Here is a 57671-nt window from a genome sequence, read left to right as displayed (position 1 = left end):
GCTTGCTCACTGGACGCCGCTGCTATTTCATCCACCAGTTGCCCAACCTTCGTCGATATATTCATGTTTTCTTTAAAAGCTTCCTGCGTCTGCTGAGTCAGATCCCGGCTGTTCTTCACCGTGACAATCGTATTTTCAATGAGACTGGATGTATTTTTGGCTGCGTCCGCCGCCCGCATCGCCAGATTCCTCACTTCATCCGCCACCACCGCAAAGCCTGCACCGGCCTCGCCCGCCCGGGCCGCTTCCACGGCGGCATTCAGCGCCAGCAGGTTGGTCTGGAAAGCGATCTCATCGATGGTTTTAATGATCTTACCGGTCTCTTCGCTGGACTTGGTCACATCCTGGATCGCAGCCACCATATTTTTCATCTGGCTATCGACTTTTTCCACAATCTGCCTGGCCTCGCCCATCAGCGCTTTGGCCTGAGCGGCGTTGTCCGCGTTTTGCTTCGTCATGGAGGACATCTCTTCCAGGGAAGAAGAGGTTTCTTCCAGCGCGGAGGCCTGCTCGGATGCGCCTTCGGCCAGACTCTGACTCGCCGCCGCCACCTGGGTCGATGCGGAAGCGACCTGATCCGAGGCGTCATCGAGATCATTGGAAATCCTATTGATCGGCGTGGTAATGGTGCGGGCAAAGTAAAATATTCCCAGAGCCGTAACAATCAGGAAAATGACACCGATCAGTAAAATAACAATCGTAATACTGCGCGCAGGCGCCATAAATTCGCTGTAATCCTGTGTGACGCAAACCCCCCAACCCGCCAGAGGCACCGGAGCAAATCCGGCCAGCTTCTTGACGCCTTTGAAAGTATAAGGTTCCGTCCCGGTCTCGCCCGCAATCATGCGGGCGGCAAATCCCTTCATCCCTTCCGTTTGAGCTGCATTGATTTTAAGGATAAATTCTTTTGTCGGATGAGCGATACACAAACCGGTTTTATCCAGAACGAACCCGTAGCCGGTCTTTCCCAGTTTGGTTTTGGATACTTTTTCGTCCAGAAAACTGATATTGACAACGGAAACAATGACACCGGATAATTGTTTTGACTCCGAATAGATCGGAGCGCTGAACGTCATGACGATGTTGCCGGTTCCTTTCGATTTTACAACAGATCCCACGGTGGTTTTGCCTTCTTTTGAAATTTTAAAGTACTCCCTTTCTGATAAGTTGATGCCTTTATGCTTTCCGCTTACACCGTCGGCAATTACCTTGCCGTCCGGATCGGCAATTGAAATCGTCTCATACATGCCTCCGCCGCTCTGAACGAATTTCGTCAATTCCGACGTTGCCCTGTCACTTGCGGCCTCGTCGCGCTTTTCAGCGGCTGAAACAACTACATCGCGAACAGCAAGTTGGTTAATCGTTTTTAATTCTTCCTGCAAGGCAAGATTGGCCATATGAGCCAGCCCTTTGGCCACTTCTACAGACTGGGACTGCGACAACTCTTCCAGCGCATCGCTTGACTTATAAATGGCAAAAATACCGATGACCAGAAGCGGCACCAGCATCGTAATAATGCCGCCCGCTATCATTTTAAAACTCAAAGACCGATTTTTCATACTACCTCCTTGCTTTTTTATCATAACGCCATATGCGAAAGGTCTTCTATCAGATCCTCATTAAATTATCGTTCTCACATTCTTCATCCTTATTTCAAGTATAACGGATCGGATTTCACTATTCGGGCGGATGACGCGGAAAATTATTTTCGACATGTCTTGTTTCATTGTGCGTTTGAACAGGGTGTAGTTTGTGTTTTGTTTGGTTGAGTCTCAGCTTCAGTTATTTTGAATCAAATCAACGGTTTCATTAAACAACAAAGACTTTGCATGTGTCAAGAAAAATTGAGAAATGTAAAGAATTTCGTATAAACACAGAAAGCAACGGCCAATGCCGCTGCTTTCTGTGTTTATATTCAGACGGCCGTATCCAACTGGCTGATTTCCTCGCTGCTCATGACCTTATCAATGTCCAGAAGGATCTTTACACCATGACCGGCTTTGGCCATGCCGCGGATATAGTCTGTATCCAGCTTTGTTCCAAAGCTTGGCGTATCCTCAATCTCTGCCGCCTTGATATTGAGCACTTCCGACACGGAATCCACCACGATCCCCATCGCAATCTTATTGCCAAGAGTGGCAATCTCCACTACGATAATACACGTCCGTTCGGTCGATTCTACACCCGGCATGCCGAACTTCAGGCGCAGATCCACAACCGGAATCACCTTGCCGCGTAGATTGATCACGCCCTTGATATGATCCGGCGTCTGCGGCACCGGCGTAATCGGCATGAGACCGATAATCTCTTTCACCTTGAGAATCCCGATACCGTATTCCTCTCCCGCTAGCGCGAAAGTCAGGTACTTTCCTTCCCGGCTGACCTGTTGATCAAAAAAACCATCTTCTATCTTTATTGCTGATGCTTGCATTGTATTCAACCTCCTATCATGCCCGTAAACCCTAGCCGGCCGAAGCGGGGCAACCATCAGCCCGCTTCGGCATCTTTCATTAAAAATCTTTGAAACCGCTTTTTGCCATAGCGATTGTAGGCTGCGGACGAATCGGTCTGTTTTGTTTCAAGAGATCTGATCCGGCATGCAGTATTTTTTTAATCATCGGCTTACCGGGTTTTTGCACAGCCGGCTTGTCATCATTGTGAACAGACTGCTGGACGGCGGTACCATCAACAATTGTCAGCAGATTTGTCACATAACCATTCATTTGTTCGGCTTGAGCGTTCATCTCCTCCGCAGCGGAGGCTGATTCTTCAGCATTGGCCGCTGTTTGCTGAACCACTTTGTCCATCTCCGCCACGGCCTTGCCGATCTGGCCGATGCCCACAGCCTGCTCGGAAGACGCTGCCGCAATCTCATCCACCAGTTGGCTGATCTTACCGGCAATTTCCATATTTTCCTTGAAGGCATCCTGTGTCTTCTGAGTCAGATCCCGGCTGTTCTTCACCGTCACGATGGTATTCTCAATCAGATTGGATGTATTTTTCGCCGCGTCCGCCGCCCGCAAGGCCAGATTCCGGACTTCATCCGCCACCACCGCAAAGCCTGCGCCGGCCTCGCCGGCACGTGCCGCTTCCACGGCGGCATTCAGCGCCAGCAGGTTGGTCTGGAAGGCAATCTCATCGATCGTCTTGATAATCTTCCCTGTTTCTTCGCTGGATCTGGTCACTTCCTGAATCGCCGTTACCATGTTTTTCATCTGTCCATCGACTCTTTCCACAATCTGCTTGGCTTCGCCCATCAACGCCCTCGCCTGAGCGGCGTTGTCCGCGTTTTGTTTGGTCATGGAGGACATCTCTTCCAGGGAAGAAGAGGTTTCTTCCAGCGCGGAGGCCTGCTCGGATGCTCCTTCTGCCAGACTCTGACTGGCGGCTGCCACCTGCGACGATGCCGCGGCTACCTGTTCGGAGGCGTCGCCCAGATCATTGGCAACATGCCCAATCGGCAACGCAATTCCCCGGGCAAAAAAAGAAACGCTCACCACAGCAATCACCAGGAAAATAATGCCGATAACCAGAATAACCCCCATGAGGTGATAAGCCGGCGCCATGAATTCATTATAATCCTGGGTGATGCAAATGCCCCAGCCGGCCAGGGGCACCGGAGCAAATCCGGCCATTTTTTTTACACCCTTGAACGTATAAGGCTCCGAACCGGTTTCTCCGGCAACCATTTTTTTACTAAATTCCTTCATCCCCTCCTGTTCCAGGGCATTGAGGGCGAGAATGAACTCTTTTTTCGGATGAGCAATGACCGAACCGGTTTTGTCAACAGCAAAGCCGTAGCCGGTTTTCCCCAGTTTGGTGCCGGCCACTTTATCTACCAGAAAATCAGCGTTGACGGCAGTTCCGACAACACCGATCAACTCCTTTGATTTCGAATAGACGGGCGCGCCGGACATCAGCACGGGTTTGCCGGTGAGTTTGGATAGCATAACCGCTCCGCTGTTTACTTTGCCGGATTTTGCCGTCTGGATGTAATTTCTATCGGAAACATCAATGCCTTTATATTTGCCTTCGACACCATCCGCAAAAATTTTCCCGTCCGTTCCGGCAATGTAAATTGTTTCATATTCATTACCGCTTTGCCGGATCAAAGCCGTCAGTTCCGCCGCGGCTTTCGCGGCTTCCGCACTGTCTTTTCTGCCCTGGTTATTAGCGACGGCGGCCTGGATCACCGAATCATTCACGGCGATTTGCGCAGCGATTTTCATTTCTTCCTGCACGACCAGATTCGCCATGTTGGCCAGACCTTTTGCCACTTCCATCGATTGCGACTGTGCTGACTCTTCCAGTGCGCTCATCGACTTGTAGGCGGAAAATCCTCCAACCACCAGCAAAGGCACAAACACAGCAATAATGCCGCCCGCCATCATTTTAAAACGTAAAGACTTTTTCATATCATCTACCTCCTTACCTATGAATTTATGTTTTCATGAAATACTTTTCTTGTTGGGTCCAATGCGTCTTGCCATACAGATCCGTCATCTTTTTTAGAACGCTGCCTAAATGTTTGAAATCGCTCTCCGTCGCCGCAATAAAACGCGGACACAAAATGTACGCTTTCTCAAGAAACTCCGGATCACTGTCCGGCAGGACCAGCACAACCTTAAGTTCGTCTAAATAATCTCCGAGGTAAATAATCTCCATCAACTCCGAGCGGTTTGCGACATAGAGAACCGCTACGCCGATATCCGGCATAGGTTGGTGTAACCTGTCAGACAGTTCATCAAGCGAAGAATATATTTCAATCTTCTGATCCGGAATTGCTTCGATGATAATTTGAAGCAACTGCTCTTCTGATCTTTCTTTTTGCGGTAAATATAAAATAACGGACATGATGATCATCTCGCATCTTGATATTGTTCACACGGAAAGATGTTAGAGCAGTATATGTGCCAAAAAGATAATTCATGCCTATCGATATGATTACGGATAGTTGGGTTAAACGAGGTGACTGGATGAAAAGAGAATCCGTCTGGAAAAAGCAGAGTTTGTCTGGTTTCTCCAGACAGCTTGATCATCAGACTAAGCTAGCGAAGACTGATTTTAATTTGATAATTTCAGATGATGCTTTGTTAGAATCTCATAAAGACGAGCGCGGCCAAGACCACTAATCCCGCAGGCTTCGGAAATATTGCCCTGGCTGGACTTTATCAATTGCTGCAGATATTTTTCTTCTGCTTTTGCATACATCTCTTCACGAAAAACCTTCAGCCGCGGCAGCGTAGCCGGCATAGCGGCATCAGGCTCATCTTCGCCACTCAACTCTCCAAACGCTTTGAGCTGCGCCAGTTTTACCCGAATGGCACTGGGCAGATGCTTGCTGAAAAGCGTCGGCGCGGACAGGGCGGCGGCAATTGCCCGCTCAACAGCATTGACCAGTTCCCGGACATTGCCCGGCCATGTATAGGAAAGCAGAGCTTCCGCAAAATCCGATGATAGTTTTTTAGGTTCCATGTGGCTGCGCTTACAGATTCTCGCCGTATGATAAGCGGCAATCTCGATCAGATCATCGCGATGTTCCCGCAATGGCGGGACCTCCAGCGTAATAGAACGAATGCGGAAAAAAAGATCTTCACGAAACAAACCTTCCTTGACCATTTGGTCAAGATTGCGGTTCGTGGCTGCGATCAAACGAAAATCACTTTCTATTTCTTTTCCGCCACCTAAGGAACGGAAACGGTGCTCCTGAAGGACCCGGAGAAAACTCTTTTGTATCGACAGAGGAAGTTCTCCGATTTCATCCAGAAACAAAGTTCCACCATTGGCCTGCTTGATGAGTCCGTCGCGGCTGTAATCGGCGCCCGTGTAGGCGCCTTTCTCATATCCGAAAAGCGTGCTTTCGGTAAGGCTCGGCGTCAGGGAGGCACAATCGACAATCACAAAGTTGCGGGAGGCGCGAGGACTGTTTTCATGAACGGCCTTCGCGAAAAGCTCCTTGCCGGTGCCTGTTTCGCCGGTGATTAAGACATTGGCGTCGCACGATGCCGCCTCCGACACCAGATCATGACAGGTTTTCATTCTGGAGCTGCCGCCGATAATGCCCTCCATCTTCAGGATGGCGGACGGTTTTTTCTTTAATTTTTCTTCACGGTATTGCAGCGCCCGAAGCAAAGGAAGCGTCATGGCGCTGATGGTTGACGGTTTCTGGATATAATCCCACGCGCCGCACTTAATGGCTAATTCCGCGGCGTTGGGCGTGCCGGCGCCGGTTAGAATAATCACTTCCGGCGTTGAGGCCGCGTCGCGAATCTCGGACAATTTATCCAGTCCATTGCCGTCCGGCAGCCGGACATCCAGAAAAACAATATCAAAAAAACGCCTGGAAGCAAGCAGCAGCCCCGACTTCAGACTATAGGCACAATCAACTTCATGCCCATCATCGGTGAAGGCACTGGATAATAGTTCACAAAACAATTCATCGTCGTCAATGATCAATATTTTCGCCATAATGATAAGCTTAACCTTTCAATACGCGCCGCACCAGCAATCCCAGATCATGCAGGGGGACCGGTTTCAAAACAAATTCCCGGATATTCAGTTTCCGAACCTGATCCATATTAATGGAATCGCTGTAACCCGTGCATAAAATAATCGGCAGGCCCGGATGGATTTTCAACAATGCCCTGGCGAGTTCCGCGCCAGTGATTTCCGGCATGGTCATGTCGGTAATCACCAGATCGAACTGGTCAGGTTTTTCCCGGAACAGACGAAGCGCTTCAGCGCTGCTGACGGTCGCCGTAATCGAATAGCCCAAAGATTCAAAAAAGGCCTCCGCCATGCTGACCAGCGCTTCTTCATCATCGACAAAAAGGATCCTCTCATTCCCCGGCAAATCAGCTTCCTCCCGGTCCGTTTCTTCGGTATGGTTTGCAGGATGGACACCCGGCAGATAAATTGTAAAGGTTGTGCCTTGCCCCACCGTGCTTTGAACATCGATTGCGCCGCCGCAACTCTTCACGATGCCGTAAACAACGGACAGCCCCAGACCGGTGCCCTCTTTGGTTTTCTTCGTGGTGAAGAACGGATCGAATATCTTGTCCTGAATGGCGGCGTCTATGCCGTGGCCGGTATCCCGGACGAACAACTGCACATAAGACCCGACCGGTAAATCGAGGTGCGAGAATTGCTCCGGATTAAGAATCTCGATATCGGACAGCTGAATATCCAGCAACCCGCCTTTTTCCCGCATCGCATGCGCGGCATTGGTGCACAGATTCATCATAATCTGATGAATCTGTGTGGGATCAGCCAGAACATAGGTCTCTTCACGGGTAATTTGCTGTTTGATCTCAATGGTAGCAGGCAGAGTGGCCCGCAATAAACTCAAGGCTTCCGTCAAAATCAGTTTGATGTCCAACGGTCTGCTTTCCTGCTCCCGCCTGCGGCTGAAAGCCAGAATCTGATTGACCAGGTTTTTCGCCCGGGCACATGCCTGTAACACCCGATCATGATATTTCCGGCGGACATCCTGGCGGGTTTCTTTTGCGGCCATTTCCGTAAAGCCCATCATGGACGCCAGAATATTATTGAAATCATGAGCGACGCCTCCGGCCAGTGTACCGATCGCCTCCATCTTTTGCGCCTGCCGGAGCTGCGATTCAAGACGCCTGCGATCCGTGATGTCCTGAATGGTCCCCTCGTAATACAGCAGATTTCCCGTGCCGTCACGGACGGCGCGCCCCGAGGCATAAACAAAAACGGGGCTCCCGTCTTTCTTCAAAAGCTGAACTTCCTGCCCCATAAATGTGTCATGTTCATTGATCAGCCGGATTAAATCAAGACGGTTTTGGGGATTTGCATAAACCTGCCGTTCCATATCGTTGATCATACTGACAACCTCCTCCGGAGATTCATAACCAAGAATGCGGGCAAACGAAGAATTGGCATCGATGATACGCCCCTCGGGAGTGGTCTGAAATATGCCCATGACGGCGTTCTCGAAGATGCCTCTGTATTTTTCCTCGGCTTTCCTGCGGTCGGTAATGTCGCGGATCGATTCAATGGCGCCGACAATATTCCCCTGCGAATCGCGCAGGGCGCTGGCTCTTCCGAAAAGATAAACCTCGCCTCCCCTGAGGGCGGGCATATAGGCCTCTCCATCCAGCGCCATATATCTTCTTTCCGTACTGACATACCTTGCTTCAAACTCTTCCTGGGATTTCAGAACAAGATCGATCAAAATGGGCCGCCGTTCGCCATAAAAAGGCAGGGCATACTCATAGTTGCCTTTGCCCAGCATATCCGTGGCCTGAATCTCCGTCATCTGTTCCATAGCCTTGTTCCAGGCGATGACCTTTCCTTCGGTATCAATGACCAACGTAGCATCCGGCAGATACTCAATAATCTCATCCAGACGCCTGTGCGCTTCCCGTAATTCTTCCTCGGCACGCCTGATACCGGTGACATCGCGAATCGATTCGATCGTTCCGACACGATTTCCCCGATTATCAAAAATCGGCGCCGCCGTTACAAAAATATAAGCCCCTTTACCCTGATACAAAGCCGGTGCAAACGCTTCTGCATAAAGCGTGTTTCCTTTTCTCTGCACATCGCGATACCGGGATTCGATATCCCGATCGTCTGCATCGATGAGATCCATCAGGTGCCGCCGTCTGTCACCATAGAAGGGAATCATATAGGCACGGTCCTGCCGGCCAAGCATGTCTTCTTTGCTTACCCCGGTCATTTTTTCAATAGCCAGGTTCCAGGCAATGACCTTGCCTTCCAGATCAATGACAAAAGTTGCATCCGGCAAAAACTCAATAATGCTGAAAAGCTGACTTTCCGATCGTTTCAATGCCTCTTCCATCTGCTTGCGGTCATTGATGTCCCGGGAAACACCAACAAAAGAAATAAAAGCACCATCCGGGCCAAAGACAGGGGTGCCGCTTGCTTCATGCCACCGCCAGGCGCCGTCGGCCCGCAAGACCCGGTAGGTCGGTCCCGGCATTTGTTTTCTGTGTTGTATTGTATGCAGAAGGGCTTTGGTGCAAAGATCAACATCATCGGGATGAACGAGCGGCTGGAACGACTTTCCAATCATGGAGGATGGCTCATACCCGAGGGTTCTTTTCCAGGAAGGAGAAACATAAGTGAACACGCCATCCGCATTTAAAGTCCAGATCAAATCATACGAGTTGTCCACGAGCAGCCGGTACTTTGCTTCGCTCTCTTCGAGCGCTGTTTCCATCTGTTTGCGCTCGGTGACATCCGTATACAGATTAAGGGTGGCAGGCCGCCCTTTCCATTGAATCCGCTTTGCTGAAACATACAGCCACCTCAGCGTTTTATTCTTGTCGACAGCCCTGAATTCATAGGAATCCGGAACATTTTCGCCTGCCAACCTCTTCTGGTGGCGACTGACCACAATGTCCCGATCTTCCGGATGAATGAAATCGCGGATAGGCTTTCCGATCAGTTCCCCGGCCGGCACGCCGAGAATATCTTCGGAAATTTTAGGGTTCACATAGGCAAAGCAGCCGTCCTGTAAAATGGCAATCCCCTCATTGGCCTTCTCGACCACCGTACGGTATTTTTCTTCACTTTCGCGCAGATTTTTTTCCATCCGTTTGCGATCGGTGATGTCTTCCAGAATCCAGATTGACCCCTCATTGGGGACGGATGGATTAAGGGCTTTCCCGATAATCCGTCCCTTAAAGGTGTTTCCATCGGGGCGATGCACGACAAGCTCGTTCTCGAACCATTCTCCTCTGCTTAAAGCCAGATAGATTTCATGCTCTCGATCGTCGTAATCTTTATCTGACGCATACATGAGTCGAACACTAAAGCCCTGGACCCGGTCCATAGGCAGGCCAAGCATATCGGACAGCCTTGAATTCACCCATTCAAAGATACGGTGACGCACAAAGGCGATTCCCATAATACTGTTATCCAATATCAAAGACTGAACATGGTTAAGACGTCGCAATTCCTCTTCCGTGCGTTTGAGTTCCGTAATATCCGTGGATATGCCGCACAGGCCGCAAATATTTCCCATTTTGTCTTTGAGAGGAAGTTTAACCGCCCAGTATGTACGAGGCAATTTATCCGATGAGGTAAGATCGGTCTCTTCACGCGTAACCGTTTCTCCATATTCAATGACACGATGATCGCTTTTCATGATTTCCAAAACGGAGGCAGCGTTGAAAAAGCTGGAATCATCTTTGCCGATAATTTCATCCTCTTTTACGCCGAACAAATGACACACTTTGCCGTTCACATACGTGTAACGATACTGCGTGTCTTTAAGATATATATAAGCGCCAACATTGTTCAAGATGGTATTCTGGAGCCTTTCATTCTCCCACAACGCATCTTCGGCCTGCTTGCGTTTGGTGATATCTCTGACGACACTAATGAATCCCCGCGGCTTACCCGTTGCCGTCCGCACTATTGATGAGTGCAACTCAGCAGTAATGGCCCTCCCTCCTCGCATCTTTAACTTGTATTCCCTTGGTTGCGCCGCGCCTTCAGCAAGCGTGTCGCGGAAGTTAGCCGCAGCGTAAACCTTGCCATCCTCAGTGAGAAAATCAAAGACCGTCCTTACCTCCTTCAATAACTCGGCAACGCTCGATACGCCATAGGTCATGGCCGCCTGTGTATTGGCGGCAAGCAATTCCCCTCTTAAATTGTACATAATGATTGGATCAGGGGATGTTTCGATCATGCTGCGGTATAGCTCTTCGTTTTCCCGCAGCGCATCCTCTCTGTGTATACAACTTGCTTCCGATTCTTCCAATTGACTGACGCGCCGGCGCATAGCGGCCAGTTCTTGGATAAGTTGTTGCTTTGTTTTGCTGTTATCATTCATTCTAATACCATGGCCAATAGTGATGGACAGCTGCAATATGCAATGTTTGCATAAATATTCATTCTTAAGACTTCGAAAGAAAACATCGACCCGTCATCGTTCAGGAGTTTCAGGCAGATCAATCCGCACACTAATCAATATCGAAAAAAAGAATGATTGATTCACCGGATTTCACTACCCGAACGAATGCCCCGTTTTACGGAAAAGAACAAAAGGAAAGTCAAAAGCGGCGAGGGGCGCTAAGAGGATCTTGCGGCGCAATTTTGAATTATTAAGAAAAGCAATAATCTTGGTCCTCCCTTTCAATCAAATCCATTATTTCTGTCAGGAAATCATTAACTGCAAACATCATATATCCAAATCACGGATTTCCTCGTCGCTCATGACCTTGTCAATATCCAGAAGGATTTTGACCGACTGGCCTATTTTAGCCATACCGAGAATGTAAGCCGTGTCCAGCGCCGATCCGAAATGCGGCGTATCTTCAATCTCCGCCATTTTGATATTCAGCACTTCCGATACGGAATCCACCACGAGCCCCATGAATATTTTATTGCCGCCGGCGGCGATTTCGGTCACGATAATGCAGGTGCGTTCCGTGGCTTCCGCGCGCTCCATGCCGAACTTCAGTCGCAGATCCACAACCGGAATCACCTTGCCGCGCAAATTGATCACGCCTTTGATGTGCTCCGGCGTCTGCGGCACCGGTGTAATCGGCATTAATCCGATAATCTCTTTGACCTTTAAAATCCCGATGCCGTATTCCTCGCCCGCCAGGGCAAAGGTCAGATACTTTCCTTCGCGACCGGCTTTTTTCTCGGAAACATCTGCTGCTATTTTAGCTGTAGTCTGCATTTGTCATAACCTCCTTTGCTGAAAGGCAGGGAGCGGCAAGGAGGGGAGCTCTCTGCCTTTCCCGACCGATGCCGTCAAAAACCTTTAAATCCGTCCTGCTCAACCGGAATGGTCATCATTACTCTGATAACCTCTTTCGCCCTGAGAATCCTGAAACCGTGCTTTTCACCCGCCAGCGCATAGATCAGGTACTTTCCTTCGCGGCTTGCCTGTTCATCGAAATCATCGAAATCATCGATATCCAATTTATCTAATCTGGCCTGCATTTTATTGTAACCTCCTCAATTAAACTATTGTAGGAGGCAGAGAGGGGGGGAGCTCTCTGCCTCCTCCGACGGATTAATCTCTAGAAATCCTTGAATCCGTCTTTTTCAAAAGGAATCACATCCTCCGGACGAACCGCCTTCCCTTTAGACACGTTACGGACCGCACTGATCAACTTCTTCCTGGTGGCCGGCTTGCCGGGCTTTGGTGCGGCAGGCGTCTCTTCACTGTCCGACGGTTTATGGGATACCGGGTTGATACCGGTGCTCCGGCTGCCATCGATAATCATCCCCAGCTTTTCCACATAACTGTTCATTTGCACGGCCTGGGCATTCATCTCCTCGGAAGCGCTAGCCGATTCCTCGGCGCTGGCCGCCGTACCCTGCACCACTTTGTCCATCTCCGCCACGGCCTTCCCGATCTGACCGATGCCCTGTGCCTGCTCGCTGGATGCCGCGGCAATCTCATCAATCAGCTGACCGATCTTGATGGAAATTTCCACATTTTCCTTGAAGCCTTCCTGAGTCTGCTCGGTCAAATCACGGCTGTTCTTCACCGTGACAATTGTTTTTTCGATAAGCGCGGATGTGCTTTTGGCCGCCTCGGCCGACCGCATGGCCAGATTACGGACTTCATCCGCCACGACCGCAAAACCGGCGCCTGCTTCGCCTGCCCGGGCTGCTTCCACGGCGGCATTCAGCGCCAGCAGATTGGTCTGAAAAGCGATTTCATCGATGGTTTTAATGATCTTACCCGTCTCTTCGCTTGACTTGGTTACTTCCTGAATCGCCGTCACCATGCGGTGCATCTGATCACCGACTTTATCCACAATATGTTTGGCCTCAATCGTCAGCGCCTTCGCCTGAGCGGCGTTATCCGCGTTTTGTTTGGTCATGGAGGACATCTCCTCCAGTGAAGAAGACGTCTCCTCCAGAGCGGAAGCCTGTTCGGATGCCCCTTCCGCCAGGCTCTGGCTGGCCGATGCGACCTGCGATGATGCCGCTGCAACCTGCCCGGAGGCATCGTTAAGATCGTTGGCGATCTGACCGATGGGCAGGGCAATCCCCCGGGCGAAGAAATACACACACACCAGGGCAAGGATCAGGAAAATGAAATCCAGAATAACGACAAATAATGTAATTCGGTGGACCGGCGCCAGAAACTCGTTATAGTCCTGTGTCACACAGACACTCCAGCCGGTCAGCGGGACAGGGGTAAAACCGGCCATTTTACTGGTTCCCTTAAATACATAATCCTGCGATCCTGTTTCTCCCTTGATCATGCGCTGATAAACGGCTTTCATGCCTTCCTCTTTGGAAATATCCACTTCCAGAATGAGCTCCTTTTTCGGATGAGCAATAAGGACGCCTTTGTTATTGATGATGTAACCGTAGCCTGTTTGCCCCAATTTGGTCGAAGCAACCTTATCCGCCAGAAAGCCGATGCTCATGGTGGAACCGACAACACCAATAACCTGATTGGATGCGGAATAAACCGGTGCGGCAAAAGTCAACACCACATTGCCTGTGGCTTTCGACCGAACAACGGGACCGATGTTGGCCTTGCCGGCAATGGCCTCCTTGATATAATCTCTATCGGAAAGGTCGAGTCCCTTATTGGCAAGACCCCGGCTTCCGGTAATGACTTTCCCGTCGGTGCCAGTAATGAAAACTATTTCATAATCATTGCCGCTTCTCTGTACGAAGGCCTTCAGCTCCTCGGAAACTTTGGCAACGAGGGCATCGTCTGTAGGCTGGGCGACCGCGTTAATCACGACATCCCGCTGCGCCGTCTGGGCAACGATTTTCAGTTCTTCCTGAACAGCCAGACTGGCCATGTGGGCCAGTCCTTTGGATATTTCCATCGATTGCAGCTTTGCCGCGTCTTCGAGCGCCCACCTTGCTTTTAGAACGGAAAAAGTTCCAACCACCATCAAAGGCAGAAGCGCAATCAGCGCACCCCCTACCATCATTTTAAATCGTAAAGATCGATGTTTCATATATCCTCCTTGCTTCTCAGCTGATTGTTAAAATTTTTCCCTTCTTTCTTTTTTCCGTGTTCAACATGTCTTGCCGTATAGTTCCATCATCCTTTTTAAAACGCTGCCCAGGTGCTTATAGTCATTCTCTGCCGAAGCAATAAATCGGGGGTGCAGAATGTGCGCTTTTTCAATAGCTTCGGGCTCGTTGTCCGGCAGGACCAGCACCACCCTGAGCTCACTTAAAATATTTCCCAGATAAATCATGTCCATCAATTCGGAATGAGTGGCAGCATGAAGAACGGCAACGCCGACATCCATCAGTGGCTGATGCAGCCGCTCGGTAAGCTCATCAATCGAAGAATATATCTCCAGCTTATGATTGGAAGCGACGCCCTTGATAATCTCCAGCAGCCGTTTTCCTGATCCCTCTGTTGCCTGCGAATATAAAATTAAGCCCATTTGTAAGATCTCCCATATGCCCGATCGAGTGACTGATTTTCAGGCTATTGTTTGTTAATCCAACAAATATGCCAAAAACCAAACAAATAGCATATCACTGTTATTACAATAAGATAGGTTAAAAAATGCATGTATCGGAAGGAAAAATATGTACGGAAGAAAGCTGATTAGTACGGGAAAACCGTTCACCGTACGGTTTTTCCGCAAAACTCAAACACTGAAAAAAATGATAAAATGCGGTTTAGCTTTTTATCGGAATATGATGTTTCCGTAAGATTTCATAGAGCCGTGTCCGACTCAGACCGGAAATCCGGCAGGCCTTTTCAATGTCGCCGCCGGTTGACGCCAGCAGGTCTTCCATGTACTTTTTTTCGACCCGGGCATAAGTGGATTCGCGCAAATCTTTAAGTGTGGGAAAAGGAGCCTGCGTGACAATCTCCGGCTTTTGATTATCCGGCAAATTGCCGCCCTGTGCCAGCTTTATGCGAATCGTGCTGGGCAGATGCTTTTGGAAAAGCGTCGGCGCGGACAAGGCTGCGGCGATGGCCCTTTCAATGGCATTGACCAGTTCCCGCACATTTCCCGGCCAGGTATAGGCAAGCAATGCTTCCTGAAAGTCCGGTGAAAGTTTCTTGGGCTCAATCCGGCTGCGCTGGCAAATCCTGGCCGTGTGGTAAATCGCGATTTCAAACAGATCATCGATATGCTCCCGAAGCGGCGGCGCTGTAAGCGTAACGGAGCGAAGACGAAAAAGAAGATCTTCCCGAAAAAGCCCTTTTTCCACCAATTGTTCCAGATTGCGGTTTGTGGCCGCAATCAAACGAAAATCGCTTTCTATTTCCTTGGAGCCGCCCAGCGGGCGGAAACGATGCTCCTGAAGGACCCTCAGGAAGCTTTTCTGGAGGGTCAGAGGAAGCTCGCCGATCTCATCCAAAAAAAGTGTTCCGCCATGGGCCTGCCTGATGAGGCCTTCGCGGCGCTGATCAGCCCCGGTGAAAGCGCCTTTTTCATAACCGAAAAGAGCGCTTTCCGTCAGGTTCTGCGTAAGGGCCGCGCAATCGACGATAACAAAGCTGCGACCGGCGCGGGCACTGTTTTCGTGAATCGCCTTCGCGAAGAGTTCCTTGCCCGTCCCTGTTTCACCGGTGATTAAAACATTGGCGTCACAGGACGCCGCCTCGGCAATCAGGCTGTAGCAGGCCTTCATCTGTGAACTTCTACCGACAAGACCGCCCAGCTTCAGATTGGCAACCGGCCGTTTTTTTAACTTTTCCTCCCGGTATTGCAGCGCCCTGATCAAGGGAAGCGTCATTGAACTGATCGAAGATGGCTTTTGAATATAATCCCAGGCGCCGCTGTGAATAGCCAGTTCCGCGCCATTCGCCGTTCCGGCGCCGGTCAGAATAATCACTTCCGGCTCGGATGGCGATTCACGAATCTCCGACAATTTGTCCAGTCCGTTGCCGTCCGGCAACCGGACATCAAGAAAAACAACATCGAATGAATCGTTAGCAACAAGTCTCAGGCCTTCCTCAAGGCAATACGCGCAGGAGATGGCATATCCGTCCGCCTTCAGGGCGCTGGACAATAACCGGCAGAACATTTCATCATCGTCGATAATTAAAACTTTCACCATGCACTTAAACCTCTCACTGATATTACCACTTGTAATGGGGCAATGATATGCGGCTGGTATCCATTAGTTGTCCAACAGCCGTCTAACCCGCAACCCTAAATCCTTCAAAAGAAGCGGTTTCATAACAAACTCCCGGATATTGAGTTTTTTCGCCTCCCCCGCAGATATGGAATCGCTGTAGCCTGTGCACAAAATAATCGGGAGCTCCGGACGAATCTTCAGAAGCGCCCGGCTCAAATCAGCGCCGGTCAACTGCGGCATCGTCATATCCGTAATGACCAGATCAAATTTTTCCTGATTTTCCTGAAACAGCCGCAGCGCTTCAGGGCTGCTGGTTGTCGCTGTAATCTGATATCCCAGGTCCTGAAAAAAATTTTTCGCCATCTTCACCAGCATGGCTTCATCATCGACAAAAAGAATTCTCTCATCTCCCCGCAGATTGATGTCTTCCTGATTTTCTCCGGCAGACTGCCGTTCCAAAAGAAGGCGCGGCAGATAGATCATAAAGGTTGTTCCCTGTCCCGCATTGCTTTGAATGCCAATCCCGCCGCCGCAGCTCTTTACAATGCCGTAAACAACAGACAAGCCGAGGCCGGTTCCCTCCCTGGCATTTTTTGTCGTGAAGAAAGGCTCAAATATCCTGTCGCGGATTGCCGGATCAATCCCGCAACCGGTATCCCGCACAAACAATTGAACATAAGGTCCGGGCTGTAAATCCGGATGCGGGGAAGGTCCGGCCGCATCGATGGATATATTGGATAAGCGAACCTCCAGCAAGCCGCTCTGTCCCGTCATGGCCTGCGCGGCGTTCGCGCACAGATTCATCACAATCTGGTGCATTTGCGTCGGATCAGCCTGCACGACAGCCTGCTCGCCGGTAATGTCCTGCTTCATATTGATCGTCGAGGGCAGTGTGGCGCGAAGCAACGTTAATGCTTCTTTGACGATGGGCCTGATATCCATCGGCTTGCTTTCCTGTTCACGCTGGCGGCTGAAGGCCAGAATCTGGTTGACCAGATGCTTTGCCCGTTCGGACGCCTGAAGAACCTCATCAAGATAAGTCTGCCGGACGGCTTTGCGGGTTTCTTTGGCGGCCATCTCCGTGAAACCCATCATGGATGCGAGGATATTGTTGAAATCATGGGCAATGCCGCCGGCCAGCGTGCCGATGGCTTCCATTTTCTGGGCTTGTCTTAAGTGATCTTCCAGACGCTTGTTTTCCTCCGCAACCTTTTTAAGTTCGGTAATGTCGGAAATGACCAGCACCACATGATGATGCCCCCGGTCAACATCGATATAACCGCCGCCTACGTACCCCCACCGCAAAACACCATCCCGGCAAATAAACCGGCGCTGAATATATAAACGATTGAAAGGCTCGACCTTCAGTCTTTTGATATTTTCTGCAACACTGTCCCTGTCTTCCTGCGCAACATAATCCTGATAGTCCGTGCCCGTCAGCTCTTCCACGCCGTATCCCAGCATGGCAGCCATGGCCCGGTTGGCAAACAGAATCCGCCCTTCAATGGTCATTACGATGATGCCGGCGCTGGATGTGTCGACAATACTGCGGAACCTCTCCTCGCTTTGACGAAGATCGTTCTCCATTTTTTTCCGTTCGGTATAATCTTCATAAAAACCGTCATAACAGATAACGCGCCCTTCTTCGTCCCGGGTAACTCTGGCACTGACGGCAATCAGAATTTCCTTCCCGTCTTTCCGGACGCAGGGGACTTCAAATTTGTGGACGGTTCCTTTGGCTTCTAATGCCCGGCGGAAAGACAGCCGGTCGGCCGGGTGGGCATACAGCTGAACGATGTTCGACACATTTTTCATGAAGTCGGCGGGCGTTTCATAGCCGAAGATTCCGGCCATGGCCGGGTTGACACTGAGAATTTTACCCTCCGGCGTGGTTTGAAATATTCCTTCGACGGCATTCTCAAACATGGCCCGGTATTTTTCCTCGCTCTGCCGCAGACTCTGTTCCAGCTGCGCCCGCATGACGGCTGCGCCAATCTGCACCGCAATGGATTCCAGAGCGTTACGGCTCCGGGCGGGAATATCGTGATAAATCCTTGATGCGACATTGAGACAACCGATGATCCGCCCCTTGTTGCCGAAGGGAATCGCGGCGACGGAAGATATCCGTTCATCGATTAATTCATCTGCCCGCATCTCCTCTATGGCTTTTTTATTGAAATAAATGGGATGACCGGTCAGCACCATCCTTGTTCTTTCAGAACCGGCCGTTGATTTTCCGACCCTGATCGTAAAATTTTCGGAAATGCCCACTGTGGAAATCAGATTCAAATCCCCGGTTGTTTGATCCAGCATATAAATGCCGCCTGCATCAAGGCCGGACACGTCCAGCGCCGCTTCAATGCACAATTGCAGCGACTCCTGCAGCGAAGACGCCCTGTCCAGAGCCATCCCCAGATCGCGCTGCATCTTGATCATCTGCTCCATATTTTCCCGTTCGGCAATACCCATTCTATTGCTTCCCGGGGTGCGGGCAGATGGTCCGGTTTCATGGATTTGTTCGGAGCTCATCATCGACCTGTTTTCAGGATTATAGCTCAAACGCGGGTTCTCCCGCCACCGACTGTAAAAGCGCCATCGCGCCGTTTTCCTGTGAAGCCTGACCGCTGATTGCCAGCCAGACGCTTCCTTCCGCGCCGGCTACGCCGCCTGCTGCGACCAGCTGCGCTTGCGCGCCTGTCAGCATGGCAATGGCATCAAGCTCGGTAAATACTTCACCGGGCACGGGCAGCAATCTTGGTCCGTGCGCCCCCGGCTCATTGAGTCCGGCCGCAAGCGCATCCAGATTGCCGGTAATGCGCTTCTCCAGCCCCACCGGAATGATTAATCTCACGCGTCTGCCGAAATAGGCGGGAAGCGATGCGCCGATGGTCCCCGCCTGCGGATGGCCGATCAAAATGGCCGCGCGTCTTGTCTCCAAGTCAACTGCATTGGCGCCTTTCATGATGACATCGCCTTCCTTTAATTCGGAGGCTACATCAAAAATGGTTTTACCTTTTTGCCAGATACCGTCTTGAATCACGACATCTCCCGGGAAAAGGCCTTCATCGGGAAGCCTCCCTGTTTCCGCGGTCGTATGCACGGGCGGCAGCACAATGCCGCGGAAAAACCGGTTGCGCCGGAAATCATTCGCCTGGCCAATCGTGGCAAGCAATTCCTCGGCTGCATAGCCGTTGGTCGTTCCGGCAATAATGACAACCGTTCCGCCTTTCAGCGCGGTGAGCACTTCCGGATGTTTGGCAATACCCTTGCCGATCAAACGTTTTCCCGCCGCCGGCGTCAATGAAAATTGTCTCATGGATGATGTCCTCCCTTATTTTTTATCCGGCAGATAATCTTCCCTTAATGGAGAAAACACTTCCACGGCCACCGAATCCTCGATGATTTCCGCGCTGTGTTCAACATTCATGGGAATGCACCAACTATCACCGGCTTTCGTTTCGTATCGATCGTTACCCACCATGAAAATCATGTGGCCGCTGATCAGATAACCCGTCTGTTCATTGGGATGGGAATGTTTGGGAAGAATGCTGCCCTTTGCCAGCCGAAACTCCGCCAGCAGCGTTCGGTCCCCGTAGATCAGCGTTTTCTGATCTATGCCTTTAATCCGGGAATGATAACCGTCATCGTTTTTCTTATAAAACATCCTTTGCGTCCTTTCCTGCGGACCCGATCGTCGATGGGTTAACAGCCTTTTTCGCAAAAGTACCTCATTTTCCTGAACTTATCAAGACGACATTGAGGGATTCATATAGGATAGTTTACATCGGACACAGACGATGGCAAAAAAAACCCTCAGCCGTCATGCATAGGACTGCTGAGGGTCTGTATGGTTTAATTCAGACTTGCTTTTTTCAAAATTAATTCGTCCATCAAAGCAAAAACCTTGTCAATCTCGGCTTTGTTGCACGGAAGGCTATTTGACCCATATCTGGGTGCGGCATAAAAAGGAAATGCAACCTTTGACCTGCAGTTTTTTTCCACCCTCAATGGCCTTCATCTTGCATTTGTATTCTTTGCCCTTGGCTGGGTCTAAAATCGTTCCACCGGTCCATTCATCTCCGTCATCCTTCATATTTTTTACAATAACCAGGCCTTCAGTCGGTTTATCCTTGTCAGCTCCTGTGCACTTGGTGCAGAGTTTGCCTTTATCTTCGGGACGCAGGAGCTGTGCAATCTTGCCGAAAACCATGCCGTTCTGAGCATAAATTTCTACGATGGATTTCGTCTGCTTTGTCTCATCATCGATGGTCTTCCATTTGCCTACGATCGGGTCGGCGGCCCAGAGACTACTGGTAGTAAAAATGGCAACAGCAATGATCCCTAATATAAATCCGAATTTCATCCTCATTTCCATAATCCTCCATTTCTTATTTTGGTATTGAAAACTACACAAATTAAGCCTCCGTGTCAAGTCTCGGAGGTCCAAAGATCTTCCGATGCAGAAAACATCAGGAGCGACTACTTCACACGCGTCCAGTAGTGGCTCTCGCTGATAAACAGCAGGCTGGCCGTCACCTGCAACTTATCCGGCGATATCAGCACCAGACTGCATTTATATTCTCTGCCTTCGTCAACATCATAAATCTTTCCGCCGGCATACCGGCCTGATTCTTTTTTAAGGTTCCGAAGCACCAGCATTCCCAGCAGAGGTTTGTCTTTTTTATCGTCCTTGCATTTCGTGCACACGGCATTCGCCGGGGCGTTCGAGAGTTTGACGATCTTGCCGTAATAAGTGCCGTCTTTTTCAAATATTTCAATATTTGACCTTTCCTTCCCCTTATCCTTCCCTTTCAGAATCGGCACAGACCATACGCCGGCAATCGACGGATCGGCCGCCTGCAGCAAACCGGAAAAGGCAAACAGTGTAAAAACCGTTATAATAGAAATAAATATTTTTTTCATCATGTCCTCCTGAATGTCAGATGATCCCGCAAAACGCCTGATTTTGTTCCGTCGAGTATATGAATAATACCTTCTTCAGCGCAAGAGGAAATGTGGCTGATCAATCATATTTTCTGAGCTCGAAAAGTTTTTTATTTTGCGTGGAAACGATATTGTAGAAACGGTCCTGGGGAATATAAATATAAGGAACATCCACGTCGCGCCGGTAAAGAAAATGCGACAGAATCAGACGGTTGACCGCCTGGTGGCCGACAATCATAATATTATCCGCCCGCCGGTTGAGGAAAAATGACTTTTTAATTCCCTCCTCAATTCTCGGTTTCATCATCGCATAGCTTTCCCCTTCGGGATACGCGTAAGCGTATTTATTGGCTTCCCTGTCCCGGAAAATCTGCGGCATCTTTTTTTCAATTTCAGCATAGGTCATTTCTTCACACACGCCGGCATTGATTTCATCAAACTCCTTTAGCGCGATAATCCGGCAGGCCTCCTGCATTCGCGCGATGGCTTCCGCCGTTCTTTTCGTTCTTAATTTGCTGCTGGTAAAAATATAGGAAATTCTTTTTTTGGCAAAGAAATGCCCCAGGGCCTCCGCCTGCTCTTTTCCCTTCCGGGTCAGACCGGGATCACCGCCGATCCGGTCCTCGATATTATATTCCGTTTGCGTATGCCGGATCAGAAAGAGATTTTTGACTTCGTCGGTGACCAGGTAATCACGCAGGCGTGCATAAAGGGAAATTGCATCCGTATGCTTCTCTTCGATAATCCTGTTTTGCAGGGAATCCAGGCGGACATAATTCCTTTCCGTCTTCAAAGGGGTATAGATCATCTTATAGTATTCAATTCGTTTCAGAAACTCCGCCTCAGCTTTTTGACATTCCAGATGATTGAATTCCGGCAGTTTCGTTTTTTCCAGAATGCTGAGATTCAGAATATCCTCATCCTCATTGACGCACTCAATAAAGAGAAGAGGATGATTGTTAAGATAGTTTTCAATCATCATCCGGCGGCTGCGGCCCGCGTTGGTCGCATCCAGGATGGCCACCTGCCCGGAATTGCGCAGATAGGCTTTTGCCCTTTCCATGTTCATGCGGGCGAATTTATTCCTGAGTTCCACGGCGGCCGGATTGTTCGGAGAATAAAATTCAGCGCATGACGTTTCGGCAAGCGGCCGGTAAATCCGGCGCAGATTGCCGTTGTTGAATATTCGGGTGTGAATATGATCTTTGTGGAAAGCCTCCCGCAGGCGGATACCCAGCGTGGATTTTCCGCGGGCGGGCAGTCCCATCAGGACAATGTATAATTTTTCATCGCTCATTGAATTCGTATCTCGTATCTCGTCGTTCGTGACTTGTGACTCGTAAGAAACGGTTGCGGCCGCACCGGCTGGTGGCAGGACCGTTCCCTGTATTTTTTCTAACAGATTCATAACCGAACTTCAAGGTGTTCAAATTTTTATTACACGGCCAATACAGGCTCTATCTGTGCTAAACTATTGTCGTTAAAGAGAAATGGGTTGACATCCCACAGGCTTTTGTTTAATCTTTTCCCATTAATTAATGAGGAGAGGAATATGGCCGTAAAAGTTGCAATTAACGGATTCGGAAGAATCGGCAGGCTCGTATTCCGGGCCGGTTATCAATCAAAAGATGTCGAGTTTGTCGCGATCAACGACCTAACGGACCCGAAAACGATGGCCCACCTGCTCAAATACGACTCCGTGCACGGCACCCTGAACGCCGGCGTCCAGTCGACGGCCAATTCCATCATTGTTGACGGCAGGGAAATAAAGGCCTTTGCCATTCGTGACCCGGAGACACTGCCCTGGAGAGATTTAGGCGTCGATGTCGTTCTGGAAAGCACGGGAAGATTCACCGACCGCGCCGACGCGGAAAAACACCTTAAAGCCGGAGCGAAAAAAGTCGTGATTTCCGCGCCCGCCAAAGGGCCGGACGTAACGTTTGTATTCGGCGTCAACTCCGAAGATTACGACAAAAGCAAACATCACATCATCTCCATGGGTTCCTGCACCACCAATTGCCTGGCGCCGATCGTGAAAATTCTGAACGAAGAATTCGGTCTGGAATATGGCTTGATGACAACAATTCATTCCTTTACCAACGATCAGGTGGTGCTCGACGAGGCGCATAAGGATTTGCGGCGGTCGCGCGCCGCCGCTCTTTCCATGATCCCGACCACAACAGGCGCGGCCCGGGCTATTGCGGAAGTCATTCCCGAAATGAAAGGCAGGCTCGACGGCCTGGCCATTCGCGTTCCTACGCCCAATGTATCACTCGTCGATTTTGTAGCGACTTTGTCGCGCGAAACCAGCAAGCAGGAAATCAACGAAAAGCTCAAAGAGTATTCACAGAAATCGATGAAGGGCATTCTGTCTTACTCGGAGGAAGAACTGGTATCCCGCGATTTTAACGGCAATCCGCATTCATCGATTGTGGATTTGCCCAATACGATCGTCATCGGAGGCAAAACGGTAAAAATACTTTCATGGTATGACAATGAGTGGGGCTTCTCCAATCGCATGCTGGAGCTTCTGTCGTTCATCATGAAGTAAGAAACCTGCACAACTCTGGATATAAATTTAAATAGTTTTTGTCATTCCGAATCCTGATTGACCGGGATGAGGAATCTTAAGGTCCCGCGCCATACCCGGGACTTGGATTTCTCCCCCCGGTCCTGCCACCGGCAATGAGGGTCGAAATGGCCATTCAAAATATTTTAGAGAGGTAATAGACATGAAGTACTTGGATCAGATTGATGTCAGCGGAAAGAAGGTATTGGTGCGGGTGGATTTCAACGTACCGATGGACAAAACAGGCAAAGTTACGGACGATACCCGCGTCCGGGCAAGTTTAGCCACAATCAACTATATCCGGGAAAAAGGCGCCAGAGTCATTGTCACCTCTCATCTCGGACGCCCCAAGGGCAAGCCGGTTCCCGAATTTTCGCTTTCGCCTGTCGCCCCGATTCTGGCCTCGCTTTTAAAAACAGATGTTCCCTTCATTGATGATTGCATCGGTGAAAAAGCCCGGCAGGCCGCGGCCGCGATGAAGGCAGGCGATGTCATCCTTCTCGAAAACCTGCGGTTTCACCCGGGTGAAGACAAAAACGACGATGCGTTTGCCGAGGAACTCGCCAAACTTTGCGATGTCTATATTAATGACGCGTTTGCCGTATCCCATCGCGCGGCTGCATCCAATACCGCCATCACCAAATTTGTGCCCGTGTGCGCCGCGGGCTTTCTCTTGAAAAATGAAATCGAATATTTCAATCAGGCCATGGGCAATCCCGCGCGGCCACTGGTCGCCATCATTGGCGGGGCCAAGGTATCCGATAAGATCAAGGTTCTGGAAAATGTCATTGATAAAGTGGACCGCCTCATCGTGGGCGGCGGCATGGCCTTTACCTTCCTGAAAGCTCAGGGCTTCAATGTCGGCAAGTCCCTGTGTGAAACAGAGATGCTGGACCTGGCCGTAAAGATCATGGACAAAGCCAAAGCTAAAAACGTGCAGTTTCTCCTGCCGGTAGATGCCGTCATCGCGCAGGCTCCGGCGGCGGACGCGCCAACAAAAGTGGTCGCCGTTGCCGATATCCCGGATGACTGGATGGGGCTGGATCTGGGCCCCGCCACAATCGCGGCTTTTTCGGATGCGGTCAAAACGGCCAAAACGATTGTCTGGAACGGCCCTCTGGGCATGTTTGAACTCGCCCCGTTTTCCGCGGGCACCTTTAAACTGGTCGATGCGGCGGTCGCATCCGGCGCGCTGACGATTGTCGGCGGCGGCGATACCGATACCGCCATTCACAAGACCGGAAAGAGCGATAAAATATCCTACATTTCCACCGGCGGCGGCGCGTTTCTGGAGCTTTTGGAAGGCAAAATTCTGCCGGCAGTGGCCGCGCTCGGATAACCACCTTGCAGCAAACTGCGGTGAATTGACGCTCGTCCCGCCGAAGCGGGATGAAATCGGAGGACACAAATGAGAAAGTGGATTGTTGCCGGCAACTGGAAAATGCACAACACAATCAGTGAATCCGTTGCCCTGGCACAGGCAATTAAAGAAGGCACAACCGGCTTAACGCGCGGCGAGGTCGTTTTGGCCCCGCCTTTTACCGCGCTTTCTGCCGTAAGCGAATCCATCAGGGGTTCCGCAGTAACACTGGCCGCGCAAAACATGTACTACGAGAGCAAGGGCGCATTCACCGGCGAAATTTCGCCTCTGATGCTGAAAGATGCCGGATGCACATACGTGATCATCGGCCACTCCGAGCGCCGTAAATACTTTAACGAAAGCGATGAGCAGGTTAATCTGAAAGTAAAAAAAGCGCTGTCCGTCGGATTAACGCCGATAGTTTGCGCAGGCGAAACGGATGGTGAAAGGAACAAAGGCATCACCGAGGCGGTTGTCAACCGCCAGGTCAGCAAAGCACTCGATGGCGTCGGTGTTGAAAAGATAAATCATCTGGTCATCGCCTATGAACCGGTCTGGGCAATCGGAACAGGCCGAGTGGCCACCCCGGAACAGGCCGAGGATGTTCACGATTTCATTCGCCGCCTTCTCGTTGAAATCTATGGCTGCATGGCGGCTGACACCCGTATTCTTTACGGCGGCAGCGTGACGCAGGACAGTATCGCCGAGTTGATCGCGATGGAAGACATCGACGGCGCGCTGGTTGGCGGCGCATCGTTGAACGCGGAAGGCTTTTTGGGCATTATCAATAAAATGCCTTAACCAATTTGCATCTGCTATTGAGGCATCGTCTTTTTTGCAGGGAACGGTCAGCCCGTCCGGCCATCGTTCCCTGCACGAGATACGCTTCACGAGCGGCGAGATACGTGTTTCATGACTAAAATATTAATCGTTTATCACTCCCAGACAGGCCACACCAGACAGATGGCCGATGCCGTAGCTGAAGGCGCGAAAGCCATTGACGGGGTCGAAGTGATTTTTAAAAAGGCCGCCGACGCCACGCTCGAAGACCTGCTTGCCTGTGACGGATTTGCTTGCGGCACACCGGAAAACTTCGGCTATATGTCCGGCATGATCAAGGATTTCTTTGACCGGACCTACACGGATGCCCAGGACAAGGTTTTCCGCAAGCCTTTTGTGATCTTCATCAGTGCGGGCAACGACGGATCGGGTGCGCAGAGAGCCATTGAACGCATCGCCCTGGGCTACAAGTTCAAACCCGTCTTTACACCCGTTATCGCCAAAGGAAAAATCACCGAAGAAATCCTGGAACAATGCCGTGAACTGGGCGGGACGCTCGCCGGCGGCTGCGCGATGGGAATCTACTGAAAATGTTCTGCTTCCAACAGCACTCATCTCAAGTCAAAGCAAAAGTTTTTATCACTTCGGCACCCGTATGATATAATTTCATTTAAGCATTTCTTTTTTCCTTGCAGATGTTGTACAATACCGCCTGAGAAACGGTATAAGGAAAGCAGCCATTATGAAAATAGTCAGTATTGCCATCGCGGCACTGTTTATCGCCACCTGTTTTTTCAATCACATGGCCATAGCGGAAAGTAAGGCTGCCGGAGAAAGGGAACTGACCGGCAAAGAAATCACAAAAGATAAAACCGGCAAAAGGGCTGAGGGGAAAAAGAAGAGAAGAGGGAAAAAGCAAAAGCCGGTCATCACGGATAGCATTGAAAAAAGGGAAGCCACTCTGAAGGCATCCTTTCTTCGGGCCGGAATCAGCCAGGCGGATATAGATGAAATTTTTTCCGACGAGCGGATCGAGCTATACCACAATATTTATCCGCCGCCGGTGGCCAATGGGGGCGGGACGAAAAAAAAGAAACTGAGTTACTTCGATGAGGAATTCGGCCTGCTCAAACCGGAGTCCATTGAATCCGGTAAAAAATTAATAGCGGCCAACAAAGAGCTCTTTGAGAAGATCGAAAGTCTCTACGGCGTTCCGGCCAGCTATATCGTGTCCATTATCAGAATAGAAACCGCTTTCAAAGAGCATCTCGGGAAGTACGGCGTTTTCAATTCCCTGTACACGATGTCCATGCTCAGCAAAAGAGCCAAACGCGTTCAAATGGCCAACAGAGAACTTGTCGTCTGGGTAAAGATGTGCAAGCGAAAGGGCATGGATCCCTTTGCCATGAAAGGTTCCTGGGCAGGCGCCTTCGGCATTCCCCAGTTCATGCCGTCCTCGTATATCATCTTTGCCGTGGATAATAATGGCGACGGAATAATCGATCTGCATGACTATCCCGATGCTTTTGCCAGCATCGCCAATTACCTGCATCGCGTGGGCTGGAAAACAGGCAATGAGAGGAAAATGCGGCGGGCGGTTTATAGTTACAACCATGAAAAAGCTTACGTCAACGCCGTCTTTGCTTACGCCGAGAGCATTTGAAAGATCAGCCGCTCACCACGCTCCGGCTGATTTTTTCATTGCGCCTTTCCAATCGTTATCCTTCCGTCCGACATCCGGCCGCTCCTGCAACTTTCCCCTTGTCTGATTTTAAGAATTTGATAAAATGGCCGTAAATAAATTAGCCGCTGCCGGAAAAGGAGGTGCCCTTACCCAAATTCTCAATTCCATAACTCAAAACTTCAGCCGAGGAGCGATCTCATGACGAACGGGAAAAAAGCTAAAGCACAGGCTATCGCGGAAGAAACGGTAAAAGCGTCGGGTAAAGTTCCGGAGAAATATTTTGTGGTGGATACCAGCGCTCTGGAATACGGCATGGATGTATTTGAAAAATTGCGTCAGGGAGGCCGCAACTGCGTGTTGTTTCCTTACGCGACATGGGAGGAACTGGACAGCCACAAAACCGGCAACGATTTCAAGGCAGACATCGCGCGCAACGTCATCCGGAACGTGCGCAATCTTTTTCGGGCAAAAGACCATTCCGTCCGCTTCTTTCATTACGATTTTAATCTGATCAAAGACGCCGATCTCCAGATCGACAACAACGATCACTGCATTATCGCCACCGCGCTCAACGCCAAAAAGAAATTACATAAATCAAAAGTCATTCTCGTCACTCAGGACGCGGCGCTCGAAACGCTGGCGCTGAATTTCGGCCTTGATGTCCAGTCCGTCAAAATGGATCAGACGGATGTCAAACAGCATCACACCGCCCGCACCACCATCAACCTTCAGCGCGAGTGGATTTCCGACAAAACGTTTCCGCTGAAACTTCCCGAAACCAAACTGGCCTTACAGCTGGACCAGGTCCGGTTAAACGAGGGAATCGTCTGCTACTGCGACATCGACGGCGTCTGGGGGCCCGCCTTTGCCGCCGTGCGGAAGGGCGATTATTTCCGCATCGTCGAAAGAGATATTCATCTGCTGGGCGTGAGGCCCAGATCCAACAACGGGGACATCAACTGGGGCCAGTTCATCGCGATGGATTTGCTGCGCGACGCGGCCGTCCCCCTGGTTGCGCTGACCGGCAAGGCCGGCACCGCCAAGACTTTTCTGGCGCTCCTGGCCGCTTTTGAACAGGCGTCGCACTATCGCCAGATCCTCGTCAGCCGTGCCACCATACAGCTGGGCAACAAAGACCGGCTGGGTTATTCTCCGGGCGATATTGACGCGAAGATGAAACCCTGGATGCACCCGATTGACGACAACATCAACGCCATTAAGGAACTGGTCGACGCAAAAATGAAGGACAAGATCAACGAATGGCTGACCAACGGGAAGATCGAAATCATGGATCTGGACAAAATCCGGGGCCGTTCCATTCAGAAATGTTTTGTGATTGTCGATGAGATTCAGAATCTTCCGCCGTCGCATGTTAAAGCCATCGCGACGCGCGGCGGCGAAGGCACCAAGATGGTCTTCACCGGAGATTTCTCCTATGACCAGATTGACGTGCCGTGGCTCGACGAGCGCTCCAACGGGCTTTCCGTACTCAATGCCAAAATGACCGGGAGCCGCCTGTTCGGAAGCGTACACCTGGACCAGGCGATCCGTTCGGAGCTCACCAAGGAAATTCTGGAGCGCTGGTAAACAGAAATCCGGATTCCGCCTCCCCGGCGGTGAAGCGGAAAAGGCCCGGGTTCAAATCAGCCGGATATTTTAAGAGTATTCATCCGCTGGACTTGTAACGGCGGCCAACTTTACCTTGACAGGCAAATGTCTATTCCTTTATATTTGCGGAAATGAGAACGACTTGCTTGTCAGGAAACTACTTTTTCTTTCGTTTAACCATCTGCCGAAGGTACCGATCATGAGAAAAACAGCCATCGTATCAGCCCTTATTTTTATCAGTTTATGCTTTGCCTGCGCCCCCATTAAGGGAATCCTGAACTTTTCCCCGTCCTCAGCGCAGCCCGAAAGATACAGACCGGCTGCCTACGATGTTGTCTATGCTCAAAATGTTGCCGTATATGAAAACCTGAATCGTCTGGTCAAACAAAAATTGCAGGAGCAGATTGACAAGCTTGCGGCAGCGAGTCCTGACCGGAAAAAAGTAAAGCTGTCCATTACAATTACCCAGGTTGAAACACCCTCGATTTATGACATTGCGCAAGCAAATATCCGGTCTCCATTCGTTTCCGCCAGTAAAATGTCGGGGGAAGTCATTGTTTATTACGAGGGGGCGCCGATAGACAAACATCAGGTATCCGCTACCTGCCCCAATCTTTGGCCGTATTTATCTTCTTCGGAAATGGAAGACGGGATAGCCGGAGAATTCGCGGATCAGGTCATGGATAAATTCAACCTGCCTTACAAAAACTAGTGCCTGCCTGCGAAAATTAGTTGTCATTTCGAAGAAACGAAGTGACTGAGAAATCTTATATATCTTTAAAAAGATTTCTCCCCAGGGTCGAAATAACAAAAACAGCGATAGGATAATCTATTTTTTTACGGCGGATGAATATGGCTGCACCACATCGCGTGCCGGGATAGCATCAGGCCACCAGGGGACACCGGACGGGTTCTCTCTGAGTAAAGTGCTCTTGTCCGTCCGGGATATTAGAATGCTTTTCCCCTGATAAATTGAACAGCGTTTTTAAAGATGGCCAAGCCCTGGCCTTCTTCCGGCAGATCTTCTCTTGTCCAGCGGGGATGGTTGGTGCGGTGCAGAAAAGCTTCGGGATGCGGCATCAAACCGAAAAGCCTGCCTGATTCATTGCAGACGGCGGCAATGGCCCGGACTGAGCCGTTGGGATTCGCCGGGTAATCCATCGTCATGGAACCCTTCGCGTCGCAATACTGAAACGCGACAAGATTTTTCTTTTCGATTGCTTCCAGAACGGCGTCGCTTTCCGGCACAAATTTTCCTTCGCCGTGCCGGACGGGATAATACACCTTGTCAATACTGCGTGTGAAGACGCAGGGGCTTTGCGCGTTGGCTTTCAGATATACCCAGCGGTCTTCAAATCGTCCCGAATCATTATGGGTAAGCGTTGTGCTTTGTTTTGTAAAGTTGCCGCCAAGCGCCGGCAGCAATCCCAGCTTTACCATCAGTTGGAAGCCATTGCAGACGCCCAGAATCAGGCCGCCCGCGTTGATGAATTTGAGCAGTTCTTCGATCAGCATTTCGTTTGCGCCGGCAATAGGCGCGTGCAGAAAGCGGTTGGCGCCGGCCTTGGCCGACCCCAGGTCGTCGCCGTCGAGGAATCCGCCCGGCAGGTTCAAAAAGTTGTAATCCGACAAACGCTTTTCGCCGAAGAGCAGTTCACTGATATGCACGATGTCGATTTTGTCGGCTCCCGCCAGTTTGCAGGCATGCGCCATTTCCATTTCACAGTTGGTGCCGTTGCCGGTAAGGACGATCGCTTTTACTTTGTTGGCCATTGTATAAATCCTGTCTAAAAATTAAGCGGCTTCTGCCACGCATCTTTGAGTTTGCTGATTTTTTCCCTGATGATCAGCTTGCCGTTAAGTCCCGTCACCTGAAAGAGTCCGTCGCCCGCGACAAAGCCGATTTCATTCAGTACGTTTCCGGCCATGATCTTTTCAAACCGGCTTTGATCTTGCGGATGAATGGTAACCACAAAGCGGCTGGCCGTCTCTGAAAATAAGATATAGTCGTTGCGCTTTTTCCCGTTGTAAGGGACATCCCGCAAATCGATATTCATCCCCAGACCGCCCGCAAACGCGGTTTCGATGAGCGCAATGCCCAGGCCCCCGTCGGAGCAATCATGACAGGAGGCAACAAGCCCCGCCCCGATCGCTTTGTGCAGGGCGCGGTATTTTTTAATGGCCTTCTTGACATCCACCTGCGGCACTTTGTTGCCGACGGCGCCATTTTGCGCAAACCATTCGGAGCCGCCCAGTTCATCTTGCGTTTCACCGATCACGTAAACCAGATCCTGAGGGCGCTTGGCGTCCATCGTCACGGCTTTGCGGACATCCTTGATTTTGCCGATGACGGAATAAAGCAGCGTCGGCGGAACGGAAATTTTCGTTTTGCCGATAGAGTAGTCGTTTTTCATGCTGTCTTTGCCGGAAATACAGGGCACGCCATAGGCGGTGGTGTAATCATAAATCGCCATATTGGCGCGCACCAGCTGGGCGAGCTTGTATTCGCCGTCAGGCGTCTTGGCCGATTGCACGGGATCGCACCAGCAGAAGTTATCCAGCCCCGCCAGATGATCCAGATCAGCGCCGACCGCCACGGCATTGCGGATGGCTTCATCAATCGCACAGGCCGTCATGTGATAGGCGTCGATATCGCTGTAACGCGGGCAGATGCCGTGCGCCACAACCACGCCTTCCATCGAATCCAGGAGCGGCCGCACAATGCCCGCGTCCGACGGGCCGTCGTTTTGCGCGCCCACCATGGGTTTCACCACGGAACCGCCCTGAACCTCATGATCATACTGACGGACAACGGATTCTTTGGAACAGATATTCAGACGCGTCAGCATCTGCATCAGCGCTTTGTTCATGTTGGCCGGTTCGGCAAATTTCGGTTCGGCATTTTTCGGCGCAATCCATTTGGCCTGCAGCTTCAGCTGCGGAACGCCGTCATGCATAAATTCCATATCCAGATACGCTACGGTCTTTGCACCATAGCGGCAATGAAATTTCCCGGATTTGGTAAACTTACCCATGGCCGTGGCTTCCACGCCCATCTTGCGGGCCAGTTCCATGAACTTGTCGACTTTTTTGGGATCGACAGCCAGGGACATGCGCTCCTGCGCCTCCGATACCAGAATTTCCCAGGGCTGAAGGCCCGCGTATTTCAGGGGAGCCAGCGACAAATCAATTTCGCAGCCGCCAGAATAAGTGGCCATCTCCCCGATTGACGAAGAAAGACCGCCCGCGCCGTTATCAGTCAGCGCACGATACAGGCCGCGGTTGCGGGCGACGAGCAGAAAGTCCGTCATTTTCTTTTGGGTGATCGGATCGCCGATCTGCACGGCTGTGACGGGTGATCCTTCGTGGAGTTCCTCGGAGGAAAACGTCGCGCCGTGAATGCCGTCTTTGCCGATTCTGCCGCCGGTCATGATGATGACATCGCCGGGTTTGATTTCCTTGCCGTGCGTCGGTTTGCCGTTCAGCTTCGCGGGCATGATGCCGGCGGTGCCGCAATACACCAGGGGTTTGCCTAAATACCGTTCATCAAAAACCAGGCTGCCGTTGACTGTGGGGATGCCGCTCTTGTTGCCGCCGTGCTCCACGCCTTCGCGGACGCCTTCGTAAATGCGGCGGGGATGCAGAATGCGGGGCGGCAGCTTCTTCTTGTGAAAGGGCGAGGCAAAGCAAAACACATCCGTGTTGAAAATCAACTTTGCGCCCAGGCCCGTCCCGAACGGGTCGCGGTTGACGCCGACAATGCCGGTCAGCGCGCCGCCGTATGGATCAAGCGCGGAAGGCGAATTGTGCGTCTCCACTTTAAAAACCAGATTATGATCGTCGTTGAATTTAATGATGCCCGCATTATCCACAAACACGGAAAGGCAGAAATCCTTCTTGCCCTTGGCCTTGCGGATTTTAGCGGTCGAACCTTTAATATATTTTTTGAAAAGCGAATCAATCTTCAATTGATTGCGGCCGTCGGTATAATCGATCCGGCTGTTAAATATTTTATGTTTGCAGTGTTCCGACCAGGTTTGCGCCAGGCATTCCAGTTCCACATCGGTGGTGTTTTCATCCAGTCCGAATTTTTTGCGGGCTTTGATTACGGCGGGATTCTGATAATAAGCCTGAATCTTCTGCATCTCTTCCAGATTCAGGGCCAGCAGTTTTTCCTGGCTGATTTTCAAAAGGCCCTGCGCGTCGACTGCCGCCAGATTGATTTCAGCCACCTGCGGTTCGTCTTTGCCCATCACCTGCGGAACGAAGGCCGGGAGGCCTGCTTTAAAATCGAAGTCGCTTGCGGAAATCACCTGATGGCGCTCGATGAGGTCATTAGCCAATAAACCGGAGCCGATTTTTTCCGCATCCGCCTGAGAAATTTTTCCGCTGATCAAATACTGGCGGGAAGTATAAACACTGACCTTCCGCTCGCCAAGATTGTCGCCAAGCAATAGCGTGACGGCTTCGCGCGCGGTTTTGCCGACGTTGTCGGTCACGCCGGGGCGAAAGCCGACTTCGATGAGCCAGTCGAAATTTTTCGCCAGCGGCCGGTTAATGGAAAACTCCTGAATGACCGGATCGGAAAGAGGCCCTTTGGCCGCTTCCTGCAACTCGGCGGCGCTGAGCTCTCCGGCGATGGTATAAACTTCAATCGTAGCCACACGGGCCACGGCCAGCGCCAGATTATCGATGATACGCTTTTTGGTCTTTTCGCCCAGAGCGTCGCGAATGCCGACTTTAAAACCCACTTCAATTCTATCTGCCATGATTTACCTTGTTTTATCGAATACTTTGATCTGTCTGTTTTTTACTAGACGGTGTTTGTATACTCAAAAGATGTAAATTATGCAACTTACAAATATGTGCGCAAAAACAATGCAGAATTGTTGCTATTTCGACTTTAAATGGCAAACCGGCTATTTGCTGTCGGAAAGCGCCGCACGCAAAACATCGGAGACCGCGTCCTTGTGCTCCACCAGAATGACTTTAATGGCGGCGCTTCTGCCGGTGATTAATTGTCCCAGTTTCTTGCTGTCGATGTCCAGCTGGCAGCCCAGGATCCGGAGATGGTGCTCGGTGAGGGTCTGCTCGATATGGCGGTAAAGGCGCTCCACGCCGTCATTGGAAAACAACAGCAGGCGGGAGATGCGATCCTGCTGCGGCGATTTTGTTTTTTGCAGCATCTCATCGATGCCTTTTTTTTCTGAGGCGAGCTTGTCGAAAATATCATCAAACCCGAAGCGGACGCGTCTTTGCATCCTGGCCCTCTTAATCGCCTCGACAAGCGCTTTGCTGGCATTCAGCACCGGCACTTCCATTTTGCCTTCCGCCCCAAGCCTGGTTTGCCGCGCACCAAGCGCCTCGCGGATTTTTTCCGCGCTGCCTTCGGCCTCCAATTGACGGGGGAAGTTCATATTTTTTAGATTCATATTGATTTTATCCGGTTGGTGCGTATTTTTCTCATACACCTACTATCAAACAACTTTTAAAAGTCCTGACGGTGTGAGTTACAATTTAAAAGATGCAAGGGAAAGCTGAGCCGAAGCGTCTTGTTAGCATTAAAATGCCTCATCGCTTTCAATGTCCCTTACTCCAGATTCTTTAGAACATACAAAATACTTAGCTTTGCCAAAACTCAATCTTGAACACTCGATCATAACAATTATTTCGTTCTGTTTTTTTCCTTTTTTTGTGTGTACTTCGATTTCGCAATTGACCTTGTCTCGTACAATTTCATAATATTGAACATCGTCGAGGATAGCTTCAATTTCCTCATAGGATTTTGCTCTCCATATCGCCTCTTCGCTGATAAGTAGAGCGTCAATTGGCCTCGTATTAAAATCCAGTTTATTACAAATTATTTCTTCTTTATCTTTCTTTTTCATTAGATGCATTTGATCATGCGCATATTGCCAGAATTTTGGTGACAAGATATTGAATATTTCATAAATAGCTGAGGCCCTAATTGATTCGTTTTCTATAATGTTTGAATTTATTATTTGAAGAAATTTAAGGATCAGCATTAAAGGCGCAAAAAAAACAATAAGGATTAATTGAAATGCGGTGAGAAATAACCAGCTAATAACCTTCAGTAATTTATGAACAGTCAAGTCTATTTTACTTTGATAGAGGCGCTCAAATGATTTAAGAAAAAGAGGAAGTAATAAATTGGAGAGTATCCATATTGCCCCTATCCAAATCAAAGTATTTTTCGTCATAATTGTTTAAAGCCAAGAACTAATATAATTGATTTAGTTGTTTTGATTTTCAGTTCAAATCTACTCTAATTAAGGTAGATTTGAAAGATAAAATTTTAAATAAGATCAATGATTATCACTTGAAATATAATACGTCTGTGAAGAATTTACATGCTCAACTACAGGAAGTCCGCATCAACCGAATGAACCGCATTTTATACTTTCTAAGTGGAAAACTTTGCTGCCATTTCTTCCAACTCATCCCAGCGGGCGTATGCCTTTTCCAGATTTGCCTCCAGCGCGGCAAGCTGATTGTTGACATCCAGCACGCGGGAGGGATTGTTGGTTTTATATAAATCAGCGGAATTCAGTAATTCCACAAGCTGCTCTTTTTCTTTTTCCATCTTTTCGATTTTTTGCGGCAGTTCTTCCAGTTCTTTTGTTTCCTTGAAAGACAGCTTTGATTTTTCTTTCGGCTGTTTTTCTTTTTTAGCCTTCGTTTCTTTTGCCGCCGGTTTCGACTGTGTGTTCACGCAGGCGCGCTGTCTGAGCCAGTCGTCATAGCCGCCGACATATTCCTGCAGGCGCCCTTCGCCCTCCAGAACGATTGTGGAGGTGACGACATTGTTGAGAAACGTTCGGTCATGGCTGACCAGTAATATGGTGCCTGTGTATTCCAGCAGGCGATCCTCCAGAAGCTCCAGTGTTTCCGCATCGAGATCATTGGTGGGTTCATCCAGCACCAGCACATTGGATGGCGTGGCAAAAAGCCGGGCCAGAAGCAGCCGGTTGCGCTCGCCGCCGGAAAGAGAGGCCACCGGCGACTTAATCTGCTCGGGCGGAAAAAGAAAATCCTGCAGATAGCCGACAATATGGCGGGGCATACCGTTGATGAAGACGGTGTCGTTGCCGCCGGCAATATTATCCCGCAGGGATTTACTATCGTCAAACTGCGCGCGCAGTTGATCAAAGTAGGCAATCGCAATCCCCGTGCCCAGTCTGATTTTCCCGCCTGATACGGGAAGTTCACCGAGCAGTACTTTGAGCAGCGTGGTCTTTCCGGAGCCGTTGGGCCCGATGATGCCGATTTTATCGCCGCGAATAATCGTGGTGGAAAAAGAATCGATGATTTTTCTATTGTCATAGGCAAAGCTGATTTTGTCGGCTTCCACAACCAGCTTGCCGCTGCGCTCGGCTTCCTGAATGGCCAGTTTCACGCTGCCTTCGCGCTCGCGCCTGCGGGCACGCTCCTCGCGCAGCACCATAAGCGCCCTCACCCGGCCTTCATTGCGCGTGCGCCGTGCTTTAATGCCCTGACGCACCCAGACTTCTTCTTTGGCCAGTTTTTTATCGAATGTCTGCCACTGGCTTTCCTCCGCCTCCTGCATAGCCTGACGCCGTTCCAGGTAAGTCGAATAATTGCAGGCAAAGGAAAACAGCTTGCCGCGGTCTATTTCCACAATGCGCGTGGCGATTTTCTGCAGAAATGTCCGGTCGTGCGTGACAAACAAAATGGTCTTGTCGTAATTTTGCAGAAACTCTTCCAGCCAGAGAATGGAATGGATATCCAGATGGTTGGTGGGTTCATCCAAAAGCAGAATATCCGGCTCACTCACCAGCGCGCGGGCCAGCAGCACCCGCCGCTTCATGCCTGCCGAAAGCAGACGAAATTCGGCATCTGCGTCAAGCGATGTGCGGGAAATCACGGCCTCGACTTTCTGGGAATACTGCCAGGCGCCTGCCGCTTCCAGTTGGTGGTGAACCCGTTCCATTTTTTTCAGAAGATTCTGATCATTGCTCCGGGTTAACTGCACGGAGAGATCGTGATATTCATGCAGCAAATCCAGGTGCTGCTGATCGCCCGCGGCAACCACATCATAGACCGTGCCCGGCAGATCCTCAATGTCCTGGGGCATGAGCGCCACGCGCACATCGCCGCTGCCGCTGATTTCCCCCGCATCGGGAACCAGATCCCTGTTCAGCAGTTTCATCAGCGTGGACTTGCCCGAGCCGTTTCGTCCCAGAAGCCCGATGCGTTCGCCCGCTTCGATCTGGAGCGATGCCCTGTCAATAAGCTGCGGCCCGCCAAAGCTGATGGAAATGTTATTGATCCAAAGTAAAGCCATAGAAACGGACCATGTCATAGTCGATTGGAGCGGGCAAGCGGATTTTTTACGGGGGGGGGATCGATGAAATTCAGGTGCCGCGCTTGATTTTTTCTGAGGCGGACATATGTTAGTGATGAGAGATGAAAGGGAACAGGTCATGATTGAAATCAAGATAACGGAAACAGCGAAAATTGAACTTTTCAAAGTGCTTGAACGTTTTAATGCCCGATCCGTCCGGTTGGTTCAACAGGGCTTTGGCTGAATCGGACCCAGGCTGGCAATGGTTCTGGATGAACCAAAAGATGAAGATGAAATTGTGCACCTGGAAGGCATCAAGTTTGCTTATGACAAAGAGGAAAAAGATTTGTTTCATCAGACTTTGATCGACTATAAAGACTCCTGGTACGGTGAGGGATTTACGGTCTGCTCCCCGTTGTCCGAACCATGCTGAAATAAATTTCCCCGGCTCAGCCTTTCATCAAGACGCAAACCCGACTCAATTCCCGCCGGGAGTTTGATCCTTGCTTTCCCCGATTTTTCTGAAAAACGGCCGGATCAGGACAGGAATCAGAAAAGCACAGACGGCAACGGCAATGCCGATCACTAGCCCCCGGACATTCCCCCTGAGGATCAACTCTCCCAGAGAGCTGCCGAACGCCACAAAAGCGATGCAGGCCGGAAGCATGAAAACGAAAGTGCTCCACAGGTAATGACGAAAAGGAATGGGCGTCAGACCGAAAAGATAATTCAAGAGGTTGAAGGGAAAGACGGGAATCAGACGGGTAAAGGCAACGGCCTTCCAGCCGTGCTCGGTCACTTTATCCTGAAGCCAGTTCCATCGTTCTTCCGCAACCCGGGATTTAACGGTGTCCTGGAGCAAATAGCGGGACAGGAAAAAAGGCAGACAGGAACCGATCGTCGCCCCGGAAATGGCGAATATCACGCCCCAGACCGGCCCCCAGAAGAACCCTGCCGCCAGAGTGAGGGGGATAGCGGGCAGAAACAACGAAGGCGCAACGGCATAGATGCATAAAAAAATAAGGGGAGCCGCCACCGGATAACGCCCGAGGAGAGCCGTCAAAGCTGCCGCTGAAAAGACATTCTGCTGCGTCAGATACACGCCGCCTGAAATCAGCAGAACCATCAGGATAGCCATTAAGAATTTTAACGTTTTAAGTCTGGCCGTCATCGACAGCAGAAAACGATTGGCCCATTGGACCGGGCTGGAAAGAACCTTTCCGCGCGGGACCTTTCGGCTCAGGCCCTCCAGAAGGTGGACCGCTTTTGCCCCCCGCGTAAGAAAGCGGTTCCGGCAACCGGCGCAATAGGTAACCAGCGTCGCACCTTTTGCCTCCCTGACGATCTGATCCAGAAAGCAGTCGGCAAGTATAGGCCATGTGGCGCTAAGCCCGCCGCCTGCGCCGCAGCACCGGGCTTCGGACGGCCCGGAAGAAGCGGATTTTTTATCTTCCGGCGGCGGCTGCAGATGACTGAATATCTCTTGCGCATTAATCCTGATGTCTTCCCGGCGCGCGGACGCACAGGGATGATGAAGATAAGCCGCTCCTGCCCATTTTTTTTCAAAAAGCTCCGTCGGCAGCAGCTCCATAATAAAAATAACCTCGATGTCCTTCAAATGGCGCGTCAGGAGCTTGTGGCAATTCAGACAACCGGTGATCACCTGCCTGACGCCGTGATCGTGAAGACGCTGGTTGATGTTCTGCAAAGCGGCATAGGCTGTTTGCAGATCGCCCAGTCCGTAAACCGGATCGTAACAGCAATCCAGCGCCAGACCGACCTTCCGGTGCAACCGGCCGCCGAGGATTGCGCAAAGCTCCCGGACCAGTCCCGGTTCGCTTCCGGCCAGCGTGCAACCCGGCCAGAAAACCGTCTCCGCGCTTCCATAAAAAGAAAAGGGAAACCCATGGCCGGCTTTCGCAAACGCCCTGGCGCCTTCCAACGCCGTCCCGACCGGCAGCGGCATCTGCCGCTCACGAACAAGCCTTTCTTTTGCCGCAAAAAAAGCATCAGACGGCGACAGGTGCAGGGGGCATACCGTCTCACACCGCCCGCAGGAGGTGCAGTAAAAAGACACCTCCGGACATCCGGCCAGAATTTCTTCCGGTGTTCCGAATTCCGACAGGAACGGGCATACTTTCCTGCAGATGCCGCAAGCCGCGCATTTTTCTTTAAAATCATTCACCGGTTGATGATTCCCTTTGCTTCTAAAAATTTCATGACCTTTGATGCTCCTGCCGCGTCGCTGTTTCTTGCATAAAATTGCCGCAGATCATCGGGCTCATCGATATCCCACCACTCTTCAACTTGCGCCGTTACAAGTCCGGCTTCGGCAATACGCCGGAGCGTTTCCGATAAGACACCGGACGTACTCCAGGGAATGCCGGAAAACATCGGGCGGCACAGGCTGGCCCGGTTGCAGCCAACCAGATAATAGCCGCCGTCCCGGCTTGGCCCGAGCACAACGTCAACCACCTCAAGTTTATTAAGGGCATCATTCACCAGCCGGGCAGGCAGATCGGGGATGTCACTTCCCACCAGCACGCATCTTTCAAAGCCCAGCGCAAAGACATCCTCCAGAGCAAAATACATTCGACAACCGATGCCACTCCCCCGCTGCTGCATCAAACGCACTCCCGGAAAGTCAGGAAACATAATGCCTGCGGGTCCCGCATACACAATAATCGTTTCGGCGTTCACCTGATGAGTCATGGCCGCGATATCCGAAAGAAAGCACGCATAGAGTTCGTACGCCACATCATCGCCAAGCGTTCGGGCCAGACGCGTTTTTACCGCGCCCCGTTCGGGATATTTCAGAAACAGGATAAAAGCGTTTCCGTTCATTGAGGCGACACCTCGATATAATCCACATATCCGGTTGCCTTCTCTCCGGTGTTATCCGCATCGCTCATAATCGCGATAGTTGCCTCCCGGGGAGGATCGGCTCCGAAGGCCTTGCGGTAATCTTCCAGAGCGTTCACCTGTTCATCGACCCATTGTCCTGCGCGATCCGGGCCTTTCTGCAGGAGAATCATCTGCGCCTTGGCCGTATAAGGGTTCGGTAAAATGCGGTCGGGATATTTCTTATTGGCCCAGATGTAGTTGAGGCTGCTGTGCGGCGGATAGTCGCCGTAAAAAAGCTTCAGGGTTTTATACTGCGCCTTTTCCCACGCACCTGCCTTTTCCGGATCATATTTAAACACCACGTAGATGCGCAAGGGGTAGTCGTCGCCGGACTTCTTCTTTTCATCGCCTGCCTGGTAGACATTGGAAATCTTCCATCTCCATTGGATGATCGGCGTTTTATAAATATTAAAACTCCCGGCATGGATGATGCCCGACGCGGAGCGGTCCGCCACCGCGACAAGAAAACTTTTCGAGTCGTCCTTCTGAATACGATAGGTGCTGTGGCGTGGTATTTTAGGAAAGGTCAGCGGCTTCCAGTTAGTAAGCGAATTGAACTCCTCGCGAAACCCCTGCTCCATCATCTGCGCTGAAAGAGGTGCGGCACTTAACATCGAAACCGCCGCCAGAATAATCAGAAATTTGTTCATCTTAATTCCCGTTGCTCTTGGTAATAATATTTCACCAGCCGCTCTGCCGGTACGCCCAGAAGATAGAGTGTCTGAATCACCCAGTTCCTGGCAATGGTATAGGCCACGCCGTCTTTTTCCCATTTTCGCGAAGAGGTCATCACGGTCTGAGGCAGGATGATGATGCGCCCTCCCCGCCGTTTCACGCGCTTCATCAGTTCCACGTCTTCCATTAAAGGAATCTCCGGATAGCCGCCCATCTCCTCAAAATAATTCCGCAGCATGAAAATCGCCTGGTCGCCGTAGGGCACACGCGTCAGACGGTGCTTCCAGGAAGCGCAGCGGCCGATGATCTGAAATATCCGGCGGCCGTTCCGGATGCCCAGATCAAAAGCGCCGCCGATAAAACGTCCATCGGAAAGCGCCGCCATGATTTTAAAAAATACATTTTGCGGCAGGTGCGTATCGGCATGCAGAAAAAGAAGAATATCTCCGGCTGCCCGGGCGGCGCCCGCATTCATCTGTTTTGCCCGGCCTGCGGGTGCGATCAGAGTGATAACGCGGGAATCCGCAATCTGCCTGATGGTGCCGCCCGATGGGTCGCCGTCTGCGACAATCACTTCGTATGGAATCCCGGCGGCAGCGACTTTCAGTGAATTCAGCGCTTCATTGATTTGTGCGCCTTCATGGAGAGCCGGAATGATGATCGATATTTTCATGCGGCTATATCCCTGTCGTCGTCCCCTGGCAGGATGATCCACTGCCCGCGACACATCCATAACAATGATTATTGATGACGATCTCGCGGTTTTTGAGCTTTTCAAGATCAAAAGTCATGATATTTTTCGGCGCACCGTGATTGACGGTAAGCCCCAGCATCTGGTTGAAGTCGCAGTCATAGAGCGATCCGTCCCATCCCACGGAAAGGGTGGTCCGGCACATCACGTTATCAACCGCAGCCGGGTTGAATGAGCGGCACAGTGTGGAGAGATAATCGTCAAGATTGTCGGATTCAATCAGGTAATCCAGATAGCGCCCGACCGGAAGATTCGTGAGGCAGAAAAGCCGGTTAAAATGGACGCCATGCTCAGCCAGAAGCCGCGCATGATATTCGCGCTCGAGAGCCGCCTGTGATCCCGGAAGATAGGCGCCCACCGGGTTGTGGACGATGTCGATAAACATGCCGCTTCCCGCCACGCCGTAGCCCCGCAAATTAAGTTCATGAAGCGATTCAATAACCCTGCTGAAAACACCGGCGCCGCGCTGGCGGTCGGATTTGACCTCCATATAATCCGGAAGCGATGTCACAATCTCGACTTTGTTTTGCGTAAAAACATCCATGAAATGGCGATACGGCGCATCCAGAAGCAGGGTCAGGTTGGAGCGGACAATCAAACGCCGGTTCAGCCCTGCCGCCTCATGAATAAACCATTCGAGATGCGGGTTCATTTCGGGCGAGCCGCCGGTTATGTCAATCGTTGCGATCGGCAATGAGGAGAGAACCTCCAGGCATTTTGCAAGAATTGGCCGGGACATGATCTCGGAACGCGCAGGCCCCGCATTAACGTGACAGTGCCGGCAGGAGAGATTGCAAATACTGCCCAGGTTGATCTGCAAAATATCAATGCCCTTGGCCGTAAGCGGGAATTTGTTGATGGCGCGGATCCTGCGGGCAAACGAAGGACTGTCGCCAATCCGGCCAAGCATATGAAGCTGTTCGCAAGCGTCCACTACATTTCCTTCTTTTTGATGATTTTTCGCATCTGCGTGGTATGCGCCAGTGTGACGCCCGCCATCATGGCCGCACCCACATGCGCGGCTTCCATCATCTCCTCGCTGGAAATGCCCAGCGACATGCACTTCGTGGTAAAGGCATCGATGCAATACGGACAGTTCTGCGTCATCGCCACGGTCAGTGCAATGAGTGATTTCTCCCGCTCCGTGAGCAGGCCCGCCCCGGTGGCCGCGCCGTAATATTCAAAAAATTTATTTCCCTGGTCAGCCGCCCATTCGGTAATATCCGGAAAGTCGGCCAGATCTTTCGGCTCATAGTAATTCATACCCGCCTCCTCAAAAGATTATTGATCCCTGAACACATAACATACAAATATTATGATCGTCATATAACATCAGACAGATAAAATGGGCACCCTGCTTTTTCCGGATTCAGTCCTGATCATCGTTGCGGGTAATATCATGATATGCCTCCCCCGAAGAAAGAAAAAGCGGTAATTATTTGTTGGTTTATCAATAATTCTCATGTTTTCCCGAGCTTGCGCCTTCAACCTCCCTGCTCATCGTCATGCGGGAGTATGCACTCTATTAGGGAAGGCACATCTCTGCAAATGAATAATAGTTATAAACCGCCAATATTTATAACTATTATCTATTGGATATAGGCTGCGGAATAATATATCCCTAGTCCCGGCAAATAAAGCAATACGAGAAGGAGTAATCATTAATGAAAGCAGGCGTTGAACCATTAGTAAATGACGGCTTTGCCGGTGAAGCTACAAAACGGACATTGGCCTATCTGCAAAAACAGCGGGAACAGGGAAAGAACATTGTCGGCACCTACTGCAGTTATGCTCCCCTGGAACTCATTCGGGCCGCAGGCGCCGCGCCGGCGATGTTGTGCGCCTTTGCCAATAAAACCATCGAAGCGGCGGAAACGGTTCTTCCGGCCAATCTCTGTCCGCTCATTAAATCCAGTTACGGCTTCATCAAAACAGATACCTGTCCTTTCTTTGCCATCTCGGAAGCGGTCATTGCCGAGACCACCTGCGACGGCAAGAAAAAAATGTTTGAGTTAATCTCGCAGATTAAACCGATGCATGTCATGGATCTGCCGCAGCTTCCCGACCAGGAGGAAGCCCTGAACAGCTGGACGGCCATGGTCAAAAAACTCAAAGGCTTTCTGGAGACAACCTTTGACCGTAAAATTGACGACAAAGACGTGGAGAAAGAAATTCAGGCAACCAATGAAAAAAATCGCCTGATGAATAAAATATTTGATTTTGCCGCACTCACCCCGACGCCGGTCAGCTGGCTGGAGTTTTATGATCTGACTTACCTGGGACAGGCCTCAAACACGCAGGACATGCTGCCACTGCTCAAGGATTGCGTCGCCAGACTCGAAAAGCGCGTAGCCGATGGTATTTATCACGGGGAAAAGAATTCTCCCCGCGTTCTGGTCACCGGCTGCCCGGTAGGCGGCGACGCCACGAAAGTTTTTAAGATCATCGAAGACGCCGGAGGCGTGATTGTGGTTCTGGATTCCTGCACCGGCATGAAGCCTTATGCCAGTCTGATTGCTGAAAACACGCCGGACCCATACGCGGCGCTGGCGCGCCGGTATCTGGACCTCCCCTGCTCCTGTATGACGCCCAACACCCGCCGTCTGACGGAGCTGGATAGAATGATCGAGCGCTTCAGGCCGGATGTGGTCGTCGATGTGGTGCTTCATGCCTGCCATTCCTACAATATTGAATCACACAAGATTAAAGAACATGTTACGGGAAAGTATAAAATGCCGTTTTTGAAAATCGAAACGGATTACTCGCAAAGCGATGCAGGGCAGATTCGCACCCGCGTGGAAGCCCTGCTGGAAATGGTGCATAAATCGTAAACGACGGACGTCGGCTATCGGGCACGGAAACCCTGAGATGCACCGCACGAGATACGAGCAACGAGATACGAGGGATACTAAAATGAGTGATATTAAAATCGTCAACGCCACAGGGCTTGCCTGCCCGCAGCCGGTGGTTCTGGCCAAACAGGCAATTGAAACAAACGACAAGGTTAAAGTGATTGTCGATAACGACACGGCGCTGGAAAATGTCCAGCGTCTGGGAACAAAGCTGGGCTGCGACGTGAAAGTTGAAAAGAATAGTGACGGCAATTACGAAATCGATCTGGCGCGCAAAGCAGGCGCGCCTTTACCGGCCCAGGATGTTTCCGTATCGTGCAACGCTTCCGCCGACGCTTCCGGACCTTTCGTCATCGTCTGCGCCGAGGACAAAATGGGACGGGGCAACGATGAGCTCGGCGCCGTTTTGATCAGGGCTTTCCTGCACACAATCTGCCTGCAGAAGGATAAACCTGATGTCATGATCTTCTACAACACCGGCGTAAAACTTACCATCCAGGAATCAGAAGTTCTGGATGATTTGAAAGAACTGGCGGCAGCCGGCGTGGAAATGCTGGTTTGCGGTACATGCCTGAACTATTTTGAACTTAAAGACAAAATGGGCGTTGGCGTGGTCTCCAATATGTATGACATTGCCGGAACCATGAGCAAGGCCTCGCGATTACTGACGCCATGAATACGCATACATCATATCATGTAATGCTCTTCAAGTCGGTGAGCTACGCCTTAAAGGCGGAAAAGATTCTCAAGGCTGAAAAGATCCCGCACAAGCTGATTCCCGTCCCCAAGCAGATCAGTTCGGACTGCGGGATCTGTCTGCGCTTCGAACCGGCTTTTCAGGACAAAATCAAAGCCGCTCTGACCGACAAAGTGGAAATGGTAGAGATCAGAGCGCTGGAAAAGTAGCCAAATCATGAACCGAAATGCCTGTCAGTTATTTCACACCTGAAGACGATGGTCATATCGGTTTAAAATTGTCAAATCAACTGTTAGAAGGAGGAATAAAAAATGAAAAAGTGTTTTACAGTCGTCGCGTTGCTGTCTGTTTTTGCTCTGGCGGCCTGCGCAGGGCACGGCACTTCGGTTAAAGGTAATGAAATCCCCATTGAAAATGCAGCTGTTAAACTTGTATCGGATGTGAAGGCTGGTGGTTACAAGCTGGTAACGACTTCTGAATTGAAAAAAAGTCTCGACGCCGGTAAAAAAGTTACCATTATCAGCACACTTCCCGCTGAAGAAGATAAAGCTTTTGGCATAATTCCCGGCGCACTAAGTGCCCCCCTGCCCAAGACGGAAAAGGAACTTACCCCGGCTGACAAGATCAACCTGCTGAAAGTTGCCGGCTCCGACAAGGAGAAAGAAATTGTGGTTTACTGCGGTTTTGTCGCCTGCAGAAGAAGCAGTATCGGGGCAAAAATTCTTGTTGATGAAGGTTACAAAAACGTTTCCAAATACCCCGGTGGAATCACGGCTTGGATTGAAGCAGGCTATCCAATTGTAAAGTAAATTATTTTATTAAATATGATAGGGGGTCTTAAACGGCCCCTATCGTATTTTTCGCCGGCAAAAGGACGAGGCGGCAGAGAGAAAAAGTCTTCAACGGAAGCTTGGTTAATGTTTTGAGGTAAACTTATGTGGATAATGCACAGATTACACATTTTTTTTGTGATCACTTTTTGTGTCGCGGCCTTGTGTTTAACCGGCTGTGTAATGAAAAAGCCGGGAAGCGAAGACGTCAACAGACAGATCAGAGTATTTAATATTGCCCTCTTTGCGCCAGCCGACCAAAGCGCGATTAACGGCGTTTCGCCCCGCAGAGAACCATGCATCAGCGGATATGAATTCTACTATGACGATCTTGACGTTGTGGTCAGCTTTCGCCATAACAACCGGGTTTTCCGCATCACCACCCGCAATAAAAAAACCAGCATGTTCGGCATTGCCCCTGGGGATTCCTTTCTTCAGGCGAAGGAGAAAATCACGCAGCTGGGATTTACGCAGTCCTATACGCCGCATAAATTTGTCAGAGACTGGTGCTTATTTACATTGCTGGTCGATGAAAAAAATAATGTATTCGGCATGACGGTCGAAATATTGGACTAATGGATTCCTTCCGGTCAGCCGGCCATCGCCGGCTTTCGGACTTTATAAGTCAAATTGAAAATAAAAATTTTCTGTTATGTCTGTTGATAAGCCATTGTGTCCGGCCCATTGAATGTCCTGCAACACTTTTGTAAAGAGTGCGTCAGACACACCTCATTAACTGTCCTTACAAATTTATCTGCAAACGATCTCCGATATTTATTCCCGATATTTCCGGCAAACGTGTCGCCGGATGAAATGTTTTTCCCCAAGGTGAAACCGGTCGGATTGTCATGCAGCACAGACAATAGATACAGGGAATAATGCATCGGACTATATTCCCTTTAGTAATTTGACATATTATTTATAGTCATATATAGGCACCGCAGCAGGAGGTTGATTATCCAATGGAAGGAAACTATATGACTGAAAATACAGCAAACAAAGAATGGGAACCGAAGATCGCCGCGATCGTCTGCAACTGGTGCACATACGCGGGAGCGGATCTGGCCGGCATCAGCAGGATTCAGTATCCGCCGAATGTCCGGATCATTCGCGTTCCCTGCACGGGAAGAATCAATCCTTTTTATATCGTCAAGGCTCTTCAGGAAGGGGCTGACGGCGTTCTGGTTTCCGGTTGTCATCCGGGTGAATGCCACTATCTATCCGGAAATTTAGTGGCACGCCGCAAGTTTGCCGCGTTAAAGAGTTTCCTGACATACATCGGTGTGGAAGGCAACCGGACCATCTTCACCTGGGTTTCCGCCTCTGAAGGCGACCGTTTTGCCCAGGTTATCAGGGGCGTCACGGCAAAAGTCAAGGCGCTGGGACCTGCAAGCAAACTGGTCAAAAAAGTTCAGGAACAACGCGGATAGCATCCGCAAACCCCAAGGGCTTCTACACAAGCTCTTTTTGGCGCACCCGGGCAGATCAGCCCGGATTGCGGCATCGGCCTGCGCTTTGAGCCATCATGGCAAACCGTAATTCAAACGGCGCCGGCGGACAAAGGCAAATTCGAAGAAGTCCGTCCGCTAACGCATTAATATCCAACCTCTCTGGTGACCGGGTTAGTCGGCTGGAGCCGGCCTTTGGACTTCAAATCCAATGGGTGAACGATAAAGAAGTTCACTGTTCAGTTCGATTCTGAACCCGGCCTGTCATCAATATTACGCCACACCTTCTATGTTTTGTTTGACATACGCAAACAATTCTCTTATGATCCCCGTCGTGAAAAATATATCGATTGATCGCCCCCCTCGCAGCAAGCCGTCGAGGCATGAAATGAACGCTTTTATATCGCAGTAAGCCGGGGCGAATGAACGCTCGTCCCGCTTGAGCGGTTTTAAAGGAAGGACACCCGGACCGTGAAAAAAACCGTCAGAGAAATCTTTTATATTCTGGCCATACTGGGATTGTTCACCGCTTCAGCCCACGCTGCCGACATCAGTCTATCCATTGCGGCAAGCCTTCGGGAGGCTGTCACGGAACTTTCGGCGAGCTTTTCAAAGAATAATCCCGACATAAAGTTTATTTATAATTTTGCCGGATCAGGAGCGCTTGCCAAGCAGATCGCAAACGGCGCTCCGGCGGATCTTTTTTTCTCCGCCAATTCGGAATGGATGGATTTTCTGAAAACAAAAAAGCTGCTGGATGAAAATCACACGGATATTCTCGCGTTCAACTCTCTTGTTTTTGTCGGAAGGCCTGATTGGAAAGTAAAGACCATCCGGGATCTGCCCGCACTGGAAAAAATCGCCATCGGAAGCCCGAAGAGTGTTCCGGCGGGACAGTACGCCATGGAGGCGCTCACCAGGGCCGGTGTTGACAAAAAGCTCGAAAACAAACTGGTCATGGCCAGAGACGTCCGGGAATGTTTGATGTATGCTGAAAGAGGCGAGGTTTCCGGCGCGTTTGTCTATAAAACGGATGCCCTGCAAATGGCCAGGAAAGTAAAAATTCTTTTTGATGTTCCGCAGGAGCTTTATTCGCGGGTGACCTATCCCGTCTCGCTCACGGTGTCCGGAAGCAAAAAGAAAGCAGCGGCGGCATTTTACAACTATCTCCAGACTACTGAAGCGAAAGGAATCCTCACAAAATACGGATTTGTGACAAAGTAATTTCATATGCCTGCTTTCAGTCATTCGGATTATCTCGCCATCCTGCTGTCCCTGAAGGTTGCCACGGTGGCAACCTTCCTGTCCCTGCCGTTCGGCTTTATCGTGGCCTATCTCATGACCTACAAAAAATTCCGGGGACGGGTTGCCCTGGATGTACTTGTCAATCTGCCGCTGACGCTGCCACCGGTCGTCATCGGCTATTTACTGCTGCTGCTTCTGGGGAAAAACGGGTGGATCGGCCTGTGGGTCTTGCAGCCGCTGGGAATTAATATCATTTTCACATGGAAGGCGGCGGTCATCGCCACGGCGGTGGTCGGCTTCCCGCTGATGGTCCGATCGATCCGGACGGGCATGGAAACCATTGACGGACGGCTCATCGAGGCGTCCCGCACCCTGGGCGCGGCACCGCTGGACACCATTATCACGGTGATTCTGCCGCTTTCCTATCGCGGGCTGATCGCTGGATCTCTGCTCATGTTTGCGCGGGGACTGGGTGAATTCGGCGCCACAATCATCGTGGCCGGCAACATCCCCGGCGTGACACAAACCATTCCGCTCGCCATTTATGAATATGTCAGTTCTCCCCGCGGGGATGCGATAGCTATAGCCCTGTGCATCGTTTCGGTCACCATTTCGGTCGCTGTGCTTGTTTTCCACGAGTGGCTGGGCAGACGCATGGTTAAGGTGGACTGACATGGAATTGCGCATCAATGCCCAAAAAAAACTGAATCCGTTTTTTCTGGATGTGGATTTTACCATTGAAGGCGACCGGATCGGGATTTTCGGCCCCTCAGGATGCGGCAAGTCCACCCTGGTGAGCCTTATTGCCGGGTTGACCGATCCGGACCGGGGGCGCATTCTCATCAATGGACAGCCCGTTTTTGATCGTGAATCAAAAGTGAATATTCATGCCCAGCACCGGCGGATCGGCATGGTCTTTCAACGACCTCATCTCTTCCCGCACCTGAGCGTCAGGGCCAACCTCCTTTACGGCTACAAGCGTTGTGCGGAGGATCAGCGCAAAATCACCCTGGAGCATCTGGTCGATGTTCTGCAGATCGGCGATCTTCTTCACCGGGGAGTCAACAACCTGTCCGGCGGCGAGCAGCAGCGGGTGGCGATCGGCCGGGCCGTGCTTTCCAATCCGCGCATGCTGATCATGGACGAGCCTCTTTCCGCTCTGGATGACAGCCTCAAGTTCCAGATCATTCCTTTTCTCAAGAAATCCTGCGAAGCATTTGCCATCCCTTATCTGTTCATTTCCCACTCCCTGACGGAAATGAGGATCATGACCGAGCGGGTACTGAGCATGACCGACGGGTGCGTTACCGGACAAATGACGGCGGGGGAACTGGCCCGAAGCGCAATGGGAAAAAGTCCGTTTCCCTATACAAATCTTCTGCAGCTCAAGGGGCCGCGCCGTATTGACGGAATGGTTGCCTACCGTTTCGGAGACGGCGAACTGTTTATTTCCGGCGGCGGCCGGGATGAAGCCCTCTATGAGCTTTCCTCCACGGACATTATCCTTTTCAAGCGCCACCCCGCAGCGATCAGCGCCCGCAACCTTTTGAAATGCCGCGTCGGCGAAATATTCGAAGCAGGCGGAAGAATGGGCATCGGGCTTTTGTGCGGCAATGAAAAGCTTGTCGCGGTGGTTGTGAAGGAGTCTGTTGACGATCTGGAAATCCGGGAAGGCGTGGAAGTCTACGCCGCCGTCAAAGCAACGGCTTTCAGGGAACTGGGCTGAGCCATCATCATTACGTATCCGACGATAAAATAAACACGTCAGAGCATATCCGGCACAATACTATTGGCATCATGTCAACGTGCAAACATCTCCGGTCATTACTCATGGGTATAGTCCGGATAAAAAGGTATAGGACAAATAATATTAAGCTATTGCCGGTAAGGTGAGGCTTTGAGACTTTTGATCATATGGTTGTCGTTTCACCCCGGGCTGCGGCATCGATCTCGGTCTTTGTTATCATAAATCCGCTCGAAGTCGTTTGACATCAAGAACCCGCTTTGTTATACGTAAGAAAGTAATGGTCTGTTGTGATGCCGAATTCATTCGGATACAGATGATCAGTAAAAGGTAAGTTTTCCCAGAACCCGTAATTTAAAACAGGCATCTTGCCAAGGAGATCAAAATTATGAATAAAAATGAATACAAGAAGATCATTTCCCTTGCCATAGAGCGGGAAGTGGAAGCTTACACGTTTTACCATGCAGTGGCAGACAAGGCTCAGGATAAAGCTATTAAATCTATCTTCAACTCTCTTGCTGAAGAAGAGCAGATGCATAAAATTACGTTAAAAGAATTTTTAAATGAAGCTCCGGATACCATGCATTTTTCAGAATCAGCCGATTACAAAATCGTGGATGCGCTTCCCACGCCACCGCTCACGGCCGATCTTAAACCTGTCGAAGGCCTTGTTATTGCGATTAAAAACGAGCTGGAAGCGATGCAGATGTATACGCAACTGGCCAATGCCAGCACCGACCAGGCGCAGAAAAATACTTTTCTGGAACTTGCCTCCATGGAACGCGGACACAAGAACAAGCTTGAGGATATCTATACCAACATGGCTTTCCCCGAGGTCTGGTAGGAAACAACGGGGTGCATCGGGGAAGGGCCGGCCATTTGAAGACGTCGAGCGCCTTTGCGGTCCGGGTAACCGGGTTTTCATGAAATTTTATACAGAGTGCTGCGCCAAACGTTAACAGCCCGGGCAACTGTTTCTATTGCGGGTGAATGATTCGCGCTGAAAAGCAATGAACCGCTGTGACAAATCGGCATGATGCAGCCGCTGCCGGTACGCTATTTTAAAAAATTGATTTCGATAAAATCCGCAACCGCTTTGGGATTATTGAGATCAAGACAGGGAACATCCACGTCCAGCTTTACATCCGAGGCCACAGCCATCAGATTATCTTCTTTGGCGCTGATCAGTTCGCGCTTGAGTTCGGAACGGAAAACTTCGATCTTCGGATAGTCATTCACCTTGAACCCTTCGGTGAGAATGATATCCGCATCGTGAATAAATGTGTCCCGGATTTCCTCAAAGGTATGATCATGATCCACGTCCGAAACAAGCGCCAGTTGATGCGGCGATGAAACGACAGTCAGATGCGCTCCGGCCTTTTTATGCCGGTAACTGTCCTTGCCTTCATGATCAATATTAAAACCATGCTTGTTGTGCTTGATCGTGGCCACGCGATAGCCCCGGCCGACCAGATCGGAAATTATTTTTTCCAGCAGAGTCGTCTTTCCGGAATTGGACTTACCGACAATGGATACGATAGGTATAGTCATTTTTCCCTTAAATTCCTTTATTTGGCAGTTACATACCATATTATAGTGACCGTGCCAATTTTTTAACTGATCATCCGTTAAGATTGCTTGACATCACTGAAAACTGTATGATATAGAACGAGCGTTCTATTCGTAAAACGACTCATTTTGTCCGGGATGGCGTACGTTAAGTTGAAATAATTTGACACGCCATAAAAAAGAAGTTAGGTTTCAAAAACCTAACTCATTGATAATAAATGACATTATAAAAGGATCAGCGTGGCGGTCGCAAGAAAAGATCAAATTATTAAAATACTGGCAACGGGCTTCGGTTCGGGCTTGTCACCTGTCGCGCCGGGAACGGCAGGCACGCTGATCGGCATTTTGATTTGTCTTTGCTCTTACCCTCTGTCCGACCCTTTTCGCTTGCTCTTTGTCGTGGCCATATCGGCTGCCTCTATTTATGTAGCCGGGCAGGCGGAAACTCTTTTCGGAAAAAAAGACGATCAGCGGATCGTGATTGATGAAATCGCCGGCTTGCAGGTCACCATGCTGCCCGTGGCCATTACCGGATTGCATCTTTGTGCGGCGTTTGTGCTTTTCCGGATTTTTGATATCTGGAAGCCTTTTCCGGTAAATCGCCTTCATAAGTTACCCGGTGGCTGGGGCGTGGTGGCCGATGATCTCGGCGCGGGTGTTTGCGGCGGAGCAATATTGTTATTGTTAACCTATTTATTTAAATTTTAATATCAATGGAGCAGCTTTGTAAAATGAGCCGCGGCAAGGCGCAAAAACCATGAGGAGTGAAGCGCACTTTCTCAAGGGTAACCTCGAGCGCCCTTCAGGGTATCAGGTTATACGCCGCAACAACGAGGGGAGCAGCCTAACGCTGCATATGGACACGCATGCCCTTTAGGGTTTTTGCAGAGTGAAGGGGTATTATGAAAATCGGGATTCTAACCATCGGCAACGAATTAATGAACGGGCGCACCGCCGACACAAACTCGTCCTTCATCGCGCGGGAAATCAGCCTGCAGGGCTGGCAGGTGGAAACGATGATGTCGGTCGGCGACGATTTTGAAATTATCAAAACCCGCTTGCATTATCTTTTAACTTTTACGGACGCGGTGATCTGCACCGGAGGCCTGGGGCCGACAGCCGATGATATCACGACGGCCGCGGTCGCCAAAGCGTTTGGCCTCCCGCTGCACACGGATGAAAAAGTTCTGGCCAGGCTGAAAGAAATATTTGTTCAGTATAACCTGTGCTGGACGGAAAACAACGCCAAACAGGCCCTGTTTCCCGCGGGCGCGGAAGTCATTCCCAATCCCGTCGGCACCGCCGCGGGATTCGCGCTCCCGGTGAAGGACAAACTGGTTTTTGTCATTCCCGGCGTTCCGTCTGAAACGCACCGGATGCTGCCCGAAGGCGTTATTCCCTTATTGCGGAGGCATTTCCCGCAGCCGGTCGGGCACATCGTCAAGCAGACCATTAAAACATTCGGCCTTTCCGAGGCGGCGGTGGATGAAAAACTGGCCGATTTTAATTTTGAAGCTCTCGGCATCAGCGTCGGTTTCTATCCCGTCTTCCCTGAAAATCATCTGGTGCTGATTGCGCGTGCCGACTCCGAAGAACAAGCAAACAAAAATTTGCAGGAGGCCATTAATGGCGTAACGACGCGCCTCTCCGATTGTATTTTTTCTTACAGCGAACAGACACTCGAAGAAATTATCGCCGCGGCACTCACCCGGAAGAAGCTGACCATTGCCGTGGCCGAATCCTGCACGGGAGGAATCATCGCCAATCGCCTCACCGATGTTTCCGGAAGTTCCGTTTACTTTGACCGTGGCCTCATCACTTACAGCAATGAAGCCAAAATCAGCCTGCTTGGTGTTCCCGCCTACATCATTGAAAAGCATGGCGCCGTGAGCGAAGAAACGGCGCGCCTGATGGCCGAAGGCGTCCGCAAGCTTGCGGGAACCGATCTGGGCCTGGCCGCAACCGGCATTGCGGGACCCACCGGCGGAAGCAAGGAAAAGCCGGTCGGCACGGTTTATCTGGCGCTGGCTGACGCAAACGATACCGTTTGCCGTCATTACCGGTTCCGCTGGGACCGCAAAAGAAACAAACTGGTTTCTTCCGAGACGGCCCTCATGATGCTGAAAAACTATTTACAGGAGAAAAAATAGTTGATGCCCGCTGAAAAAAACATTCGAGCTTTTCTGGCCATTGAACCACCGGAAGATATTTTGCAGGCGATGGTTCGGCTGCAGGAAAAATTAAAGCGGGAGATCAGCGGCAAGCTGAGCTGGACAAGGCCGCAGGGACAGCATCTCACGTTAAAGTTTTTCGGCGATATTTCAACGGAAGATGTAAAAAATATCTCTGCCGCCGTGCAAAACAGGGTGGCGCCAAAATTGTCCTTGCATCTGAAAATTGAAAAGCCGGGCGTATTCCCGGATGCCCGAAAGCCCAGGGTTCTCTGGTGCGGCGCGTCGGGCGATGTGGAAAAGCTCTCCGCCCTCCGGAAGCAACTGGATGGTGATTTTGCGGCTATCGGGTTTCCCGAGGAAGACCGGCCTTTCCGGGCGCATCTGACGCTGGCCCGCATTAAAGATCCACACGGGCTGACGGGGCTAGGCGAGGCTTTAACCAAACACAGCGCTTTTGCCGCCGGAGAATTTACCTGCAATGAATTGATTCTGTTTCAAAGCAAACTGACTCCGCAGGGAGCAATTTATACCAGGCTGGCAGCATTTCCGCCAGCCGGATAATACAGGTAGGGAACAGTCGCGACTGTTCCCTACCACTAATAAAATTACAAGGTGAAGGAGGTCATCTTATTATGTGTGCAGATATGGACAGATCAAAAGCAGTGGATTTGGCGATCACGCAGATTGAAAGACAGTTCGGCAAGGGTTCGATTATGAAGCTGGGCAGCTCGGAGCGGGTGGCCGATGTTCCGGCCATATCCACCGGGTCGCTGAGCCTTGATATAGCACTGGGAACGTTCGGCGTTCCGCGCGGCCGCGTCATCGAAATTTACGGACCGGAATCCGGCGGTAAAACCACGCTGGCATTGCACGTTGTTGCGGAAGCCCAGAAAAAGGGTGGTATTGCCGCTTATATCGACGCGGAACATGCGCTGGATGTCACTTATGCCAAAAATATCGGTGTGAATACCGACGAACTCCTGATTTCGCAGCCGGACACAGGTGAACAGGCCCTGGAAATCGCCGAGACACTGGTGAGGAGCGGCGCCCTTGATGTTCTGGTGGTTGACTCCGTGGCAGCGCTGGTTCCCAAGGCCGAGCTGGAAGGCGAAATGGGCGACGCCCAGATGGGACTTCAGGCCAGGTTGATGTCGCAGGCCCTGCGCAAGCTTACCGGCAGCATCAGCAAATCCAAGACAACCGTCATTTTCATCAATCAGCTGCGCATGAAAATCGGCGTTTTCTTCGGTAATCCCGAAACCACCACCGGCGGCAACGCGCTGAAGTTTTATTCGTCGCAGCGCCTGGATATCCGCAAGATGACCTCCATCAAAAATGGCCAGGATGTCATCGGCTTCCGGACCAAAGTGAAGGTCGTGAAAAACAAAATGGCTCCTCCTTTCCGGGAAGCGGAATTCGACATCATCTTCGGCGAAGGCATCTCGCGCGAAGGCGATGTGCTCGATCTGGCGGCATCAAACGGTATCATTGAAAAAAGCGGCGCCTGGTATTCCTACAAGGGCGACCGGCTGGGACAGGGACGCGATAATTCAAGGGTTTTCCTGAAAGAAAATCCCGATGTTATGACGGCTATCGAAAACGATGTCCGTAACAAACTGGGCATTGTAGCCAGGGATCAGGAAGAATAGCGTGAAAGCACTGGATCTGACGGCTGCCAAGCAAAAAGCATATCGCCTTTTGTCGCTTCGGCCGCATTCGGAAAAAGAATTGGAAAAGAAGCTGCGGGAAAAAGGTTTTCCCGCAGTTGTCGTTAAAGAAGCACTGGAAAAACTCCACGATTTGAAGTATCTGAATGACGCTTCTTTTGCGGGTGGGTGGGCGCGCAATCTGGCAGTCAATAAACTCTGGGGCAACCGGAAAATCATCGCCAGTCTGCAGGAAAAAGGTGTGGCGGGCCGGTTGATTGATGACGCTGTCGCGCATGCGCGGTATGAACTCGCGGAAGAAGACGCCATTGCAATTTTGATAAAAAAGAGAGCGGCCAGAAAAAAGACGGCTGCTTTTGACATTAAAGAAAAACAGAGAATATTTCAAAGCCTGATGGGGCGGGGTTTTCCGCCGGGTTTGATCTTAAATAAATTGGGAAAGGCAGCGGAGGAAGAAACAGATGGTTAAAACGGGCGATGCGATACGGGAGAGTTTTATAAAATTTTTTGAGAGCAAAGGGCATACACGGGTTGCGAGTTCATCGCTCATTCCTAAAGACGATCCCACACTGCTTTTCACCAATGCGGGCATGGTGCAGTTTAAAAACGCGTTTTTGGGGCTGGAAAACCGCGGCTATACGCGGGCCGTCACCTGCCAGAAATGCGCGCGCGCCGGCGGCAAACATAACGATCTGGAAAATGTCGGCGTCACCGCACGCCATCACACTTTTTTTGAAATGCTGGGTAATTTTTCCTTCGGTGATTATTTCAAAGAGGAAGCCATCGCCTGGGCATGGGAATATCTGATTGATGTTGTGAAACTGCCCAAAGAAAAGCTCTGGGTGACCATTTTTGAAAATGACGACGAGGCTTTCCGGATCTGGCATGAAAAAATGAAAGTGCCCAAAGACCGCATCGTCCGCATGGGTGAAAAAAGCAATTTCTGGATGATGGGCGAAACCGGCCCCTGCGGCCCCTGCTCGGAAATTCTCTATGATCAGGGCGAAGGCACGGGCTGCGGCCGACCCGAATGCGATGTATACTGCGACTGCGACCGCCATCTGGAAATCTGGAACAATGTTTTCACGCAATTTGATCGCGATGAAACAGGCAAGCTGACGCCGCTGGCCAAGCCCAGTATTGATACCGGCATGGGCCTGGAGCGCCTCACCGCCGTCATTCAGGGCGTTAAAAGCAATTATGATACCGATCTGTTTACGCCGATCATCCGCTTTGTGGAAAAAACTTCCGGCAAAACCTACGGCAAGAACGCGGACAACGATGTCTCCATCCGGGTCATTGCCGATCACAGCCGGGCCGTAACATTTTTAATCGGCGACGGCATTATGCCCGCAAACGATGGACGCGGCTATGTGCTGAGAAGAATCCTGCGCCGCGCCGCCCGTCACGGCAAAATGCTGGGCATCAACAAACCGTTTTTGAATGAAAGCGCCCAGGTCGTCATCGATATGATGAAGGACACTTATCCCGATCTGGTGGAAAAAGCTTCCTTCATTACCAAAGTCATTCTCAATGAAGAGCAGCGTTTTATGGAAACGCTCGACGCGGGCCTGCGCATTTTACAGGAAGAAACAGCAGCTTTGAAAAATGCGGGGAAGAACGTTCTGCCCGGCGCGCTGATCTTCAAACTCTACGACACCTTCGGTTTCCCAACGGATTTAACGGCGGATATCGTCAAACACGACGGCCTGACGCTGGATAACGAAGGCTTTGAAGCCGAGATGGAACAACAGCGGGAACGCGCGCGCGGCGCCTGGAAGGGCAGCGGCGAAGAAG

General features: G+C 50.7%; 52 protein-coding genes (2 of these 52 only partly in view). 23 read left to right on the top strand and 29 right to left on the bottom strand.

The features are described 5' to 3' along the window. From CVU71_14190 to CVU71_14110, 17 genes are all read right to left on the bottom strand, one after another. Nucleotides 1-1583, bottom strand: partial view of a methyl-accepting chemotaxis protein gene (locus CVU71_14190; protein PKN18624.1) — the 5' portion only. Its footprint begins 265 nt before the window's first position; 1583 of the gene's 1848 nt are visible here — the first part of the coding sequence; the start codon lies at nucleotides 1581-1583; its stop codon lies off the left edge, out of view. A 332-nt stretch (nucleotides 1584-1915) separates the two neighbouring features. Then, complete coding sequence (locus CVU71_14185; protein PKN18623.1) at nucleotides 1916-2431, bottom strand: chemotaxis protein CheW; 516 nt, start codon at nucleotides 2429-2431, stop codon at nucleotides 1916-1918. Between the two features lie 79 nt (nucleotides 2432-2510). Next, complete coding sequence (locus CVU71_14180) at nucleotides 2511-4415, bottom strand: methyl-accepting chemotaxis protein (GenBank protein ID PKN18622.1); 1905 nt, start codon at nucleotides 4413-4415, stop codon at nucleotides 2511-2513. Between the two features lie 25 nt (nucleotides 4416-4440). Then, entirely contained in the window at nucleotides 4441-4863 is a 423-nt protein-coding gene (locus CVU71_14175) for a hypothetical protein (GenBank protein PKN18621.1), read from the bottom strand. Between the two features lie 201 nt (nucleotides 4864-5064). Next, nucleotides 5065-6468 (bottom strand): Fis family transcriptional regulator, encoded by a 1404-nt coding sequence (locus tag CVU71_14170; GenBank protein PKN18620.1) that lies wholly within the window; start codon nucleotides 6466-6468, stop codon nucleotides 5065-5067. A 10-nt stretch (nucleotides 6469-6478) separates the two neighbouring features. Continuing rightward, nucleotides 6479-10831: a hypothetical protein gene (locus CVU71_14165; GenBank protein ID PKN18619.1), complete on the bottom strand. Its 4353-nt coding sequence runs from the start codon at nucleotides 10829-10831 to the stop codon at nucleotides 6479-6481. Between the two features lie 348 nt (nucleotides 10832-11179). Then, entirely contained in the window at nucleotides 11180-11686 is a 507-nt protein-coding gene (locus CVU71_14160; GenBank protein PKN18618.1) for a chemotaxis protein CheW, read from the bottom strand. A gap of 74 nt (nucleotides 11687-11760) precedes the next feature. Further along, nucleotides 11761-11952 carry a hypothetical protein gene (locus CVU71_14155; GenBank protein ID PKN18617.1) on the bottom strand — a complete coding sequence of 64 codons (192 nt, stop codon included), beginning with the start codon at nucleotides 11950-11952 and terminating at the stop codon, nucleotides 11761-11763. 80 nt (nucleotides 11953-12032) lie between these two features. Beyond that, nucleotides 12033-13949: a methyl-accepting chemotaxis protein gene (locus tag CVU71_14150; protein PKN18616.1), complete on the bottom strand. Its 1917-nt coding sequence runs from the start codon at nucleotides 13947-13949 to the stop codon at nucleotides 12033-12035. Nucleotides 13950-14009: 60 nt separating this feature from the next. Next, entirely contained in the window at nucleotides 14010-14390 is a 381-nt protein-coding gene (locus CVU71_14145; protein ID PKN18615.1) for a hypothetical protein, read from the bottom strand. A gap of 241 nt (nucleotides 14391-14631) precedes the next feature. Then, on the bottom strand, nucleotides 14632-16026 hold the full coding sequence (locus tag CVU71_14140) for a Fis family transcriptional regulator (protein ID PKN18614.1): 1395 nt from the start codon (nucleotides 16024-16026) through the stop codon (nucleotides 14632-14634). A 63-nt stretch (nucleotides 16027-16089) separates the two neighbouring features. Then, the gene (locus CVU71_14135) at nucleotides 16090-18606 is read right to left on the bottom strand and encodes a hypothetical protein (protein PKN18613.1); all 2517 of its coding nucleotides are present in this window, start codon (nucleotides 18604-18606) and stop codon (nucleotides 16090-16092) included. Continuing rightward, nucleotides 18596-19363: a hypothetical protein gene (locus CVU71_14130; protein ID PKN18612.1), complete on the bottom strand. Its 768-nt coding sequence runs from the start codon at nucleotides 19361-19363 to the stop codon at nucleotides 18596-18598. Before CVU71_14130 ends, CVU71_14135 begins: the two co-directional genes overlap by 11 nt. 15 nt (nucleotides 19364-19378) lie before the next feature. After that, entirely contained in the window at nucleotides 19379-19711 is a 333-nt protein-coding gene (locus tag CVU71_14125; GenBank protein ID PKN18611.1) for a cupin domain-containing protein, read from the bottom strand. A gap of 270 nt (nucleotides 19712-19981) precedes the next feature. Next, entirely contained in the window at nucleotides 19982-20416 is a 435-nt protein-coding gene (locus CVU71_14120; protein ID PKN18737.1) for a DUF2147 domain-containing protein, read from the bottom strand. A 110-nt stretch (nucleotides 20417-20526) separates the two neighbouring features. Continuing rightward, the gene (locus tag CVU71_14115) at nucleotides 20527-20973 is read right to left on the bottom strand and encodes a DUF2147 domain-containing protein (GenBank protein PKN18610.1); all 447 of its coding nucleotides are present in this window, start codon (nucleotides 20971-20973) and stop codon (nucleotides 20527-20529) included. A gap of 97 nt (nucleotides 20974-21070) precedes the next feature. Beyond that, entirely contained in the window at nucleotides 21071-22288 is a 1218-nt protein-coding gene (locus CVU71_14110) for a 6-phosphofructokinase (GenBank protein ID PKN18609.1), read from the bottom strand. A 255-nt stretch (nucleotides 22289-22543) separates the two neighbouring features. Between CVU71_14110 and gap the strand changes: the two genes are divergently transcribed. The 7 genes from gap to CVU71_14075 all read left to right on the top strand — a co-directional run bounded on the left by gap (nucleotide 22544) and on the right by CVU71_14075 (nucleotide 29704). Continuing rightward, entirely contained in the window at nucleotides 22544-23542 is a 999-nt protein-coding gene (gap, locus tag CVU71_14105) for a type I glyceraldehyde-3-phosphate dehydrogenase (GenBank protein ID PKN18608.1), read from the top strand. A 175-nt stretch (nucleotides 23543-23717) separates the two neighbouring features. After that, complete coding sequence (gene pgk, locus CVU71_14100) at nucleotides 23718-24899, top strand: phosphoglycerate kinase (GenBank protein PKN18607.1); 1182 nt, start codon at nucleotides 23718-23720, stop codon at nucleotides 24897-24899. A gap of 69 nt (nucleotides 24900-24968) precedes the next feature. Next, the gene (locus CVU71_14095; GenBank protein ID PKN18606.1) at nucleotides 24969-25721 is read left to right on the top strand and encodes a triose-phosphate isomerase; all 753 of its coding nucleotides are present in this window, start codon (nucleotides 24969-24971) and stop codon (nucleotides 25719-25721) included. A 111-nt stretch (nucleotides 25722-25832) separates the two neighbouring features. After that, a complete protein-coding gene (locus CVU71_14090; GenBank protein PKN18605.1) occupies nucleotides 25833-26288 on the top strand; it encodes a flavodoxin in 456 nt (151 codons plus the stop codon). 154 nt (nucleotides 26289-26442) lie between these two features. Beyond that, the gene (locus CVU71_14085; protein PKN18604.1) at nucleotides 26443-27363 is read left to right on the top strand and encodes a hypothetical protein; all 921 of its coding nucleotides are present in this window, start codon (nucleotides 26443-26445) and stop codon (nucleotides 27361-27363) included. A gap of 219 nt (nucleotides 27364-27582) precedes the next feature. Next, nucleotides 27583-28971, top strand: a complete 1389-nt coding sequence (locus CVU71_14080; protein ID PKN18603.1) for a hypothetical protein — start codon at nucleotides 27583-27585, stop codon at nucleotides 28969-28971. A 220-nt stretch (nucleotides 28972-29191) separates the two neighbouring features. After that, on the top strand, nucleotides 29192-29704 hold the full coding sequence (locus tag CVU71_14075; GenBank protein ID PKN18602.1) for a hypothetical protein: 513 nt from the start codon (nucleotides 29192-29194) through the stop codon (nucleotides 29702-29704). Nucleotides 29705-29940: 236 nt separating this feature from the next. Here CVU71_14075 and CVU71_14070 read toward each other — a convergent pair whose 3' ends face one another. The 11 genes from CVU71_14070 to CVU71_14020 form a co-directional block, all read right to left on the bottom strand. Then, complete coding sequence (locus CVU71_14070) at nucleotides 29941-30765, bottom strand: phosphoribosylformylglycinamidine synthase (protein PKN18601.1); 825 nt, start codon at nucleotides 30763-30765, stop codon at nucleotides 29941-29943. Between the two features lie 14 nt (nucleotides 30766-30779). Then, nucleotides 30780-33761, bottom strand: coding sequence for a phosphoribosylformylglycinamidine synthase (locus CVU71_14065; GenBank protein ID PKN18600.1), 2982 nt, complete (start codon nucleotides 33759-33761; stop codon nucleotides 30780-30782). Between the two features lie 150 nt (nucleotides 33762-33911). Beyond that, complete coding sequence (locus tag CVU71_14060; GenBank protein ID PKN18599.1) at nucleotides 33912-34424, bottom strand: hypothetical protein; 513 nt, start codon at nucleotides 34422-34424, stop codon at nucleotides 33912-33914. 129 nt (nucleotides 34425-34553) lie between these two features. After that, the gene (locus CVU71_14055; protein PKN18598.1) at nucleotides 34554-35213 is read right to left on the bottom strand and encodes a hypothetical protein; all 660 of its coding nucleotides are present in this window, start codon (nucleotides 35211-35213) and stop codon (nucleotides 34554-34556) included. A 203-nt stretch (nucleotides 35214-35416) separates the two neighbouring features. Then, nucleotides 35417-37318, bottom strand: coding sequence for an ABC transporter ATP-binding protein (locus CVU71_14050; protein PKN18597.1), 1902 nt, complete (start codon nucleotides 37316-37318; stop codon nucleotides 35417-35419). Nucleotides 37319-37796: 478 nt separating this feature from the next. Next, nucleotides 37797-39503: a hypothetical protein gene (locus CVU71_14045; GenBank protein ID PKN18596.1), complete on the bottom strand. Its 1707-nt coding sequence runs from the start codon at nucleotides 39501-39503 to the stop codon at nucleotides 37797-37799. Then, nucleotides 39500-40162 (bottom strand): hypothetical protein, encoded by a 663-nt coding sequence (locus CVU71_14040; GenBank protein ID PKN18595.1) that lies wholly within the window; start codon nucleotides 40160-40162, stop codon nucleotides 39500-39502. Before CVU71_14040 ends, CVU71_14045 begins: the two co-directional genes overlap by 4 nt. Next, nucleotides 40159-40995 carry a hypothetical protein gene (locus CVU71_14035; GenBank protein PKN18594.1) on the bottom strand — a complete coding sequence of 279 codons (837 nt, stop codon included), beginning with the start codon at nucleotides 40993-40995 and terminating at the stop codon, nucleotides 40159-40161. Before CVU71_14035 ends, CVU71_14040 begins: the two co-directional genes overlap by 4 nt. Next, complete coding sequence (locus tag CVU71_14030; protein PKN18593.1) at nucleotides 40869-41570, bottom strand: glycosyl transferase; 702 nt, start codon at nucleotides 41568-41570, stop codon at nucleotides 40869-40871. Before CVU71_14030 ends, CVU71_14035 begins: the two co-directional genes overlap by 127 nt. Before the next feature lie 4 nt (nucleotides 41571-41574). Further along, nucleotides 41575-42558 carry a radical SAM protein gene (locus CVU71_14025; protein PKN18736.1) on the bottom strand — a complete coding sequence of 328 codons (984 nt, stop codon included), beginning with the start codon at nucleotides 42556-42558 and terminating at the stop codon, nucleotides 41575-41577. 23 nt (nucleotides 42559-42581) lie between these two features. Further along, nucleotides 42582-42911, bottom strand: coding sequence for a 4-carboxymuconolactone decarboxylase (locus CVU71_14020; protein ID PKN18592.1), 330 nt, complete (start codon nucleotides 42909-42911; stop codon nucleotides 42582-42584). Nucleotides 42912-43312: 401 nt separating this feature from the next. On the opposite strand from CVU71_14020, the gene CVU71_14015 reads away from it, so the two are divergent. The 10 genes from CVU71_14015 to CVU71_13970 all read left to right on the top strand — a co-directional run bounded on the left by CVU71_14015 (nucleotide 43313) and on the right by CVU71_13970 (nucleotide 51308). Beyond that, nucleotides 43313-44479 carry a 2-hydroxyacyl-CoA dehydratase gene (locus tag CVU71_14015; protein ID PKN18591.1) on the top strand — a complete coding sequence of 389 codons (1167 nt, stop codon included), beginning with the start codon at nucleotides 43313-43315 and terminating at the stop codon, nucleotides 44477-44479. Then, a complete protein-coding gene (gene yedF, locus CVU71_14010) occupies nucleotides 44421-45176 on the top strand; it encodes a sulfurtransferase-like selenium metabolism protein YedF (protein PKN18590.1) in 756 nt (251 codons plus the stop codon). The genes CVU71_14015 and yedF overlap by 59 nt, the downstream gene beginning before the upstream one ends. Continuing rightward, complete coding sequence (locus tag CVU71_14005) at nucleotides 45173-45406, top strand: hypothetical protein (GenBank protein ID PKN18589.1); 234 nt, start codon at nucleotides 45173-45175, stop codon at nucleotides 45404-45406. Before yedF ends, CVU71_14005 begins: the two co-directional genes overlap by 4 nt. A 102-nt stretch (nucleotides 45407-45508) precedes the next feature. After that, nucleotides 45509-46006 carry a sulfurtransferase gene (locus CVU71_14000; GenBank protein ID PKN18588.1) on the top strand — a complete coding sequence of 166 codons (498 nt, stop codon included), beginning with the start codon at nucleotides 45509-45511 and terminating at the stop codon, nucleotides 46004-46006. Nucleotides 46007-46132: 126 nt separating this feature from the next. Beyond that, the gene (locus tag CVU71_13995) at nucleotides 46133-46603 is read left to right on the top strand and encodes a hypothetical protein (GenBank protein PKN18587.1); all 471 of its coding nucleotides are present in this window, start codon (nucleotides 46133-46135) and stop codon (nucleotides 46601-46603) included. A 401-nt stretch (nucleotides 46604-47004) separates the two neighbouring features. Further along, a complete protein-coding gene (locus CVU71_13990) occupies nucleotides 47005-47457 on the top strand; it encodes a hydrogenase iron-sulfur subunit (GenBank protein ID PKN18735.1) in 453 nt (150 codons plus the stop codon). Nucleotides 47458-47946: 489 nt separating this feature from the next. Then, nucleotides 47947-48699 (top strand): molybdate ABC transporter substrate-binding protein, encoded by a 753-nt coding sequence (modA, locus tag CVU71_13985; protein PKN18586.1) that lies wholly within the window; start codon nucleotides 47947-47949, stop codon nucleotides 48697-48699. Between the two features lie 6 nt (nucleotides 48700-48705). Beyond that, a complete protein-coding gene (locus CVU71_13980) occupies nucleotides 48706-49392 on the top strand; it encodes a molybdate ABC transporter permease subunit (GenBank protein ID PKN18585.1) in 687 nt (228 codons plus the stop codon). A 1-nt stretch (nucleotide 49393) separates the two neighbouring features. Next, nucleotides 49394-50446, top strand: coding sequence for a molybdenum ABC transporter ATP-binding protein (modC, locus tag CVU71_13975; GenBank protein PKN18584.1), 1053 nt, complete (start codon nucleotides 49394-49396; stop codon nucleotides 50444-50446). 406 nt (nucleotides 50447-50852) lie between these two features. Continuing rightward, nucleotides 50853-51308 (top strand): ferritin, encoded by a 456-nt coding sequence (locus CVU71_13970; protein ID PKN18583.1) that lies wholly within the window; start codon nucleotides 50853-50855, stop codon nucleotides 51306-51308. A gap of 212 nt (nucleotides 51309-51520) precedes the next feature. On the opposite strand, the gene mobB is transcribed toward CVU71_13970, so the two are convergent. Beyond that, entirely contained in the window at nucleotides 51521-52015 is a 495-nt protein-coding gene (gene mobB, locus CVU71_13965; GenBank protein PKN18582.1) for a molybdopterin-guanine dinucleotide biosynthesis protein B, read from the bottom strand. A gap of 252 nt (nucleotides 52016-52267) precedes the next feature. On the opposite strand from mobB, the gene CVU71_13960 reads away from it, so the two are divergent. From CVU71_13960 to CVU71_13935, 6 genes are all read left to right on the top strand, one after another. Further along, a complete protein-coding gene (locus CVU71_13960) occupies nucleotides 52268-52741 on the top strand; it encodes a phosphatidylglycerophosphatase A (protein ID PKN18581.1) in 474 nt (157 codons plus the stop codon). 194 nt (nucleotides 52742-52935) lie between these two features. After that, nucleotides 52936-54183 carry a competence/damage-inducible protein A gene (locus tag CVU71_13955; GenBank protein ID PKN18580.1) on the top strand — a complete coding sequence of 416 codons (1248 nt, stop codon included), beginning with the start codon at nucleotides 52936-52938 and terminating at the stop codon, nucleotides 54181-54183. Further along, nucleotides 54184-54768: an RNA 2',3'-cyclic phosphodiesterase gene (locus CVU71_13950; protein PKN18579.1), complete on the top strand. Its 585-nt coding sequence runs from the start codon at nucleotides 54184-54186 to the stop codon at nucleotides 54766-54768. A 71-nt stretch (nucleotides 54769-54839) separates the two neighbouring features. Beyond that, on the top strand, nucleotides 54840-55856 hold the full coding sequence (gene recA, locus CVU71_13945) for a recombinase RecA (GenBank protein ID PKN18578.1): 1017 nt from the start codon (nucleotides 54840-54842) through the stop codon (nucleotides 55854-55856). Further along, entirely contained in the window at nucleotides 55843-56343 is a 501-nt protein-coding gene (locus CVU71_13940; protein ID PKN18577.1) for a hypothetical protein, read from the top strand. The genes recA and CVU71_13940 overlap by 14 nt, the downstream gene beginning before the upstream one ends. Then, nucleotides 56336-57671, top strand: the 5' portion of a protein-coding gene (locus CVU71_13935) for an alanine--tRNA ligase (GenBank protein ID PKN18576.1). The gene runs 1307 nt beyond the window's last position; 1336 of the gene's 2643 nt are visible here — the first part of the coding sequence; it begins with the start codon at nucleotides 56336-56338; the stop codon falls past the right edge of the window. The genes CVU71_13940 and CVU71_13935 overlap by 8 nt, the downstream gene beginning before the upstream one ends.

The sequence above is a fragment of the Deltaproteobacteria bacterium HGW-Deltaproteobacteria-6 genome, assembly GCA_002840435.1.
GTDB lineage: Bacteria > Desulfobacterota > Syntrophia > Syntrophales > Smithellaceae > UBA8904.
This window is presented reverse-complemented; position numbering and strand designations above follow the sequence as displayed.

Coding starts and splice junctions, on each gene's coding strand:
- CVU71_14185 (PKN18623.1), bottom strand. CDS start 2,431: ATGCAAGCATCAGCAATAAAGATAGAAGATGGTTTTTTTGATCAACAG.
- CVU71_14180 (PKN18622.1), bottom strand. CDS start 4,415: ATGAAAAAGTCTTTACGTTTTAAAATGATGGCGGGCGGCATTATTGCT.
- CVU71_14175 (PKN18621.1), bottom strand. CDS start 4,863: ATGATCATCATGTCCGTTATTTTATATTTACCGCAAAAAGAAAGATCA.
- CVU71_14170 (PKN18620.1), bottom strand. CDS start 6,468: ATGGCGAAAATATTGATCATTGACGACGATGAATTGTTTTGTGAACTA.
- CVU71_14165 (PKN18619.1), bottom strand. CDS start 10,831: ATGAATGATAACAGCAAAACAAAGCAACAACTTATCCAAGAACTGGCC.
- CVU71_14160 (PKN18618.1), bottom strand. CDS start 11,686: ATGCAGACTACAGCTAAAATAGCAGCAGATGTTTCCGAGAAAAAAGCC.
- CVU71_14155 (PKN18617.1), bottom strand. CDS start 11,952: ATGCAGGCCAGATTAGATAAATTGGATATCGATGATTTCGATGATTTC.
- CVU71_14150 (PKN18616.1), bottom strand. CDS start 13,949: ATGAAACATCGATCTTTACGATTTAAAATGATGGTAGGGGGTGCGCTG.
- CVU71_14145 (PKN18615.1), bottom strand. CDS start 14,390: ATGGGCTTAATTTTATATTCGCAGGCAACAGAGGGATCAGGAAAACGG.
- CVU71_14140 (PKN18614.1), bottom strand. CDS start 16,026: ATGGTGAAAGTTTTAATTATCGACGATGATGAAATGTTCTGCCGGTTA.
- CVU71_14130 (PKN18612.1), bottom strand. CDS start 19,363: ATGAGACAATTTTCATTGACGCCGGCGGCGGGAAAACGTTTGATCGGC.
- CVU71_14125 (PKN18611.1), bottom strand. CDS start 19,711: ATGTTTTATAAGAAAAACGATGACGGTTATCATTCCCGGATTAAAGGC.
- CVU71_14120 (PKN18737.1), bottom strand. CDS start 20,416: ATGAGGATGAAATTCGGATTTATATTAGGGATCATTGCTGTTGCCATT.
- CVU71_14115 (PKN18610.1), bottom strand. CDS start 20,973: ATGATGAAAAAAATATTTATTTCTATTATAACGGTTTTTACACTGTTT.
- CVU71_14110 (PKN18609.1), bottom strand. CDS start 22,288: ATGAGCGATGAAAAATTATACATTGTCCTGATGGGACTGCCCGCCCGC.
- gap (PKN18608.1), top strand. CDS start 22,544: ATGGCCGTAAAAGTTGCAATTAACGGATTCGGAAGAATCGGCAGGCTC.
- CVU71_14095 (PKN18606.1), top strand. CDS start 24,969: ATGAGAAAGTGGATTGTTGCCGGCAACTGGAAAATGCACAACACAATC.
- CVU71_14090 (PKN18605.1), top strand. CDS start 25,833: ATGACTAAAATATTAATCGTTTATCACTCCCAGACAGGCCACACCAGA.
- CVU71_14085 (PKN18604.1), top strand. CDS start 26,443: ATGAAAATAGTCAGTATTGCCATCGCGGCACTGTTTATCGCCACCTGT.
- CVU71_14080 (PKN18603.1), top strand. CDS start 27,583: ATGACGAACGGGAAAAAAGCTAAAGCACAGGCTATCGCGGAAGAAACG.
- CVU71_14075 (PKN18602.1), top strand. CDS start 29,192: ATGAGAAAAACAGCCATCGTATCAGCCCTTATTTTTATCAGTTTATGC.
- CVU71_14070 (PKN18601.1), bottom strand. CDS start 30,765: ATGGCCAACAAAGTAAAAGCGATCGTCCTTACCGGCAACGGCACCAAC.
- CVU71_14065 (PKN18600.1), bottom strand. CDS start 33,761: ATGGCAGATAGAATTGAAGTGGGTTTTAAAGTCGGCATTCGCGACGCT.
- CVU71_14060 (PKN18599.1), bottom strand. CDS start 34,424: ATGAATCTAAAAAATATGAACTTCCCCCGTCAATTGGAGGCCGAAGGC.
- CVU71_14055 (PKN18598.1), bottom strand. CDS start 35,213: ATGACGAAAAATACTTTGATTTGGATAGGGGCAATATGGATACTCTCC.
- CVU71_14050 (PKN18597.1), bottom strand. CDS start 37,318: ATGGCTTTACTTTGGATCAATAACATTTCCATCAGCTTTGGCGGGCCG.
- CVU71_14040 (PKN18595.1), bottom strand. CDS start 40,162: ATGAACGGAAACGCTTTTATCCTGTTTCTGAAATATCCCGAACGGGGC.
- CVU71_14035 (PKN18594.1), bottom strand. CDS start 40,995: ATGGGAAAAAGACGGCGTGGCCTATACCATTGCCAGGAACTGGGTGAT.
- CVU71_14030 (PKN18593.1), bottom strand. CDS start 41,570: ATGAAAATATCGATCATCATTCCGGCTCTCCATGAAGGCGCACAAATC.
- CVU71_14025 (PKN18736.1), bottom strand. CDS start 42,558: ATGCTTGGCCGGATTGGCGACAGTCCTTCGTTTGCCCGCAGGATCCGC.
- CVU71_14020 (PKN18592.1), bottom strand. CDS start 42,911: ATGAATTACTATGAGCCGAAAGATCTGGCCGACTTTCCGGATATTACC.
- CVU71_14015 (PKN18591.1), top strand. CDS start 43,313: ATGAAAGCAGGCGTTGAACCATTAGTAAATGACGGCTTTGCCGGTGAA.
- yedF (PKN18590.1), top strand. CDS start 44,421: ATGCAGGGCAGATTCGCACCCGCGTGGAAGCCCTGCTGGAAATGGTGC.
- CVU71_14005 (PKN18589.1), top strand. CDS start 45,173: ATGAATACGCATACATCATATCATGTAATGCTCTTCAAGTCGGTGAGC.
- CVU71_14000 (PKN18588.1), top strand. CDS start 45,509: ATGAAAAAGTGTTTTACAGTCGTCGCGTTGCTGTCTGTTTTTGCTCTG.
- CVU71_13995 (PKN18587.1), top strand. CDS start 46,133: ATGTGGATAATGCACAGATTACACATTTTTTTTGTGATCACTTTTTGT.
- CVU71_13990 (PKN18735.1), top strand. CDS start 47,005: ATGACTGAAAATACAGCAAACAAAGAATGGGAACCGAAGATCGCCGCG.
- CVU71_13980 (PKN18585.1), top strand. CDS start 48,706: ATGCCTGCTTTCAGTCATTCGGATTATCTCGCCATCCTGCTGTCCCTG.
- modC (PKN18584.1), top strand. CDS start 49,394: ATGGAATTGCGCATCAATGCCCAAAAAAAACTGAATCCGTTTTTTCTG.
- CVU71_13970 (PKN18583.1), top strand. CDS start 50,853: ATGAATAAAAATGAATACAAGAAGATCATTTCCCTTGCCATAGAGCGG.
- mobB (PKN18582.1), bottom strand. CDS start 52,015: ATGACTATACCTATCGTATCCATTGTCGGTAAGTCCAATTCCGGAAAG.
- CVU71_13955 (PKN18580.1), top strand. CDS start 52,936: ATGAAAATCGGGATTCTAACCATCGGCAACGAATTAATGAACGGGCGC.
- recA (PKN18578.1), top strand. CDS start 54,840: ATGTGTGCAGATATGGACAGATCAAAAGCAGTGGATTTGGCGATCACG.